Source organism: Rhodococcus sp. NPDC057297 (assembly GCF_042667435.1).
GTDB lineage: Bacteria > Actinomycetota > Actinomycetes > Mycobacteriales > Mycobacteriaceae > Rhodococcoides.
This window is the reverse complement of the sequence record NZ_JBHUZE010000008.1, coordinates 230,687-276,227: the sequence shown is the minus strand read 5'-3', so window position 1 is coordinate 276,227 and position 45,541 is coordinate 230,687. Positions and strand designations below refer to the sequence as shown.

At 64.8% G+C, this 45,541-nt stretch carries 34 protein-coding genes (1 of these 34 only partly in view); 22 read left to right on the top strand and 12 right to left on the bottom strand.

Annotation, left to right across the window (positions count from 1 at the left end):
• Positions 1–495: 495 nt before the first annotated feature.
• Positions 496–1,653: an alkaline phosphatase family protein gene (locus ACFULT_RS21870; RefSeq protein WP_378482449.1), complete on the top strand. Its 1,158-nt coding sequence runs from the start codon at positions 496–498 to the stop codon at positions 1,651–1,653.
• 73 nt (positions 1,654–1,726) lie between these two features.
• Positions 1,727–2,851 carry a hypothetical protein gene (locus ACFULT_RS21865; protein WP_378482448.1) on the top strand — a complete coding sequence of 375 codons (1,125 nt, stop codon included), beginning with the start codon at positions 1,727–1,729 and terminating at the stop codon, positions 2,849–2,851.
• Between the two features lie 68 nt (positions 2,852–2,919).
• Here ACFULT_RS21865 and ACFULT_RS21860 read toward each other — a convergent pair whose 3' ends face one another.
• The 3 genes from ACFULT_RS21860 to ACFULT_RS21850 are packed head-to-tail and all read right to left on the bottom strand — an operon-like array spanning position 2,920 to position 5,087.
• Positions 2,920–3,321, bottom strand: a complete 402-nt coding sequence (locus tag ACFULT_RS21860) for a RidA family protein (protein WP_037105392.1) — start codon at positions 3,319–3,321, stop codon at positions 2,920–2,922.
• Between the two features lie 12 nt (positions 3,322–3,333).
• Complete coding sequence (locus tag ACFULT_RS21855) at positions 3,334–4,092, bottom strand: IclR family transcriptional regulator (protein ID WP_378482447.1); 759 nt, start codon at positions 4,090–4,092, stop codon at positions 3,334–3,336.
• The gene (locus ACFULT_RS21850) at positions 4,089–5,087 is read right to left on the bottom strand and encodes a sugar kinase (protein ID WP_094721182.1); all 999 of its coding nucleotides are present in this window, start codon (positions 5,085–5,087) and stop codon (positions 4,089–4,091) included. Before ACFULT_RS21850 ends, ACFULT_RS21855 begins: the two co-directional genes overlap by 4 nt.
• Before the next feature lie 104 nt (positions 5,088–5,191).
• On the opposite strand from ACFULT_RS21850, the gene ACFULT_RS21845 reads away from it, so the two are divergent.
• Genes ACFULT_RS21845 through ACFULT_RS21830 form a run of 4 tightly spaced genes read left to right on the top strand, consistent with a single transcriptional unit; the run spans position 5,192 to position 10,133 of the window.
• Positions 5,192–6,475, top strand: coding sequence for an alanine racemase (locus ACFULT_RS21845; RefSeq protein WP_037105384.1), 1,284 nt, complete (start codon positions 5,192–5,194; stop codon positions 6,473–6,475).
• 9 nt (positions 6,476–6,484) lie between these two features.
• On the top strand, positions 6,485–8,077 hold the full coding sequence (locus ACFULT_RS21840; RefSeq protein ID WP_378482446.1) for an amidohydrolase family protein: 1,593 nt from the start codon (positions 6,485–6,487) through the stop codon (positions 8,075–8,077).
• A complete protein-coding gene (locus ACFULT_RS21835; RefSeq protein ID WP_094654779.1) occupies positions 8,074–8,703 on the top strand; it encodes a bifunctional 4-hydroxy-2-oxoglutarate aldolase/2-dehydro-3-deoxy-phosphogluconate aldolase in 630 nt (209 codons plus the stop codon). The genes ACFULT_RS21840 and ACFULT_RS21835 overlap by 4 nt, the downstream gene beginning before the upstream one ends.
• Positions 8,700–10,133, top strand: coding sequence for a GntP family permease (locus tag ACFULT_RS21830; protein WP_037105375.1), 1,434 nt, complete (start codon positions 8,700–8,702; stop codon positions 10,131–10,133). Before ACFULT_RS21835 ends, ACFULT_RS21830 begins: the two co-directional genes overlap by 4 nt.
• Positions 10,134–10,145: 12 nt before the next feature.
• Here ACFULT_RS21830 and ACFULT_RS21825 read toward each other — a convergent pair whose 3' ends face one another.
• Positions 10,146–11,237: a hypothetical protein gene (locus ACFULT_RS21825; RefSeq protein WP_378482445.1), complete on the bottom strand. Its 1,092-nt coding sequence runs from the start codon at positions 11,235–11,237 to the stop codon at positions 10,146–10,148.
• Positions 11,238–11,253: 16 nt separating this feature from the next.
• Here ACFULT_RS21825 and ACFULT_RS21820 point away from each other — a divergent pair, with 16 nt between their 5' ends.
• Positions 11,254–11,484 (top strand): hypothetical protein, encoded by a 231-nt coding sequence (locus tag ACFULT_RS21820; protein WP_378482444.1) that lies wholly within the window; start codon positions 11,254–11,256, stop codon positions 11,482–11,484.
• Between the two features lies 1 nt (position 11,485).
• Here ACFULT_RS21820 and ACFULT_RS21815 read toward each other — a convergent pair whose 3' ends face one another.
• From ACFULT_RS21815 to pdxA, 3 genes are read right to left on the bottom strand one after another with little or no spacing between them, the layout of a single operon-like run.
• Positions 11,486–12,646: an NAD(P)/FAD-dependent oxidoreductase gene (locus tag ACFULT_RS21815; protein WP_378482443.1), complete on the bottom strand. Its 1,161-nt coding sequence runs from the start codon at positions 12,644–12,646 to the stop codon at positions 11,486–11,488.
• Between the two features lie 52 nt (positions 12,647–12,698).
• Positions 12,699–13,466 carry a DeoR/GlpR family DNA-binding transcription regulator gene (locus ACFULT_RS21810; protein ID WP_094654777.1) on the bottom strand — a complete coding sequence of 256 codons (768 nt, stop codon included), beginning with the start codon at positions 13,464–13,466 and terminating at the stop codon, positions 12,699–12,701.
• 9 nt (positions 13,467–13,475) lie between these two features.
• Positions 13,476–15,680, bottom strand: a complete 2,205-nt coding sequence (gene pdxA, locus ACFULT_RS21805; RefSeq protein ID WP_378482442.1) for a 4-hydroxythreonine-4-phosphate dehydrogenase PdxA — start codon at positions 15,678–15,680, stop codon at positions 13,476–13,478.
• A gap of 199 nt (positions 15,681–15,879) precedes the next feature.
• On the opposite strand from pdxA, the gene ACFULT_RS21800 reads away from it, so the two are divergent.
• The 8 genes from ACFULT_RS21800 to ACFULT_RS21765 all read left to right on the top strand — a co-directional run bounded on the left by ACFULT_RS21800 (position 15,880) and on the right by ACFULT_RS21765 (position 23,450).
• A complete protein-coding gene (locus ACFULT_RS21800; RefSeq protein WP_094725125.1) occupies positions 15,880–17,457 on the top strand; it encodes an ABC transporter substrate-binding protein in 1,578 nt (525 codons plus the stop codon).
• Between the two features lie 3 nt (positions 17,458–17,460).
• The gene (locus tag ACFULT_RS21795) at positions 17,461–18,459 is read left to right on the top strand and encodes an ABC transporter permease (RefSeq protein ID WP_080732858.1); all 999 of its coding nucleotides are present in this window, start codon (positions 17,461–17,463) and stop codon (positions 18,457–18,459) included.
• On the top strand, positions 18,456–19,388 hold the full coding sequence (locus ACFULT_RS21790; protein ID WP_037105360.1) for an ABC transporter permease: 933 nt from the start codon (positions 18,456–18,458) through the stop codon (positions 19,386–19,388). Before ACFULT_RS21795 ends, ACFULT_RS21790 begins: the two co-directional genes overlap by 4 nt.
• Before the next feature lie 3 nt (positions 19,389–19,391).
• Entirely contained in the window at positions 19,392–20,225 is an 834-nt protein-coding gene (locus tag ACFULT_RS21785; RefSeq protein ID WP_052059136.1) for an ABC transporter ATP-binding protein, read from the top strand.
• Complete coding sequence (locus tag ACFULT_RS21780; RefSeq protein ID WP_052059135.1) at positions 20,222–21,061, top strand: ATP-binding cassette domain-containing protein; 840 nt, start codon at positions 20,222–20,224, stop codon at positions 21,059–21,061. Before ACFULT_RS21785 ends, ACFULT_RS21780 begins: the two co-directional genes overlap by 4 nt.
• Complete coding sequence (locus tag ACFULT_RS21775) at positions 21,058–22,014, top strand: aldo/keto reductase (protein ID WP_378482441.1); 957 nt, start codon at positions 21,058–21,060, stop codon at positions 22,012–22,014. Before ACFULT_RS21780 ends, ACFULT_RS21775 begins: the two co-directional genes overlap by 4 nt.
• A 14-nt stretch (positions 22,015–22,028) precedes the next feature.
• A complete protein-coding gene (locus tag ACFULT_RS21770) occupies positions 22,029–22,790 on the top strand; it encodes an HpcH/HpaI aldolase/citrate lyase family protein (protein WP_037105355.1) in 762 nt (253 codons plus the stop codon).
• A gap of 393 nt (positions 22,791–23,183) precedes the next feature.
• Positions 23,184–23,450, top strand: coding sequence for a hypothetical protein (locus ACFULT_RS21765; RefSeq protein ID WP_037105352.1), 267 nt, complete (start codon positions 23,184–23,186; stop codon positions 23,448–23,450).
• A gap of 107 nt (positions 23,451–23,557) precedes the next feature.
• On the opposite strand, the gene ACFULT_RS21760 is transcribed toward ACFULT_RS21765, so the two are convergent.
• On the bottom strand, positions 23,558–24,295 hold the full coding sequence (locus tag ACFULT_RS21760) for an SDR family oxidoreductase (protein WP_094721168.1): 738 nt from the start codon (positions 24,293–24,295) through the stop codon (positions 23,558–23,560).
• 186 nt (positions 24,296–24,481) lie between these two features.
• On the opposite strand from ACFULT_RS21760, the gene ACFULT_RS21755 reads away from it, so the two are divergent.
• Positions 24,482–24,889 (top strand): VOC family protein, encoded by a 408-nt coding sequence (locus ACFULT_RS21755; protein ID WP_037105493.1) that lies wholly within the window; start codon positions 24,482–24,484, stop codon positions 24,887–24,889.
• Between the two features lie 36 nt (positions 24,890–24,925).
• Here ACFULT_RS21755 and ACFULT_RS21750 read toward each other — a convergent pair whose 3' ends face one another.
• Positions 24,926–25,900 (bottom strand): sigma-70 family RNA polymerase sigma factor, encoded by a 975-nt coding sequence (locus ACFULT_RS21750; RefSeq protein WP_378482440.1) that lies wholly within the window; start codon positions 25,898–25,900, stop codon positions 24,926–24,928.
• Between the two features lie 172 nt (positions 25,901–26,072).
• Between ACFULT_RS21750 and ACFULT_RS21745 the strand changes: the two genes are divergently transcribed.
• The 6 genes from ACFULT_RS21745 (at position 26,073) to ACFULT_RS21720 (ending at position 38,114) form a co-directional block, all read left to right on the top strand.
• Positions 26,073–27,041 (top strand): GTP pyrophosphokinase family protein, encoded by a 969-nt coding sequence (locus tag ACFULT_RS21745; RefSeq protein ID WP_037105344.1) that lies wholly within the window; start codon positions 26,073–26,075, stop codon positions 27,039–27,041.
• A gap of 77 nt (positions 27,042–27,118) precedes the next feature.
• Complete coding sequence (locus ACFULT_RS21740) at positions 27,119–28,573, top strand: DUF2079 domain-containing protein (RefSeq protein WP_378482439.1); 1,455 nt, start codon at positions 27,119–27,121, stop codon at positions 28,571–28,573.
• A gap of 178 nt (positions 28,574–28,751) precedes the next feature.
• Complete coding sequence (locus ACFULT_RS21735; RefSeq protein ID WP_378482438.1) at positions 28,752–34,220, top strand: glutamate synthase-related protein; 5,469 nt, start codon at positions 28,752–28,754, stop codon at positions 34,218–34,220.
• A gap of 20 nt (positions 34,221–34,240) precedes the next feature.
• A complete protein-coding gene (locus ACFULT_RS21730; RefSeq protein WP_037105337.1) occupies positions 34,241–36,028 on the top strand; it encodes a sulfite reductase subunit alpha in 1,788 nt (595 codons plus the stop codon).
• Positions 36,029–36,081: 53 nt separating this feature from the next.
• Positions 36,082–37,137 (top strand): hypothetical protein, encoded by a 1,056-nt coding sequence (locus ACFULT_RS21725; RefSeq protein WP_378482437.1) that lies wholly within the window; start codon positions 36,082–36,084, stop codon positions 37,135–37,137.
• A gap of 101 nt (positions 37,138–37,238) precedes the next feature.
• On the top strand, positions 37,239–38,114 hold the full coding sequence (locus tag ACFULT_RS21720) for a hypothetical protein (RefSeq protein ID WP_378482436.1): 876 nt from the start codon (positions 37,239–37,241) through the stop codon (positions 38,112–38,114).
• Here ACFULT_RS21720 and recD read toward each other — a convergent pair.
• The 3 genes in view from recD to recC are tightly spaced (each overlapping or abutting the next) and all read right to left on the bottom strand, a layout consistent with a single transcriptional unit that may run on beyond the window.
• Positions 38,076–39,974: an exodeoxyribonuclease V subunit alpha gene (recD, locus tag ACFULT_RS21715; protein WP_378482435.1), complete on the bottom strand. Its 1,899-nt coding sequence runs from the start codon at positions 39,972–39,974 to the stop codon at positions 38,076–38,078. The two genes, ACFULT_RS21720 and recD, sit on opposite strands and share 39 nt — an antisense overlap.
• Positions 39,971–43,381: a UvrD-helicase domain-containing protein gene (locus ACFULT_RS21710; protein ID WP_378482434.1), complete on the bottom strand. Its 3,411-nt coding sequence runs from the start codon at positions 43,379–43,381 to the stop codon at positions 39,971–39,973. Before ACFULT_RS21710 ends, recD begins: the two co-directional genes overlap by 4 nt.
• A protein-coding gene (gene recC / locus ACFULT_RS21705; protein ID WP_378482433.1) for an exodeoxyribonuclease V subunit gamma crosses the window boundary here: on the bottom strand, positions 43,378–45,541 show its 3' portion. Its footprint extends 1,112 nt past the window's final position; only the last 2,164 of its 3,276 coding nucleotides appear in the window; the start codon falls outside the window, past its right edge; it ends in the stop codon at positions 43,378–43,380. The genes ACFULT_RS21710 and recC overlap by 4 nt, the downstream gene beginning before the upstream one ends.

Sequence of the window (45,541 nt, the reverse complement as noted above, 5' to 3'; positions counted from 1 at the left end):
CTCTCCGTAAAAGACTCTAGAAACAACAATCCGAAGATCGTGAATCAGTCAAATGACATCAAGTCCAAATCACTAGCAAAAAAACTCAACTAGCACTAAATTTTCGTCAACCACAATCCGACGGGAAGAAGGACCGCAGCCGACACACCCACACTAAAAAGCATGAGCGCCTAAAACATTCGGCACTGACATTCATCGACACACTGTTGAGTTCTCAAAGAACACGCACACACCGTCGTATCCGCTTTCGCTTCTACTTCGGGGCTTACACGCTCATGTCCCTCACGGAGTAAACTCTTACCTCGTAAGGGGCTGCCAGTTCGATCTGCGTCCAACCTCGTGTCCCGCACCTTTCGGTCCGGGTTGGTGTCCGTGTCGCTCTGACTCGACAAAAGTTACGCCAAGAAGAACTCCTTCGCAAATCGCCTGGTCAGGCGCTTGGACGAGTTAACAACAGAGGCTGCGCGGTGCCGCTCCGGCGCATACGGTTGCGTCATGCTGCTTTCACCGCGCTATGGAACCGGGGCCCTGTCCGATGTGGTGCCGTCCGTGGTGGCTCATCTGACGGGCAATTCGTCTGCCGACAGACTCGGTCTCGATCTCCACGGTGTCCGACGAGCGTGTGTCCTGATGGTCGACGGACTCGGCAGCGAGCAACTTGCCGACCATCCGGAAGACGCTCCCTTCCTCACCGCGCACACCACTCGATCGATCACCGCGGGTTTTCCCAGTACGACGGCGACGAGTCTCAGCTCGCTGGGCACAGGGCTCACTCCCGGAGAGCACGGTGTCGTCGGATATCTCGTCGCGCTTCCAGGCCACAAGCGCCTCATGAACAGTCTTCAGTGGAAACTTCACGGGACGTCCGCGTCCGAGGAGTTACCGACTGATGTGGTTCCGGAGCACTTCCAGCCGACACCGACGGCGTTCGAGCGTGCGCGTGACGTCGGCGTCCGCGTTGTGCACGTAGGTCCGTCCATGCAGGCAGGTTCCGGATTGACACGCGCTTCTCTTCGCGGAGCCGAGTTTCGCAACTCGGTCTCCCTTGCCGATCTCGCGGCCGGAACACTCGACGCGCTCGACGCTCCCGGCCCGACGTTGGTCTACGCCTATCACGGCGACCTCGACCTGGTAGGTCATGTCCGGGGGCCGAAATCGCACGCGTGGCGCCTGCATCTTCGTCACGTCGACCTGCTCGCCGAATCGATCGCCGATGGTCTCCCGCCCGACGGCGCGCTGATCGTCGTCGCCGACCACGGAATGGTCCAGATCGACCGGCGGTTCGATTACGACTCGACCCCGGAGCTGCGGGATGGCGTCAGGCTCCTGGGCGGGGAGCCTCGGATGCGCTACCTCTACACACGGCCAGGAAGCAGCGTCGACGTGCAGGCAACGTGGAAGGAGATACTCGGGGAGCACTTCCTCGTCGTCACCCGTGAAGACGCGGTGTCACGAGGCTGGTTCGGTTCGACGGTATCCGTCGAGGTCGCCGAACGAATCGGAGACGTGCTGGCCCTCGCAAAGGACGAATCAGCCGTGGTGAGAACCCAGGCGGAGGCGAACGCGTCGGCCCTCGAGGGGCACCATGGATCGCTGACGTCCGCCGAGTTGCTCGTTCCGGCGACGGTCGTCCGGGCGGACAGGCGCCGCTGACCGATCCTTGTCGGTACCCCGCGATAACTTCTGTTCGATCGAATGTTCGAAGTTCGCTGGAACGGGGAGAAGTATGCCGAAGCACAACGGCCTTGACCTTGACGCTGCAACGCAGTCCGACTGGACGACGTTCACGACCGAGTTGGCTGACCACCTGGCGTCGCTGGAACCAGGTGCGGAGCTGTCGATATCTCCCGATTTCGAGCCCGAGGGCTCACCGCGGCGAGCAATGCTTCTTCGCCTGACGAGCGAAGGGACGCTCGTGTGTGCGTCGTCGGGGCTCGGTTCTCCCCCGCCTCCGTGGCAACCGGCCGAGGCCGACGGAATCTTCGTCGTCGAGGACGGCGCAGCGTGGGTCGACCGGTTGTGTTCGACGGTCGTCGAGCAGATCCGATGCGCGTGGAACATCCCGCATCCCTCGTTCCTCTTCCGGCCTGGGGCGAAGGCACCGACTGCACCGACACCCGACGAGTCGGCCTGTCCCCCGGATGTGGCGGGTGCGTTGCTGGAGACCTTCGGGGATCGGGTGTCGGTCACGCCCGACGGAGTCGTCAGCATCACCATGGGGCCGGTCATCGCATACGTCACTGCTGCAGGCGTAGACGAGATCCGCATTCATGCGCTCGTCGTCGAACGTATTGCCGGGCGAACACGGGCTGCGGAGGTCGTCGCGGATCTCAATCGCCGGCACCCGCGGCTGAAGTTCCTGTTGGTCGAGGACCGTGTCCATGTCGCGTGCACGATCGACGCCGATCCGTTCGTCCCACAGCACGTGATGAATGCCGCAGGCCGCCTTGCGACGTTCGCGGCGACGGTCGACGAGGAGTTCGCCGATCACATCGGGGGTGTTGTTCCCGCCCTCGACGCGACCGATCGGAGCGACGGGTCCGCGGACCCCAGCGACGAGGAACTTCCGGCAGAACTGATGACGTTGCTGGAGATGGATGCGGAGTCCGGTGGCGAGGTCGACGCCGACGACATTTTGTCCGTCTGTGGACCTGATTGCACGAAGATCGGACGTTTCGAGACGTTCTGCGCCGAACAAGCCGAATCGTGGCGCGAGTACGCACAGGAAGCCATGCTTCGTGGAGACTCCGGGGCGGCCGAGGAGTGCGCTCTGGAGGCGGTTCCGTGGGACCGAGTTGTCCGGGCACTTCGGAGCGCTCTGGTAGCGATCAAGAATCTCGACAACGCCTGAGCCCGCCGGGCCTCCGTCGACCGGCCGTGCTTCCACGAAAAGAGCCCGGCCGGTCGTCGGACCTGACATCAGACAATCGCGACGGCGTCGATCTCGACGAGCATTTCTTCACGGGGCAGACCAGTGAATACTGTTGTGCGGCTGGGCAGAACATCCCCGCTGGTGTACTTCTGGACGAACTCGCCGTACGCGTCGTTCATGACGGCGAAGTCCTCGCGCTTGGTGAGGTACACGCGGAGCATGACGACGTCGTCGAAGGTCGCACCGCTCGCTTCGACGATCGCACGCACGTTCTCGAGTGTTCTCGTGGTCTGGGCGGCGACGTCGCCCGGGTACAGGTACTCACTGGTCTTCGGATCGACCGGTCCCTGGCCGGAGACCTGCACGAACGGACCCTTGCGCACCCCCTGGGAGAACGTGTGTGCGGGTGCCGGTGCCCCATCGGTTCGAACTGCGATCTTTTCGCTCATTACTTTCCTTTCTTACGAGGTCTTCTCGGTCGGCTTCCAACCGAGATCGGCCGAAATGGCTTCGGCGACAGCCAGAATTTCGGGTAATTTCCCGAGGACTTGTCCGTGGTCGAGGAGCATGTCCGGTACCGACATCGACACCGCCGCGACGGTTCGTCCGGTGCCGTCGAGGATCGGTACACCCACGCAGTTGACGAACGTCTCGTGTTCCTCGTGGTCCTCGGCGTAGCCCTGCTCGGCTACGAGGTCCAGTTCAGCGAGGTACCGCTCGGCGGAATCTATGGTTCGGTCGGTGAACCGCACGTACTCGATGCGTTGCGCGATCTGCCGCTGCTCGGCACGTGGGAGTGCGGAGACCAGCACCTTTCCCACGGCCGTGCAGTGCAACGGGGCGGGTCTTCCGATACGCGAGTACATCCGGACGCTCTGCGTCGCATCGAATTTGTCGATGTACACCGCCTCGCCACCCTCGAGGGTTGCCAGGTGGATCGTCTGTCCGGTTGCGGCGTTGAGCGCAGCGAGGTGCGGCCTCGCTACCGTGCGCACATCCCGCTGTTCGAGTGCGCGGTTGGCGAGTTCGAAGAATCGTGACCCGAGCACGTATCGGTGGTCGGCGTCGTGCTGGACGAAGCGGTCCGACTCCATGGTGCGCAGCAGTCGCAGCACGGTTGTCTTGTGCACGTCCAGTTCTCGGGCGAGCTGGTCGAGCGACCTCGTCTCCTCCCCCAGGAGGCCGAGGATGGTCAACGCTCGGGACAGACTTTGGCTCATTGCGCCACCAGATCAGCGAATCGTGCCGAGTTCCACTCCGCGTCGGGGAGGGCCAGCGCCGCGGCGAGCCGAGAGGGATCAGCGACCTCGGCCGCGTCACCGTGTGCGGTCAAGGCTCCTGCCGCGCAGAGGTGGCCGAGCCGGACCCTGTCCACAGCCGAGCGCCCGGTCAGCAAACCGGCAAGAAATCCGCCTGCGAACGCGTCGCCCGCGCCGATTCTTTCCACGACGTCGAGTGTGAGGGCAGGAACGTCGACGCGCGACGATCCGTCGAATGCGGTCACGACGTGCGCGTCGTTCTTGACCACCAGGTGACGCGGTTCCGGGAACTCCGCGCGCAACGCTGCGGGATCGTCGATCCCGAAGACCTCGTGCGCCTCGTCGGCACCCATCAGCACCACGTCGCTGCCGCGGACATGGTCAGCCAGCACGGAGGATGCGTCGGAGATTCTCGAGCCCCACAGCGCGGGCCGAAAGTTCAGGTCGAAGCTGACGGTCGTCGCGGACGCCAGCAGTGCCCTGGACATCGACTCGGCCGAGGCCGACAAAGCGACGGTGATTCCGGAGAGGTGGACGATGTCCGCCGTCTCGATCACGGTGGGAACCAGGTCGTCGGCTGACAGAGCGCTGGCAGCCGATCCAGTCCGGAAGTACGTCATGCGACTCTCGCCGCGCGGCAGATCGTGTCCGACACCGGTGCCGGCTCCGCGTTCCTTGACGTAGATCCCCGTCGGACGCACAGGGTCGACCGACACGGCAGATACGTCGATACCTGATTCGCCGAGTTGGCGTAGCAGGTATCGGCCGAATCCATCGTCTCCGACCCGTGACAACCAGGACGTGGACACACCCAGCTGGACGAGGACGCGTGCCACGTTGGCTTCGGCTCCACCTGCTGAACGTCGAAACGAATCCGAGTCTTCGAGGGCGCCGGGCTCGGCAACGAGAACCACGAGTCCTTCTCCGACGCATACCGCGCGAGGCGATGAAAGCAAGAGATCTCCTTCGAATGCTTGCGAGCCGGCCCCTGTTGGATGCACACTACTAACCACAAACATTTTGCGCAACAGCCGTTGCATATTACGCAACGCGCACCCGCTTGGAGGTCTCCACCTTGATCGACACGCACGCCGTCAACGCCCTACGAGCGCGAACGATCGGACCCGAACACAAGTCGGTTCCACCCCACGCCTGGGGACGTTCGATCGAGGAGTTCGTCCGAGAAGCACCGTCGGCGACGTCCTTCCAGACGCCGCTGTTGACGCTCGACGACAAACGAATCACTCACAACATCGAGGTCATGGCCGCCTGGGCTGCCGAGGCGGGTGTGAAACTCGCGCCGCACGGCAAGACGACGATGGCTCCGGCGCTCTGGAAACGCCAACTCGATTCCGGTTCGTGGGCAATCACATTGGCGACCATCTGGCAGGTGCAGTTGGCGAGAACGTTCGGCGTGCAACGCATCATGTTGGCCAACGCCCTCGTCGACCCGGTCGGTCTCGCCTGGCTGGCACGGGAACTCGTCGAACATCCGGAGTTCGAATTCTACTGCTGGGCAGACGGACTCGGTACCGTCGAGGCAATGAACGCAGCCCTGTCCGACGCAGGCGCAACCAGGCCGGTCCACGTCGTCGTCGAGCTGGGCGGCGAGCACGGCAGAACCGGTGCGCGCACGATCGACGAAGCTCGTGCGGTCGCCGACGCCGTCGCCGCGTCGCCTCGTCTGGCACTCGCGGGTGTCGGAGGATACGAGGGCGCCCTCAGCCACGATCGGTCCGAGGCCGGCCTGAAGGCCGTCGCCGACTACCTCGATGCCGTCGCAACGCTCCATCGAGAACTCGACGCAGCAGGTCTCTACGGCGAGCACGCCGTGGTCACCGCGGGCGGAAGCGCGTATCAGGACATCGTGGCCGCGCACCTGGCGCCGCTGGCCGACGAGGACGGCGCACGCGGCGTCGCGACCACGGTGGTGCTCCGGTCCGGGGCGTACATCATCCACGACGACGGGTTCTACTCCCAGATCTCGCCGATGATCCCGAGCCGTTCGGACCATCCACTCGAAGCTGCGATGCACGGCTGGGCGCGCGTCGTGTCGCGCCCGGAGCCGGGCCTCGCGCTCCTCGATGCCGGTAAGCGGGACCTCCCCTACGACGAGGGTTTGCCCACTCCGCAGTCGGTCGACGGCGAGATCACCGCCCTCAACGACCAGCACGCCTTCCTGCGGTTCGCCCCGGACGCCAGCGCGGCTCCGATCGGAAGCGTTGTTCGCCTCGGTCTTTCGCATCCGTGCACTGCCTTCGACAAGTGGCGGCTGATCCCCCTCGTCGACGATGCAGGCAGCGACGATCCGCGCGTCGTCGACCTCGTCCACACCTTTTTCTAGGAGCCACGAATGACATTGCTGATTCGCGGAGCCGACGTCGTCGACGGAACCGGATCACCGCGCGTGCGTCGTGACGTCCTCGTCGACGGGGGCATCATCGCGGCCATCACCGAACCCGGCGTCACGACCGCCGCGGACAGGGTCATCGAGGCCGAGGCTGGGCATGTGCTCTCCCCCGGCTTCATCGACATGCACGCACATTCCGATCTTCGGTTGCTGACCGATCCAGGGCATTTCCCGAAAATCAGTCAGGGCGTGACCACCGAGGTCATCGGCCAGGACGGTATCGCCTACGCCCCGATCGACGACGCCACGCTCGATGTCGTGCGCCGTCAGATCGCCGGCTGGAACGGCAACCCGTCGGACCTCGATTTTTCCTGGCGGTCGGTGGCCGAGTACCTGACGCGGCTCGATCAGGGCATCACACCGAACGCGGCGTACCTCGTACCTCAGGGCACGCTCCGGTATCTGGCCGTCGGCGGCGATCAGCGTCCGGCGACGCCTCGCGAGATCTCCCACATGCAGGAACTGCTTGCCCAGGGCCTGAGCGAGGGCGCCGTCGGGATGTCGAGCGGGTTGACGTACACACCCGGGATGTACGCCGATACAAGCGAACTCCGGGCATTGTGCGAAGTCGTCGCCGATTTCGGAGGCTTCTACGCTCCGCACACGCGATCGTACGGCGCAGGTGCGCTGGAGGCGTATCAGGAGATGCTGGATCTTGCGCGGGCGACCGGATGCGCGCTGCACCTCACCCACGCGACCATGAACTTCGGCGTGAACCGCGGCCGGGCGGGCGAATTCCTCGACAAGGTGGATTCTGCACTTGCCGACGGCTGCGACGTCACGCTGGACACCTACCCGTACCTGCCCGGAGCCACGACGCTGTCCGCATTGCTTCCGAGCTGGGCCATGTCCGGTGGGCCGGATCAGGCGCTTGCCCGTTTCGGCGACCCGGAGATGCGCGCTCGCATCACCGAGGACGTGAACGTGAACGGATCCGACGGCTGCCACGGTGTGACGGTCGAGTGGGAGACCATCCAGATCAGTGGTGTCGCGAATTCGGAACTGGACTCGCTGGTGGGCAAGACGATGGTGGACATCGCCGCCGAACGGGGCGAATCACCGGTGGACTCGTTCTTCGACATCCTCGTACGCGACCAACTGGCGACGACGATTCTGCAGCATGTCGGGCACGAGGAGAACGTGCGCGCGATCATGGCGCATCCTCGGCACATGGGCGGAAGCGACGCCATTCTCGTCGGCGAACGCCCCCATCCACGGGCGTGGGGAACATTTCCGCGCTACCTGGGCCACTACGTGCGCGAGGAGAAGCTCCTCGACCTGGAGGACTGCGTCAACCACTTGACCGGACGACCGGCGGAGCGGCTCGGACTCACCGACCGAGGAACCATCGCGGTCGGCAACGCTGCGGACCTGGTTCTCTTCGATCCCGATACAGTCCGCGACACAGCGACTTTCGAGCAGCCGAAGCAACAGGCTGTCGGTATCGGCCATGTGATCGTAAACGGCCGACTCGCCATCGACGACGGACAACCCACCGGCATTCTCGCCGGACATTCTTTGAGAGCGCAACGATGAACGCACTGCAGACCATCCTCGACGACCGTGCCCTCGCCGTGGTGCGAGCGCCCTCGATCTCCGATCCGCAGGCACTCGCCGACGCCCTGGCCAGGGGCGGTATCCGCGCCGTCGAGCTGACGTTCACGACGCCTGGCGTGCTCGACCTGCTGCGTGTGGCCGCCGACGCGGGTGCGGTGATCGGAGCCGGCACAGTCCTGACGTCCGAACAGGCCCGGGCAGCGATCGACTCCGGCGCGCAATTCCTCGTCACCCCCGGGCTCCGACCGGCCGTCGCCGAGGTCGCCTCGGCACGCGATGTTCCGCTGATGATGGGCGCTCTGACTCCCAGCGAGGTGATGGACGCGATCGACATGGGCGCTGCGGCCGTGAAGATCTTCCCGGCACGAGCCCTCGGTCCCGCGCACTTCAAAGACCTACTCGGGCCATTGCCGGACGCCAAGCTCGTCCCGTCCGGCGGCGTCAACGCCTCCAATGCCGCGGACTTCCTCGCGGTCGGCGCAGTCGCCGTCACTGCAGGAACAGACGTCGTCTCGCCCGCAGCCGTCGCATCCGACGACTGGGACGGTATCGCCGAACGCGCACAACGTTTCGTCACTTCTCTTTCACCGAAAGGCACTTCATGAGTACCGCCGTCGACTGGCTCAGGACATCCACCCCTGGCCTTCTCGTATTGTGTGGCCTGGCCATCGCCGTACTTCTCTTCGTCATCATCAGGGTCAAGCTCGAACCGTTCGTAGCCCTGCTGATCGTCGGACTCGGTCTCGCTCTGGCGGCAGGCCTGCCGGTGTCGGAAATCGTGGGTACAGCGATAAAGAGCAACGAGTCACTACTGGAAACCGGGTTCGGTGGCATTCTCGGGCACATCGCGGTCATCATCGGACTCGGCACCGTACTGGGCGCCATCCTCGAACGATCCGGTGGAGCGCAGGCTTTGACCTCCAAGCTCCTCGGGGTGTTCGGGGACCGCGGTGCGCCGATCGCGATGGGTCTGCTGGGTCTCATCTTCGGCATCCCGGTGTTCTTCGACATCGGCATCTTCGTTCTCGCGCCGTTGGTCTACGTTGCAGCTCGCCAGGGCGGTAAATCGTTGGTGCTGTACGCACTTCCGATGCTCGCCGGCCTCTCGATGACCCACGCATTCCTACCGCCTCACCCCGGACCGGTCGCTCTCGGCGGACTGCTCGAGGTCAACCTCGGCTGGCTCATCCTCATGGGATTCGTCTGCGGTATACCGGGATTCATCGCTGCAGGCCTCGTCTGGGGCAACTGGATCGGCAAACGCGTCATCGTCGATGTGCCCGAGGACTTCGTCAACGAAGGCGACGACGCCGAGCCGACGGGCGGCAGCGGCGTCGCGACCAAGCGTCCCGTCGTCACCACTCCCCCGTCGGTCGGACTCATCGGTGCGATCATCGCGGTCCCGCTCGTCCTCATTCTCGGCGCCACATTCGGCAGCATCCTCCTCGACCCGGGCAATCTGCTCGAGGTGCTGACTTTCCTCGGCACACCGGCCGTCGCACTGCTCATCGCCGTGTTGATCGCGTTCTACGTCCTGGGGATCCGGCGCGGTTCGACGGTTCAGGAACTGAGCACGTTGACCGGAGAATCCCTGCGTCCGGTCGGCATGTTGCTTCTGGTGGTCGGTGCAGGCGCCTTCTTCGGAAAGGTCATCTCGGCCACGGGAATCGGCACCGCCCTCGCCGACGCCATGGCTGCCGCCGGGCTGCCGATCATCGTCCTCGCGTATGTCATCAGCTGCGCGCTGCGTATCGCCCAGGGCTCGGCCACCGTCGCGATCGTGACGACCGGCGGAATCGTCGGACCTCTCGTTGCGGCGCAGGACTACTCACCGATGGCCACCGCGCTCGTCGCGATGTCGATCGCAGCGGGCTCCATCATTCTCAGTCACGTCAACGACGGTGGTTTCTGGATCATCGCGAAATTCTTCAACATGACGGTCAAGCAGACACTGCAGACATGGACAGTGTTGGAAACGATTCTGTCGGTGGTCAGTTTCGCGGTGGCGGCAGTGCTCTTCGCCATCATCGCCTGACCCGTCGCGGCGCTAGAACTGGTCGCCGACGAAGTGAGTGTTGTCGGCGGACAGTTCGCGCTGGCCAGCGCGAGCCACGAGTGCATCGATTCTGCTGTCGAGGCTCTGCGCTTTCTGCATCACGTCCATGGTCCGCAGGTCGCCCTCCGCGTGGGTCACGAGATCCGCGACGCGCACCAGCGCTGCGACACGGTCGATGAGCTGAGACCACACGGTGTCGAGGGCGGCACGCCTGGTCAACACATGAGCGCGGGTGGCGTCGTCGAACATCATCGCGGCGATGCCGTCGAGTTCGTCACCGATCCCCTGCAACGAATGCACGTCGACCGAAATCTGGGTCAGCTCGTCGATCAGGTCGAGTTGCGTGCGCTGGACGAGAAAATGGTCGGATCGCCACGCCGGTGAGGTGTGGATTCGGTCCACCGAGTGACCGGCGAGGAACAGTAGGGCTTCGAATTCGTCCAGGAACGCGTCGTCTCGTCGGTCCGCATAATCGACGACCACGCTCGCTGCCTTGTCCCCGAGCTCGGCGAACCGCGTGTTCGCGGCCGCCTCGGACACTCGTTCCGCCGCGGTCTCGAGCAAAGCCATCCCGGTGCGTTCCAGCGTCGTTCCCTGTTCGCGTCGAGGAACAGGGGTGTGCATCGTCGCGTCGAACAGCAGGTCACGCTGGTCGAGATCGAGGTGCAGACCGTCACGTCGATCCCGGCGGACGGCCCGCACGCCGTGCGCGTAGTGCGTGCTGGAGAGCGTGAATTCCGTCCGCAGGTGGTCCAGTCGTTTCGCCAGTTCTGCGGCGCGCAGGCGGTACACCATCGCCGACCCCGGTTTGTTCTTCGTGTCCTTCGACAACCAGCGATCACGCTCGTCCGCCAGCACACGCACCGCACCGAACCCGCCGACACTCGGCAGCGACCTACCTGCTCGACGCCTGGCCGACAGCACCGCGCGCGTCGCCTCGTCGAGCCTTCCGCACGCTATCGCCAGGGCGGAGGCGTCGGACAACAACGGACGGCGGCCCTCGAGCCGAGCGTCCTCGCACCAGCGCCGCACTCGTTCCTCGACGCGTTCGCGCTCGGTTCCGATCTCGCGGTGTGCGGGCATTCTGGACTCCTCTGCCATGTGTCGATATCCACTGTTCCAGAATTCTTCGATCCCCGCCGCGCTCGGCGTCGGTACCGAGCCCATTGTTCGCCGGGTCACGACAGTCGGCGAACTCCGCAATGTACTGAACGACGCAGCAGCACAACGAGACCGGATGGTCGTGATCGAGGCCGTCGTACCGCGGATGGACGTGCCTCCCCTGTTGACTCAGCTGGCGACGGCAGCGAGCGCGGCGAACAAGTCCTGATTCACACGGGCGGCGCCGACGCGTCGGCGATGAGCTGTTTCCCGTCGTCCAAGCCTTCCCAGACGTTCCAGAACAGCACACCTTTCACGGCATCGGACTCGTCGACGTAGTAGACGATGCCCTCGCTGGGCTTGGTTTTCCAGTCCTCCACCGTCTTCAACGATGTCGACACCGTGCCGACGGCCTGATATCCGTCGTCGAACACGTCGGAGTAGAAGTACGGGGTGTAGGTGTACGGGTCGGTGCCGCCCGCCATGATTCGACCGACCGCCTTACCCATCTCGTTGGCGTTGTCGACGTGCTCGATGCGTCGACGACCCAGGATCGCATCGGGGTAGTTCGCAACGTCGCCCGCCGCGTGGATGTGCTCGTCGTCGGTCCGCAAGAACTCGTCGACGACGATGCCGTTGTCGGTTTTCAGCCCCGCTGCCTCGGCGAGGTCGGAGTTCGGGGTGACACCGAGCCCGAACACCACCGCATCGGCTTCGAGAGCGGACCCGTCGTCGAGTTGTAGCTGAACCCGCGCCGACGCCTCGGCGCCCGAGGTCACCTTCACTCCTCGGCGCACCGTCACACCGTGGTCGACGAACCCCTGATCGAACGCCGTCGCCAGGGCGTCCGGGAACATGTGCGCACCGACCTTGGCGTCGGACGTCACCAACGTGACCTCGACGCCGTTCTGAACCAGGGCCGACGCGATCTCGGCGCCGATGTACCCACCGCCGACCACGGCGATGTGTGACGCCGTCTGCAACTGCTCACGGAGCGCCCGGTAATCGGCGAAGGTCCGGAAGTAGATCACCCGAGGACTCGGCGCGAGGTCGATCTGCCTGGGCGAGCCTCCCGTTGCCAGCAGCAGTTCGCCGTACTCGAATTCGTCACCCGAATCGGTGGCGACGGTCCGCTTCGCACGGTCGACGGACACCACCCGAGTGGTGGTGTGTATCTCCGCGCCGGTGTCCGACGCCGTGTTCAGCGGGACCTGGTCACGGCCGAAATCCTTGTCGGTCCACAGCTTCTTCGACAGCGCGGGCCTGGTGTAAGGCTCGTCGCTGTCGGTGCCCAGAATTCCGATGGAACCCGTCTTGTCCAGCTCTCGAATTCCACGTGCAGCGTTGTCGGCGACCATTCCGCCGCCGACGATCAGATAGTCGTAGCGCACAACGCACTCCTTGCAGTAGACAACCCTTTAGGTCGTCTACCCCGGATGCACGTCAGACAACCACTACGTCGATCGATGCCCTCTCGAACGGCTCGATCTGCTCCCGAGTCGCGGCCGAATCCGTGACGAGGGTCGTACCGGGAGGAATGGGCGCCCAGGCGTGGAACGGCTTCTGCCCCAGCTTGGCCGAGTGCGCAAGTACATACGTACGTCCGGCGCGCTCCATCATCAGTTCCTTCAGCCGTGTCTGGACCAGTTCGGCCTCACAGATTCCGAACTCTGCCGTCACCGCGTCCGCGCCGAGAAACGCTCGGTCGAAGGAGACTCGCTGCAACGACGCCTCTGCGATCGGTCCGACGAATCCCTGGCTCAGATGCCGCAACGTGCCTCCGAGGCATTCGACCCGTACGGAATCGGCGTCGGCCAAGGCCTCTAGGGCAGTGAGTCCTGCCGCGATCACTGTCAGATCTTCCGCGTCACGAAGGAACTCACCCATGGTGCCCACCGTCGTACCGGCGTCGAGCAGGACAGTTTCGCCCGGGCATATCTGTCCGGCTGCCCACTCTGCGATCGCGCGCTTGGCTTCGAATCCTTCGAGAGATCGCTGGCGAAGCGATGACTCGGGATGTGGATTCAGTGCGATCGCGCCGCCGTAGGTTCTCGCCATGAGCCCCTGCGCGGTGAGCTGACTCAGATCACGCCGTATGGTCGACGCCGTCACGCCGAACTGCGCGGACAATTCCTCGACGCTTGCCAGCCCCGACGTCTGGGCCATACGCACGATCTCCGAGCGACGTGCCTCCGACTCCCGTACCGCCACGCGCTCCCCTTACTTCAGAACAGTTGTGCTGGTTGCGAGTTCGGCAGCCTGCCGCAAAGCTTCGACCATACTACCGGCCTCCGCGATCCCCTTGCCCGCAATGTCGAAAGCGGTCCCGTGATCGACGGACGTACGGATCACCGGGAGCCCGACGGTGATGTTCACTCCCGCCTCGATTCCCAGAACCTTGACCGGCCCGTGCCCTTGGTCGTGGTACATCGCGACAATGAGGTCGTAGTCGCCGCGTCCGGCCAGGAAGAATGCCGTGTCGGCGGGTAGCGGACCGACTGCATCGATACCGTCTACCTTGAGCTTCTCGACCGCGGGAACGATCTTCAGGTCTTCTTCGCCGTAGCCGAACAGACCGTTCTCACCCGCGTGCGGATTGATGCCGCACACACCGATCTTGGGGCTGGCGTTCCCCGTCCGAACGAGCGCTTCGTACCCGCGACGAATAGTGCGTTCCACGAGTCCCGGCTCGATTTTCGCCACGGCGTCGAGCAGACCGATATGCGTGGTGACGTGGATGACCTTGAGCTTCGGGGTCGACAGCATCATCGACACCTCCTCGGTGCCGGTCAGATGTGCAAGCAGTTCGGTGTGGCCCGGGTAGATGTGTCCGGCCGCGTGCAACGCCTCCTTGTTGAGTGGGGCGGTGCAGATAGCCTGGACCTCTCCGCGCACCGCCAACTCGCTGGCAACCCGAATGTATTGGTATGCGGCGTCACCGGCGATTGCGGAGAGCTCGCCCCAAGCCAGGTCGTCGGGCAACAGGTCGAGGTCGATCACGTTGATGCGCCCGGGGGTGAACTCCGCATCCGCAATGGTCTCGACTACAGCGATGTCGACATCGAGACCCAGTACCTCCGCGGCCGACAACAGGCGCTTGGCGTCACCGATGACAACCGGTCGGCACCACGAGATCGTCTTGGCGTCGAGGAGCGCCGGCACGATCACTTCGGGTCCGACGCCTGCGCCGTCGCCCATCGTGACGGCGACGAGTGGAAGTGGGGTCGATTCTGACATGAAAGATTCCTTGCTGTCGGTGCTGGAAGAACGTAACGAGTCTGCGAGAACACGGAGGCTGTCGACGCCTCCGAAACTGCCCGGCCGTGTGATGACCCGGCGGCCGGCAGGTGTCAGGGAAAGTACTGCGCCGGTCTCGATTTCGCAGACCGGGGTCAACCTGCGCACTCCCAGCCGGTCGAGAACGGTTCGAGCGGTTTCGCCTCCGGTGAGAACGAGGTCGGATTTCCGATCGCGCTCGACCCAGGCAACCAACTGCGCGAGACCGGCGACCACTGCAGCTGAATCGGCCGGTGTGACGGGGCCCGAGACCGTCACTATCGCGGTGCCTGAATCCAGCGCGTCGAAGATCGGTTCCACGTCGATCGTGCCTGCGACCAACGCCCTCGCATCCAGGTGAACGTGCGGGACTCCCGCATTCTCCAGGGCACGAACCTGTTCGACTGCAACGAGATCGGCGGTTCCGACGACGACGAGCACGCTCCTCCCGGCGAAATCGTGATCCGCGGTGGGGTGCGTGTGTGCACTCACCGAGGTGGCGCGTGCCACCGACGCCATGAGCGCCGCCGTTCCCACCAGCCGGACACCGGTGATCGACTGCGACGCGGCGACAACGGCGTCGATGTCCGCATCGGTTTCTGCATCGCACACAGGTACGCGGCCCAGCGCCACGAGGTCGGAGAGCACGTCCGCCAGTCCGGCCCCACGAACCTGCTCGAGAGAGACACCCGTCGGAGAGATGTTCCCCAGGGCAGCGGCCACGGACGTAGGAGGCGAATCCCGTTCGGCATGCCACAGTGCAGTCCGATGCAGCGGGACGTCCTGAACGTGTACGACGCCGTCGACGACGGTCCGCCCGATTGCTGGGAATGCTGCCACGACGACGACCGCAGATCCGTCGGCTGCGAGTGCGCCGACCTCGGCCTCGATGTTGCCTCTCAGCAGGGAGTCGATCTTCTTGACCACGCGCGCCCCAGGAAAGCAGGCGAGCGAGTCTTCGACGGCTCGCGCGGCGTCGGCGCGGTCGAGCTTGCGAGTGTGCAGGTCGACGACGGTGATTCGAGAGGTCACCTCGTTCGGCGAGGGAACACCCAAGCCGAGAGACACGTCCGAGGCCAGGAAGCCGGCTGCCGACTCGGCCGCGCCGGACAGGTCGTCGGCGAGTATCACCAGCGAGTCGATCCCCACGATCCGTCCTTTCGTCGATGTTCCGAGTATGCACGCTTTCGTGAAAACATGCGCGAACTACGCAACAAAAGCTACGGGTCTTGCGCGAAACGCGCAAGAGTGCCATTGTGAGCTGAGTTACAAGCGTCGCCTGCGGTAAGAACACCTCACCGCGTGCACGCTTCCTCGCGTTTGCCAGTTCGAAAGGTCAAGGTCACCGATGACCCCATCTCGTTTGCGGATGCCGTCCGTGTCGCGGCGGAACTTTCTGCAGTACGCCGGCATGGCCGGAGGCGTGACGCTGCTCGGTTCAACCGTCGCGTGCGCAGGCCCGACCGGGAAACCGTCGCAGGACACCCTCGTCCTCGGGCTCAACCGCTCACTGGTGAGCCTGGACAACAAACTCAACCAGTTCGACGCCGCGGTCACAGCACAGCGCGGCGTCCGCCAAGGACTGACCCGTATCGGCGACGACTTGACGCCACAGCTCGTTCTCGCCGACCGATTCGACGCCACGTCCCCCACCGAGTGGACGGTTCGCCTTCGTGAAGGCGTCAAGTACTCGGACGGGACTCCGGTGAGAATCGAGGACATCTCCGTCGCCATGGAGATGTACCAACAGGTCAGCGGCTCGTTCGTGGCACCTCAGTTCCCCGAGTGGCCGACGGTCGTACCTGTCGACGACCGCACGTTCATCCTCAGGACCACCGCTCCTCTGCCCGTCCTGGACAGCCTCATGTCCAATATCCTCATCACGCCCGCATCCGCCAACGAGCCCAACGAACTGCAGTCCGGAATCGGCACCGGACCGTTCGTGGTGACCGAATCGAACCGCGGCACCGGTGAATACACCCTCGTGGCAAACGAGTTCTACTGGGGCGAGGCGCCCAGCGTGCAACAGGTTCGCGTGCGATTCATTCCAGAAGAGGCAGCCCGCGTCGTCGCACTGCGTAGCGGTGAGGTCGACGTCATCGACTCGATCAGCCCCGATTCGGCCGAACAGCTCGCATCCCTCCCCGGTGTCCAGATCGAGACGGTGCCGAGCACGCGTATCAATCAGCTGTTCTTCAATTTCCGAAAGCCCGCAGATCATCCACTCGCGAACGCGCGGGTACGCGAGGCTCTGACCTACGCGATCGACGGGGAATCGCTCGCTCGCGACGTTCTGATCGGCTCCGCCGTTCAAGCAACAGGTGCAGCGCCCAGCACATTGTCCGGTGCAGTCGAGACAGGCCAGTACACGTTCGATCCGGCGAAGGCACGGCAGATGCTCGACGCCGAGGGGGTCACCGACCTCGAATTGACGTTCATCTGGGAGACAGGAGAATTCACCAACGACGTTTCCCTCATGGAGTCGGTCACGCAGATGATGACCGACATCGGCGTGCGGGTGAAGCTTCAGCAATTCGAACCCGGGGGCGACATCAGCTCGTGGCGTCAGGGCAAGGTCGGCGACTGGGACGTACTCGGCAACGGGTACGGCAACCAGACCGGGCTTGCACTGACCACCATCCAGGGCATGTACGCCGGCACGGCGGAGAAGGAAGCAACCCGCGACACCTACCACGGGTACGTCTTTCCCGAGATCACCGAGAAGATCGAACTTGCGTCGAGCGAACCCGATCCAGTGCGTCGCGCATCACTGCTCGCCGATGCCCAGCAGGACATCTGGAACACGTGGCCGTGCCTGTGGAGCTTCGTTCCGAACGCGCTGCTGGCCAAGCGGACCCGCGTGCAGAACGTAGCGCTGACGCCCATCAACTCCTACGACCTCGGCTCAGTCCGACTGGAGGCCTGAGTCATGACCCTGACACTCGACAAGAAGAAGCAGGCCCCGGTGATCGGCCGAGCGGCGAAGAATGCGACGGCTCGCTACGTTCTCAAGCGCCTCGCGCAGAGCGTTCTCACTATCTTCCTGACGCTCACCACCGTCTTCGTTCTCATCCGGATGGCACCAGGCGACCCCGCCTACGCACTCGCCGGCCCTCTTGCTTCCACCGAGGATCTCGCACAGATCCGCTCGGACATGGGACTCGACAAGTCCGTGTTCCAGCAGTACCTCATCTACCTGTGGGATCTGCTGCACTTGCAGTTCGGCACGTCGTACTCCTTCCAGGCTCCTGCTCTCGAGGTCGTCTTCGACCGCTTGCCGTACACGATCACTCTGGCCGTCGCTGCGATCCTGCTGACCGCAGTGCTGTCGATTCCACTCGGTGTGTGGATGGCCAAGCACGCCGACACCCGCCGCGAGCTCGGAGCCAATGCCGTCACCGTTGCAGGACAGTCGATGCCGGAATTCTGGAGCGGGCTGATGCTCGTGACGTTGTTCGCGGTTCTCGTTCCTGTTCTTCCGGCAGCCGGTTTCACCACATGGTGGTCGCTCATCCTGCCCACGGTGACGATCTCCATCCTGCAGATCGCGTTGATCTCGCGGATGGTTCGCCGAGAGATGGTCAATGCCTATGCGTCGCCGTACATCACGGTCGCGCGATCGCGCGGCATCTCCGAACGCGAACTCACGTGGCGCTACGCGATGCGCAACTCTGCGATCCCCGTCGTCACCGCTCTGGGGACTCGGTTCGCAGGCATGCTCAACGGTGTCGTCGTCGTGGAAGTCGTCTTCGCGTGGCCCGGTGTCGGTTCCCTCGTCGTCCGCGCGCTCGAAACACGTGACTATCCGCTCATCCAGGCGACCGTACTCGTCACTGCGATCCTCGCCGTTCTGGTGCAGTTGCTCGTCGACCTCTGCTACCCACTCCTCGATCCTCGGGTCCGCCTCGGAAAGGGCGTAAGCAAATGACCGCAGTGCTGGAACCTCCGGTGAACAAGCGCCCGAGCGCTGTCACCGCAGCCGACTTCGCCCGCGCGGGCGCAACTCGACGCCGACGCGACAGCCGCGTCAAGATCTGGGCCGGCACGGCCTTGTCGTTGCTAGTCATTCTGCCCGTCGCACTCGCCGGCCTACTCCCCCTCGACGACCCCAATCAGACCAATCTGGTCCAGCGTCGGCTCCCACCGTTGACCGACGGTCACCTTCTGGGTACCGATCAGCTCGGTCGAGATCTACTGTCGCGCATTCTCTTCGGAGGCCAGGTGTCGCTGACGATCGGCATCCTCGCCGTCGTCGTCTCCGGGATCATCGGCGTCGTTGCCGGCAGCGCAGCCGGGTACTTCGGCGGCTGGGTCGACGCCGTCATCTCCCGGTTGCTCGAAGCGCAGCTCTCGCTGCCCCTTCTGATGATGCTGCTCCTCGTCGTTGCACTCTTCGGCCCCTCGATCCCGGTCATCACCTTCGTGATCGCGATCGCACAGTGGCCCGAGGTCGCCAGGCTCACGCGATCGCTCGTTCTGGTCGAACGCGAGAAGCCCTACGTCGCCGCAGCTCGCGTCCTCGGGCTGAGCCGCACCGCGATCCTGCTCCGCCACGTGGTCCCCAACATCATCAAGCAGGCCTCGCTCGTCGTATTGCTGCTCCTCGCCCAGGCGGTCCTGCTCGAGAGCTCGTTGTCCTACCTCGGCGCAGGCCCGCAGCGACCGTTCGCCACGTGGGGCCGCATCATCTCCGACGGGCAGGACTACATCACCACCTCGTGGTGGATCGTCACCTTCACGGGACTGATGATCGTGATCCTCGTGGTCGGGGTGAACCTCCTCGGCGACGGTCTCCGCGACCGCCCCGCGGGATCCGGCAGATTCGGCATTTTCCCTCGCTTCAAGAAAGGCGCATAAGTCATGGGAAACCTATTGAAGGTCGACGAACTCCAGATCGAACTCGTTACCGACAAGGGCGTCATCCGGGCCGTCGACGGTGTGTCGTTCTGCATCGACGCCGGTGAAACGGTCACGATCATCGGTGAATCCGGCTCCGGCAAGTCGACGACGGCAATGGGCCTGCTGGGGCTGTTGCCGTCGGATCTCGCGGTGATGTCAGGATCGGTGACCTTCAAGGACACCGAGATCCTCGGTAAGGACAAGCAGCTGAGCAAGATTCGCGGGAAGCACATTGCATTGATTCCGCAGGATCCGATGACGGCGCTGTCCCCGGTTCACACCATCGGCAACCAATTGAAGGAAGCTGTCCGGCACAGCGGCGTGACGGGAAAGTCCAAGCAGACGGCGCGCTGCATCGAGCTCCTCGAACAGGTTCGCATCCCCGACCCGAAAATCCAGTTGGGCAAGTATCCCCATCAGATGTCGGGCGGCATGCTTCAGCGTGTGCTGATCGCCAGTGCTCTTGCGTCGAGCCCGGAATTGATAGTTGCCGACGAGCCCACCAGCGCCCTCGATGTCACGGTGCAGGCCAGCATTCTCGATCTGCTGATGGAGCTGCAGGAACGAACCGGCATCGGGATGCTGGTCATCACCCACGATCTCGGTGTGGCACGGTTGGTGTCGGACCGCATCTACGTCATGAAGAGCGGTGTCTTCGTCGAGGACGGTGGCGCGGAAGAACTCGTCGGAGCGCCCCGGAATCCGTACACCAAGAAGCTGCTGGACGCGATCCCGCACCTCGGGACGTGGAACCAGAGTGCCGGCCAATTTAAACGAGTCGAGGTAACGGTATGACCACCCCATTGCTGTCGGTGGAGAATCTCGTCGTCGAGTACCCCGTCGCCGACGGCGTGTTCCGAGCTGTCGATTCGGTGAGCTTCTCGGTCGACAAAGGCAAGACGCTGGCCGTTGTCGGTGAATCGGGCTGCGGAAAGTCGACGATCGCGAAATCCATCGTTCGTCTGCTCACCCCCACCTCGGGCCGCATCGTCGTCGACGGAACGGACATCGCCGGACTGTCCGAGAAGTCCCTACGCCCGTTCCGATCTCGCGTACAGATGGTGTTCCAGGATCCGTACGGATCCCTCGATCCTCACCTGACCGCAGTGGACATCGTCGGCGAACCGCTGCGACTGAAGGGAATTCGCAGCAAGTCCGAGCGAGCCAAGAAGGCAGCGAGACTCATCGATCAGGTCGGCCTGCCGAGCACTGCACTGAACCGCCGACCGGTCGAATTCTCGGGTGGCCAACGTCAACGCATCGGCATCGCCCGCGCACTCGCGTCCGGGCCGGAAATTCTGGTGTGCGACGAAGCGACGAGCGCCCTCGACGTGTCCGTGCAGGCTCAGGTTTTGACTTTGTTGCGGGAGATTCAGAAGGACACCGGACTCACCTACGTTTTCATCTCGCACAACCTGGGTGTCGTCCGCGAGATCAGTGAAACCGTCGTCGTGATGAGCAAGGGCCGCATCGTCGAAGGAGGCGACACCGAGGAGGTGCTCGCACGCCCCAAGGAGCCCTACACCCGGGCGCTGCGCGCAGCTGCCCTCGACCCGGCGACAATGGTCGGAATCAAACCTCGTCACATCGTGTCTCGCCTGTCCACCCCTTCCGTAGGAGCTCCTGTATGACCTCACTCGACATTTCCCCACTCGTACTGGGCACCATGACGTTCGGCGACACCGTCGACGCCGCCGGGTCTGCGAAGATGTTCGACGCTGCAGTCGACGCAGGCATCACCCACATCGACACCGCGAACGGGTACGCGGGCGGTGAATCCGAGCGGATACTCGCGGACCTGCTCGCAACTCGTCGCGATCGGGTGACCCTCGCGACGAAAGCGGGAATGCCCAACCCCGACGCCGGGGACAACAGCCCGTTGTCACCGAAGGGTCTTCGTCTGAGCGTAGAGGCAAGCCTGGCTCGCCTGAAGACGGACTACGTCGACCTGTTCTATCTGCACCAGCCGGATCGCGCGACACCGATCGCCGACACCTTGGCAACCGTCGCCGAACTGGTGCAGGAGGGCAAGATTCGTGCTCTGGGCGTCTCGAACTTCGCGGCGTGGCAGATCGCCGAGGCAAACCGGGTAGCCGACGAGGTCGGCGCGCCGCGGCCGATCGTCGCGCAGCAGCTCTACAACCTCCTCGCCCGGAGGATCGAAGAGGAATACGTCGAGTTCGCCGACGTGACCGGATTGATCACGATGGTGTACAACCCACTCGGTGGCGGGTTGCTCACCGGCAAGCATTCCTTGGACGCGACACCGACCGACGGACGATTCGGCGATTCACGCCTGGCTGCCATGTATCGCGAACGGTACTGGAACACAGCAATTTTCGACGCTGTCGCGCAGCTCACCACGATCGCCGACGAAGCAGGCGTCCCACTGACCGAACTCGCCCTGCGGTGGCTGGTGTCCAAGCCTGCCGCAGGTCCCATCCTGCTCGGTGGATCCAAGGTCGAGCACCTGCAGTCCAACATCGCCGCGATCGCGAAAGGTCCACTCGGCGCCGACGTCGTGGATGCGTGCGACGACGTCGGCTCCGCGCTGCGTGGACCGATGCCGAACTACAACCGCTGAAAGGCCCTCTACACATGTCTGCACAGGAATTCGCCGCTCGCGTCAGAAACCGGGAGCGCATCCTCGGTTACTGGTCCGTCATCGACAGCCCGGTCTCCACGGAGTGGCTCGCCCATGTCGGCTGGGATTACATCGCACTCGACCTGCAGCACGGATTGATCGGATACTCCGGAATGCTCGCCGGGCTCACCGCAATCGATGCAGCCAACGGTCCCGCCGGACTGATCAGGGTCGAAGCGAACAACGCGACGGTCATCGGGCGTGCGCTGGACGCAGGCGCGGCGGGCGTCATCGTTCCGCTCGTCGACACCGCAGCAGACGCAGCGGCGGCGGTCTCGGCGGCAACGTATCCCCCGACCGGCATTCGGTCCTACGGTCCGATGCGCTCGCAGCTTCGGATAGGACCCAACCCTGCCGATGCCGACCGTGACACAGTTGTGCTGGCGATGATCGAGACGCCTCAGGGGCTGGCGAACGTCGAGGAGATCTGTGCCGTTCCAGGTCTCGACGGTGTCTACGTCGGCCCGTCCGATCTGCGGCTCGCGGTGGGTGGATCGTCACCGACCGACACCTCCGTGGACGAGCAGTTCGAGGCTGCACTCGTTCGGGTGTGCCGAGCCGCCGCCGCCGCAGGCATCACGGCCGGCATTCACACACCGTCCGGTGCTGTGGCAGCCAAGCGCTTGGACGAGGGGTACACACTGGCGACCGTCGCGTCGGACCTGACACATCTCAAAGCTGTGTCCGCGGATCATCTGAAAGCCGCCCGCGGCTGACCGACCACGCCGAGATGGAGCTTCGCCCCTGGTGACACGCCTTCGTGACACCGGGGGCGCTCGTGTGTGACCAGCAGCGGACGTGGAAATCGGCGCTCATCGCAAAGTTCATCCAGTACGCAAGGCTCACGGCTACGAAGACTCAATGTGGGACGAACATCGACCGCCGCTGTCAGGAACACCGCGCTCGCTCGCGGTGTTGCTTCGACGGGTGGCCGGCACCGGGTGGCTGCGGATTGTTGGCAGCATCACAGCTTCAGATGGTTGGCCCAGCCCACAAGACTGGGCATCTTGGTAGGGGCCACGAAACATCGTTGACACATAGAGCGACCGTGTAACAGTTCCGAGGAGCGAAACGAATCATTCCTCAGGACGCGAACAAAAGGAGACGATGTGACTTTGCAGATCGATTCGCTCGCTATCAGCGCCGACGAAGCACCAACACACGACGTACAGATCGACCAGCTTCACGAGCAGGTCGCGACGCTCGACGCCGATATCCTGGGCGCTATCGAGCTCCGCACCGAACTGGTGCGCAAACTGGCTGCAGCCACAAGCGACGCAGCTGTATCTACCCCCACGTCGACTTTCGACGAACTGGGTTCCGACGGTTCGGCCCTGTCGCGGATGCTCGCCCGCATCGCCTCGGTGACCCGCTAGAACCGTTACATCCCCCTCCTTGTTTGCCACGAGGCCCCGAGCAGCACTGCTGCTCGGGGCCTCGTCGTCTGGCCTCGTCGTCTGTGCGGTCAGGGTGACCGGACCTTCTACAGCGCGCGCACGGCGCCGCCGTCGACGGTGACCGTCGAGCCGGTGATGTACGACGCGGCCGGCGACGCCAGGAACGCGACGGTACGTCCGAACTCCTCCGGATCGCCGATACGGCCGAGCGGGATCCGTGCCAGCGCATCGTCGGACACGGCGCCGCCCCGGGACGTGTCGAATCGCCCGGGAAGGACGCTCACGACCCTGATTCCTCGTGGCCCGAGCTCGTCGGCGATGTCCTTGGCCACCATCGCCAAGCCCGGGCGCAGTCCGTTGGACACGCCGAGGCCCGTCAACGGCGATTTCACCGATGTCGACAAGACGAACACGATGGCACTTCCGTCGGTCATGACGTTCGCCGCTTCGCGGGCCAGCCGCACCGCCCCGAGGAACACGGACTCGAACGACGCAGTCCAGTCCTCGTCGGTGGCATCGAGGGCGGTGCTCGGCGGAGGTCCGCCGACACTCACGACGAGCCCGTCCAGCTTGCCCCAGTGCGCGATGGCCGACTCGACGAGCAACTGTGCGCTCGCAGGATGGCCGTTGTCGGCGACCATTCCGTGGACTGCGTTGGGGCGGTGTGCGCCCAGTTCGGTCACTGCCTCGTCGACCTTGGTCTGTGACCGGGAGGCCACCGTCACCTTCGCTCCCTCTCGAAGCAGCTCACGCGCGGACGCGAATCCCAGCCCTTCGGTTCCTCCGGTGACGACGAACGCTTTACCCGACAGACCCAAATCCATGAACTCTCCTCTTGTTCGAACAGCGTCGACGCGCCGCTTCCGGCATGCATGACGTGTTCCCATCTTGCTACAGGCGAGTCGACTCCCCGAATGCGGTAGAAAGTCGATGTCGGATCCGCGATGAATTCACGATTCGTCCGTTGTCGATACACACGAGACTTCCACGCCGAATGAATGGAGACCCCCATGTCCCGAATGCTGTTCGCCAACATGCCCGTCAAGGACGTCACCGCCACCCGCGCTTTCTTCGGCGGGCTGGGCTTCGAGTTCAACGACGTGTTCAGTGACGAGAACTGTGTATCGATGGTCGTCAGCGAGCAGGCGACGGTGATGTTCCTGGCGGAACCTCGCTTCAAGGACTTCATCTCCGACGCGATCACCGACACGACGCAGTCGCGAGAGGTCCTGATGTGCATCAGCGCCGACAGCCGCGACGAGGTCGACTCACTCGTCGACGCGGCGATCGCCGCCGGAGGGTCGAGTTGGATGGAGCCTCAGGATCACGGGTTCATGTACGGGCGCGCGTTCCGTGATCTCGACAACCACGTGTGGGAAGTCATGTGGATGGACCCCAGCGCCGTGCCGTCCGAATAGCCGGGACGGGCCAGGTGGGGCTCCCTCGAACTCCTGTCAGAGACGCTCGGGCAGACCGAATTTCTCGAACAGGGTCAGATCGAAGAAGCACGCCACGTGGCCCACTCTCCCCGCCACGATGTCGACGACGTGGAGTTGGAACGGCAGGTGGATTCCGTCCTCGTTTCGCATGTACAGCCCGTAGGCGGGCTGACCGTTGGCCGACGTCGCGACCATCCGCATATCGCCCGCTCGCTGCGCCGGGCAGTTTCCACGGATGAGGGTGCCGATGTTCTCGGCCCCCTGGTACCACCCTTCGAACGGTGGCATCTCCCACACCGCGTCCTGGGTGAACAGAGTCACGAGCTGCTCGATGTCGTAGCGTTCGAAACTGTCGACGTACTTGGCCAGCAGTTCCCTGGTCTCGGCGGCTGCTGGCTCGACGACATCGTTTTCCGACGGCATGACCTCGTCGAGTTGCGCTCGTGCGCGTTGAAGCAGACTGTTCACCGCGGTGGTGGTGGTCGCCAGGGCTTCCGCTACTTCGGACGCCTTCCACTGCAGCACTTCACGCATCAGCAATGCTGCTCGTTGACGTGCCGAGAGGTGCTGCAGTGCGGCGACGAACGCCAGTCTGATGGTGTCCCTGCCGACGACGATCGATGCGGGATCGTCCGAATCCGCGAGTTCGGAATCCGCGATGGGCTCGAGCCACGCAATTTCGTGCGTTGCCACCAGGTCGTCGGTGGGGTCCGAACTCGGCGCGCCGAGCCCTGTCGGCAGCGGACGCTTGGACTTGCCGTCGAGCGCCGTGAGGCAGGTGTTGGTGGCGATGCGATACAGCCAGGTCCGCATCGACGAGCGCCCCTCGAACTTGGAGTAGCCCTTCCACGCGCGGATGTACGTTTCCTGCACGAGGTCCTCGGCGTCGTGAATCGAGCCCGTCATGCGGTAGCAATGAGCGAGCAGCTCACGACGATAGGGATCGAACTGCGCTACGAATGCGTCGCCCTCTGCGACCGTGGCCGTCATGAGTGAAGAGACTAATCCCACACTCCGACGAACGCCCGACTGATCGTACGAATTAGTTGTGCCGACGCGGCCGATCACGCAGGGCGCGCCGAAGCCGGCGGCGGTCGGCTCGTTCCCCGTCGAAGCGGATAAAGTGTGGACAGCCCGCGGGGCGTGATCGGAGGCGCGGACGGTGACAGCGTCGACGAGCATCGACGACCTGGTCGACGAGGCCTACGCCGAACGTCGCCGGGCATGGCAGGCCGCGCTGGTGACGGCTCAGAATTTTCTGGAGACCATCGCGGACGAGATCCTCGACAACGTCGACCGAGATCGGCTCAATGCGCAGACCGCCCGAATCAAGGATCCGGTGCGGGCAGCCGACAAACTGCGGCGGAAGATCACGGAAGGCCGGATCGTCGAGCCGAGGACCATCGACGAGGTCGTGGAATCCTTGCCGGACCTGATCGGCATCAAGGTTCTGTGCAAGAGCCCGCGGGATCTTCACGCCTTCGTGGACGCGTTGGAACGCGCGTGCACCGACCCGGAATGCTCGGTGCGCTTCGCCCGAAACCCGACCGACTACGTCGCGTTCCCCAAACCCAGTGGATACCGCGCGTACCACGCGATTCTGGTCATTCGCGTCGCCACCCACCAGGGTGATCTGATCGTGAACGTCGAAGTACAGGTCAAGACCAGACTGCAGGACGCCTGGGGTGAACTCACCCACGAGGACATGTACAAGCCAGGCGAAGCTCTCAAGCCGACTGAGGCGCACACCGAGTACGCACGACAGATGGCCGAGCTTCTCCTCCAGGTCGACTTGATGGCGGACGACCTCGCGGCGCAGCTCGATTCACAGACGGCCGTCGCGAAGGGCGCCGTCGTCGAACCGGTCCCGAGGGACTCGGCCATCATCTCTGCTCGAGTCACCCGCACCGGTCCGAGGTATGCGTTGGCCGTCGGACCGGACGGTCGCCGGGGACTCATCCCCGCGCGTTCGGTCAAGGCGGTGATCGGTGCCAAGGACCGCATTGCCGTCGACGACTATCTCGAAGTCGGTGATGTCGTGGAGGTCGTCGTGGAGGACACCGCCGACGCCCTGTACTACCACTTGTCCTCTCAACCCCCGTCGAATCGTCCACGCAAACGGCGGGTGTGATCGAGCGGTCCGGCCCGGGCGCTGTCACCTGCACTTCTCAGGTTGGTCCAAGAAACGTCGGGTAGACAGCATTTCCTGTGACTGCAACCGAGATCTCCCCGCCCACTGCGGCCGAATCGGTCGAGGAACACCTGGACACGCGAGCGAGTCGTGCGCGGCCCACAGCTGATGTCGTCGTCCCGGTGACGGCGTTCGCGGTCCTCGCGACGCTGTACTCGCTGTTGTCCGTGCTCGGCCACCGACAGCTCCGCACGTCCGGATTCGATCTCGGAATCTTCGTGCAACAGATCTCGTCGTACGCCGAGTTTCGGGCGCCGACGTCCGATCTCCTGGGCACCGGTTACAACACCCTGGGCGACCACTTCTCCCCGATCACCGCACTGCTGGCACCGGTGTATCGCCTTTTCCCGTCGCCGGAGACGTTACTGATCGCGCAGGCGGTTCTGTTCGCGCTGGCAGTCGTTCCGCTGTCCCGGTGGGCGGTCCGTGAGTTCGGCACGGCAACAGGCATCGCGGTGGCGTTCGCCTACGGCCTGTCCTGGGGTGTGCAGGCCGCCCTGAACTTCGACTTCCACGAAATCGCGTTCGCCGTGCCACTGATGGCCATGTCTCTCGTCGCCCTGGGTAATCGTCGATGGCTACCGGCCTTGGCATGGGCGCTCCCGCTGGTGTTCGTCAAGGAGGACATGGGTCTGACGGTTGCCGTCATCGGCGGTCTGGTCGCATTCTGGACCACCGGGCGTACCCGCGTGTTCGGAGCTCTGACGGTTCTCTGGGGCCTCGGCTGGGTCGTTCTCGCCGTCAAGGTGATCATCCCGCTGCTCAGTGCCGACGACTCGTACGGTCAGGGATCGAAGTTGCCTCCCCTCGGGTCGGGCATTGCCGATACCGCCCACGGTGTCGTCGCAGGTGACTCCCGCGCAGCGACTGCTTTCCTCCTCCTGGCCGTGACCGCGTTCGTAGCGCTGCGCTCTCCGCTCCTGCTGGTCGCGGTCCCCACCGTCGCGTGGCGATTCCTCAGCGACAACACCAACTTCTGGAAGCCGATATTTCATTACAACGCGATCCTGATGGTCGTCGTCTTCGCGGCCCTGATCGACGCCGTCGTGCGGTGCCGCAGGCACGAGCAACTCACCGAGCGTGGGCAACGCACGATCTTCACGGCCGTGGCTGCGTTCGCGATCGTCGCCCTTCCGTTTCTTCCCATGGCTCGCTTGGCGACAGCCGACGGGTGGTCGACCGATCCGCAGGTCACCGCATCCCACGCAATCGCCGATGCCATCCCCGAGGGCGAGACGATCGCGGCGTCGAACAATCTGGTTCCGCAGTTCGTCGCCACGCACGACGTCTCTGTGTTTCCGCAACGTGTGACGAACACGGAAGTGCCGGACTGGATCGTGGTCAACCGCAGCGACCCTGCCGGATGGCCGACGGATGGTGCGGGCGACGACAAGGCAGTCGCCGACGCGGTGGCGTCGGGCTACGTACTTCGCTTCACCGACGCCGGAATCGAGGTCTTCGAGCGGCCGTGAGGATCGACCTGTCCAGGCGAATTGACAAAGGCTAGCCTTATCTTAGTAGTCTGGCCTCTCCGGGTGCCGCTTCATCGAAGCAGCGACGCCCTGCCCTGACGGCGTCGCGCCGTCGATTCTGCGCACGGCGGATCCGACTCTTCGCCCGCCTGCGCCCGGACAGGGAGAGGGTCGATAGATGCACGAGAAGTCCGTCGGTCTGTACGATCCGTCGCTGGATTCCGACAGCTGCGGGGTCGGCTTCATCACGCGCAAGGACGGCGTTCAGTCCCACGATGTGCTGATCAAGGCTCGGGAAGCGCTGTGCTCGGTGCCGCACCGAGGCGGCATGTCCGCCGAAGGCGTCGGCGACGGTGGCGGTGTGTCTCTCGACCTGTCCGTCGACTTCTTTCGACGCGTCACCGACCGGCGGACTCTCGAACTCGGCCGATTCGCAGTAGGCAACTTCTTTCTCCCTGACGACGAGTCCCAGCATGCACGAGCGGTCGAACTGATCCACCGCGCCATGATCGATCGCGGATTCACCCCACTCACTGTCCGCGATGTTCCGGTGAACAACGACGCCATTCGTCCCGCGGCCGTGAAATATCAACGCCCCGTTCGCCAGTGGATCTGGGAAGTACCACGTCCCCGGCCCGAACCCGCAGCCATCGATCGGCTGATTCACGAGGCACTGCTGCACATCGAATCGATCGCGTACACCACCCCCGCCCTGGCCGGGCTGTATCCGTTGTCGCTCAGCGCGAGGACGCAGGTGCTGAAAGGTCGGCTGAACTCCGACGAGGTCGTTCCATACTTCTGCGACCTCGTCGACCCGGAGCATTCGGTCCACACGATCTTCTTCCACACCCGCTTCTCCACCAACACCGATCCACATCCGACCATGGCGCAGCCGTTCCGGTTCATGGCGCACAACGGAGAGCTGAACACCGACAAGAAGAATCGCCTCGCGGAAGCAGCAGTGGCAAGCGCCAAGCGTCGCGCCATCGTGCGCCCGCCCGGCCAGTCCGACAGTTGCCGCCTGGACCAGACCGTGCAGGCCCGCGTCGTCGAGGACAACGTGGAACTGGTCACGGCCGTCGTGTCGATGATGCCTCCGGCGTGGGAGAACGACTACACGCTCTCGCCTCGGGTCCGAGCGATGTTCGAGTACTTCTCGCTGTACGAGGAGAAGAACGACGGGCCGGCCGCTGTGGTGTTCGGCGACGGCACGGTGATCGGTGCACGTCTGGACCGCCTGGGGCTTCGTCCCCTCCGGACGGTGGAAACGAACGACTACCTGTGTGCCTTCTCCGAGGCCGGGCAGGTTCGGTTCCCACCCGAGACCATCACGCATCGTGGTCGCGTCGAAGCCGGCGGAATGATCTACTTCGATCACCGCGACAAACACACCTACTACACCCGCGAAGCCTTCGAAAAGCTCGCTGCCGAACGCGATTACACCGCTCTGCTCGCGGCCGCGCGCGTCGGCCTCGACGACCTGGAGACCACCGACTCCGTCGCCGACGCCTATGCGGGCGATTTGGAACGTCATCAGCGTTACGTCGCGTATTCGCTGGATCAGGAGAGCTTCAAGTTCCTGATGGATCCGATGCTGGCGAGCGGCGTCGAACGCGTCTCGGCGATGGGATACGGCAACGCGATCAATGCTCTCACCGACCGCGAAGGCGGCATGGCGAAGTACTTCTCGCAGCGCTTCGCGCAGGTGACCAACCCTCCGCTCGACAGCATTCGCGAGGCCGACGGAATGACGCTTCGGGTGTCGCTGGGCCCGAAACCCAATGTCGGTGGCCCTGTTTCCCGCCAGGTCGTCGTGCCCAGTCCCCTGCTGTCGCACGCGGATCTGCACCGGATCACCGAACAGTCGCATACCCCGGTCGCATGGTTCGACATGACGTACCGGTCGATCGACACCGACAGCGAGGCCAACGAACGCGCGCTCGTGGAGGCCGTGAACTCGCTGGCCGACTCGGTCGTTCGGTTCGCCCGTGGCGGCGGTATCGCCGTGCTCAGCGACAGAGACATCACCCGGGACAACGCTGCGCTCCCGGCAATTGCCGTTGTGGCGTTCGTCAACGAACGGTTGATCGCTGCGGGCGTCCGATTGCGGGTGTCGCTGGTGGTGGAGAGCGGCCAGATCTCCTCCTCTCACCACGTCGCACTCGTACTGGGGTTCGGCGCTGCTGCGGTTCATCCGCTGACGGTGCGGTTGCGAGCCGAGGACAAGTTCGGCACCGACCCGGACGTGGCGTTCGCCAAGTTCGTGAAGGCCGCCGAGAAGTCCTTGATGAAGACGATGGGACGCGTCGGCCTGTGCACCGTGGAGAGCTACATCGGCGGTGAGTTCTTCGAACCGAACTTTCTCGACACATCGGATCCCGTTTTGTCGCAGTGGTTCCCGAACATGAAGTCTCCGGTGGGCGGCGTCGGGTTCCGCGCGATCGCCGCGGGTGTCGCGCACTGGCATGCCCACGCCCGTAGCGCGGCGAGCGAGAGTGACCTGCCGAACCTGGGGTTGTTCAAAGAACGCGCCGACGGCGCAGGCCATTCGTTCGGGGCCACGTCGGTTCGTGGATTCGTAGACATGACCAAGGAGAAGATCGCCTTCGCTGGTACCGAAGCCGATGCGGCGCAGACCGATGCACTGCGGCTGCTGACCATCACCAGGCTGGGTGACGCGTTCGGTCTCGGCGCCGAGGCGTACTCGTCGACGAGTTTCGACCGGTTGACCGACGAACAGATCGACGCGTTCGAGGTGACGGGCGACTACCGGTCGTTCGTCACCTCGATGCACGACGAGCGCTCACGTCGACCTGCAGCACTGCGCGACGTGTTGGCCACGCCGGCCGACGTGTCGGAATGCTCGTCGGCGCAGGAGTTCGCGCTCGAGCTCGGCCGCTTCGACATCGAGGGCAACACGGGCATTCTCGTCCGCGGCCTGCAGGTCGACGCCGTGTCGGAGTCCGAGTTCGCACTGACTCTGCATGCCGACCCAGCGCGTACCGACCCAGCGCGTGTGCAGCTGCTCGGTGATGCTCTCGGTCTCCTCTTCGGAGACGAGGCCACGAGTCGTATCGAGCAGGACACCGTGATCGTGACCTCCCACGGCCGGGCGTCGCTGTTCCTCGGAAAACTGGGTGCGGCGCCTGTGTCGATCCCCCTGTCCGAGGTGCAGAAGGCAAGTGCGATCACACCGCTGCTCGCGTCGGGCGCGATGAGTCACGGGGCCCTCAACGCCAACGCACACGAAGCCGTCGCGCACGGAACCAACATGGTCGGCGCGATGTCCAACAGCGGCGAAGGCGGAGAGCATCTGTCGCGCTACGGGACCGTCCGCGCCTCTCGCATCAAACAATTCGCGTCGGGACGCTTCGGCATCTGGGCCGGCTATCTGGCCGATCCGATGCTCGAGGAAATCGAGATCAAGATCGGTCAGGGCGCCAAACCCGGTGAGGGCGGGCAGCTACCTGCCCCCAAGGTCACCGTCGACATCGCCGCCGCCCGCAGCGGCACACCCGGCGTCGAGCTTGTCTCTCCCCCACCGCATCACGACACGTATTCGATCGAGGACCTCGCGCAGTTGATCCACGACTGCAAGGCCGCGCGCGTACGGGTGATCGTGAAGCTCGTCTCGTCCGAGGGGATCGGCACCATCGCCGTCGGCGTGGCGAAAGCGGGCGCGGACGTCATCAACATCGCCGGCAACACCGGCGGAACCGGGGCGGCGTCCGTCACGAGCCTGAAGTACGCCGGACGCGCCGCGGAGATCGGCCTCGCGGAAGTGCACCAGGCTCTGTGCGCCAACGGACTTCGCCAGAAAGTGATCCTCCGATGCTCGGGAGCCCACCAGACCGGTCGTGACGTCGTCACCTCGGCGTTGCTCGGCGGCGACAGCTTCGAGTTCGGCACCACTGCGCTGATGATGATGGGCTGCGTCATGGCGAAGAACTGCAACGTCAAGTGCCCAGCGGGTTTGACGACCAACCCCGAGGTGTTCGACGGCGACCCTCGATCGATGGCGCAGTACCTGCTCAACATCGCACACGAAGTCCGGGAGTTGCTCGCCGAGCTGGGGATGCCGTCGTTGCGGCACGCCCGCGGCCGAACCGATCTTCTACACCTCGTCGACCACGCGGCAACGGTGGGCGCGCTGGACCTGCACTCGATGCTGACCGTGGTTCCCGAATCCGTCGTCACCGATCCCGTCTATCTCGAACGCGAATACGGCATCGACGACATGCTGATGGCCGAAGTCCGCACCGCCCTGATCGACGACCACGCACGCACTGTCGCGCCCGGCGGCCGAACGCATCTGGGCAACCTGAACAAGAGCGTCGGCGGGCAACTGTCGATCGACATCGAACGCCTCCTCAACCACGAACTCCCGACGTCGGTGACCGACGCCATGCCGTCGGTGCTCGTCGACGACCGCGGCCGGCGATACCTGGCACCGGGCACGGCCCTGGTGTCCACCTACGGCGCGGCAGGCCTCTCGTTCGCCGCCTTCTGCAACGACGGCGTCGTCATGGATCACACCGGCACCTGCAACGACGGGGTCGGCAAGTCCATGAACGGCGGCACGGTGATCGTCCGCTCGCCCGGCGGCGGATCGCCCGAAGCGGGCGGCAACGTTCTCATCGGCAATTTTGCGCTCTTCGGCGCGACCGGTGGACGCGCATTCGTCGAAGGTGAATCGGGCGACCGCTTCGGCGTGCGGAACTCCGGAGCCACCGCCGTCGTCGAAGGCGTGGGCGACTTCGCCGCGGAATACATGACCGGCGGCGCCGTTCTGAATCTCGGCGGGTTCGGCAAGGGTGTCTGCAACGGCATGAGCGGTGGATTCTTCTACCAGTACGACCCGAACCGTCTGTTGCCTCTCCGTGCGAGTGCCGACTCGGTGATTCTCGGATCCATCACGGCGGACGACGAGCAGGCAGCCATTCACAATGTCGCGGTTCGGATGCTGCTCGAGTGGCACGTCGAGGCCACCGGGTCGGCCTCCGCGACACGGTTGCTGCAGAACTGGGAGGTGGAGCAGCATCGCTTCGTCTACGCGATGCCGCGGGCGCTGCTGCTCTACCAGGACAGCGACGCGATCCTTGCCGCGAAAACCCGGAAGGAGCTTCTCGACGAGCTCGCGGGCTCGCTGGCAACCCAGCAGGTCCGGTCCTACAAGCTCAGCCTGCGAGAAGGCACTCCGGTGCTCGGCGGATCGGTGCCGGGATACGGCGAAACCGACACCGACGCCGTGTACGCGCTGCTGAACCAGTACACGGTGATGCACTACGCGCACGAGGTCGCGCTCACCCGAGTGCCCGGTTCCAGCGCGATCGACGACCCGGCCGTGCACAAGGCAGCACGAAACCTCGTGCTGACCGAGGACTTCGCGCTCGTTCACCGGCTGACCGCGTACGCGAAAGACGTGCTGGGTGGGTACGAGGACGAGCAGTTGGCTGCCCTCGTCGGTCACAAGCGCGTCGACGACTACAAGCAGGCCCTGACCGCGAGAAACGTGCGCGGTTCCGACAGCCCGGCCACCTACGGCTGGATCATCTACCAGGACGCCAAGAACCGCGCCAAGCTCGGATCGCTACCGAACTTCGACGAATTGTTCGCCGTGCGTTCCGTCCCCGACCTGGTGTCCTGACGAGAGAGACGGAAAGTTCAGTGCTCATTCCCTACATTCCCGAGGACGCGCCGTTCACCGGAGATCAGCGTGCCTGGTTGTCCGGTTTCCTGGCGGGACTCCACTCACGACTGGCGATGCCCACCGGTTCCGCCGTGCAGCCGGACACTGCCTCGGTAGCCGCTGCGGTCCCGCTCCAGATTCTGTACGGCAGCCAGACCGGAAACGCCGAAGCGCTCGCTCAGGACGCCGCCGACCTGGCCCGACAGCACGGGCTCGACCCTCATGTCGCGTCACTGGACGCTGTGGACATGAACGCGTTGGCGGCCATGCGTCGCCTGATCGTTGTGACATCTACATACGGCGAAGGCGAGATGCCGGACAACGCCCAGCTATTCTGGGATGCTGTTGCCGCCGACAGTGCACCTAGACTGGAAGGACTGTACTTCGCGGTCCTCGCACTGGGCGACACGAGCTACGACGGATACTGTAAGGCGGGACGAGACATCGACTCACGACTGGAAGCACTCGGGGCGACCCGGACGGCCGACCGTCTGGATTGCGACGTCGAATACGAGGACGCGGCCGCAGCATGGCTGGCCGGCGCAGTCCCCTCCATCGCATCGGTCGACGGCGGCGCGGCTCCTGCATCTGCACAGCCCGAAGCACCTGCAGCGAAGCCCGCGAAAAGTGCCTCCAAGCGGTCACCGTGGAACCGGAAGAACCCGTACCGCGCCACCGTCCTCGCCAATCGCGTTCTCTCCGGGCCGCAGTCGTCGAAGGAAGTCCGTCACTACGCGTTCTCGCTGGGCGACAGCGGCCTGACGTACGAGGCAGGCGACGGACTGGGCGTCAAGCCGGTCAACCACCCGGAACTCGTCGACGCACTGATCGGGCGGCTCAGCGTCGACCCGGACACGACGGTCACGGTCAAGGGCTCCGAGCAGCGTCTCGACGAACTCTTGACGCATTCCTACGAGATCGGCGTGCCGTCGATGGACCTCATCGAGGCCGTCGCCGAACGATCGGGCGACGACGAACTCCAGCACGTCCTCCAGACGGGTGACCGCGAGTCTCTCGACGCCTGGACCTGGGGTAAAGACGTCCTCGATGTGCTCGCGCTCGATCCGGCGCTGACGATCGAGCCCGCCGAGCTTCTCGAACTGCTCCGCCCGTTGCAGCATCGTGTCTACTCGATCTCGTCGTCGCCGCTGGCCCACGAAGGCACCGTCCACCTGACGGTCGCCAGCGTTCGGTATCGCTCCGCAGAACGTGACCGCGGCGGTGTGTGCTCGACGTTCCTCGCGGACCGTGTCGGAGAGGGCGACGGCGCGGGGGTGTTTCTCTCCGCGAACAAATCGTTCCGGCTGCCGTCGGACGACGACGCGCCGGTCATCATGGTCGGACCCGGTACCGGTATCGCTCCGTTCCGTGCGTTCCTTCACGAACGGCGCGCGCGCAACGCATCGGGCCGCAATTGGCTCTTCTTCGGTGATCAGCACCGCGCGTCTGACTTCATCTACGAGGACGAATTGAACGCGCTGTCTCGTGACGGCGTGTTGTCCCGTCTCGACCTGGCTTTCTCGCGCGATCAGACCGAGAAGGTCTACGTGCAGAACCGCATGCGAGAGAACGGCAAGGAGCTGTACGCGTGGCTGGAGGAGGGCGGTCACTTCTACGTGTGCGGTGACGCCACTCGTATGGCCAAGGACGTCGATGCCGCGCTGCACGACGTCATTGCCGAGCACGGCGGCCGCTCCGCGGATCAGGCCGAGGACTACGTGTCCGAGCTCAAGCGCGCCAAGCGCTACCTGCGCGACGTGTACTGACCCGTCGCGGGCCGAGAAAATCGTCACAGCAGTACTTCCTCAGGAGTATCACCATGTCCGCTCCATCCAGTTCGGATGGGGATCGGTCCGACGATCCCACATCCACCCCCGGCCCGCCGGCTCTGCCCAGCGGCTCACGCAGACCCTGCGGCCGCCACAGTGAATGCCGTTGCGCGGCTGGGGCACCCACCGACGCAGGCGACTCGGCCGCGATCAGCGATCTGGAAGCACTGCTGACCAAGCCGGACTTCTCGGGTGAGCAGATCGGCGGCGGCGCCGCAGGAGTCGCCGAGTTCCTGCCCCTGCTCGACGAGACCGTGGCCATCACGGTCTCCGGGCCGGCAGTGATGAACGACGTCGGTCATTACGACGTCCCCACCGAGATCGGCGGACCGATCCGAACTGCGAAAAACCGAATCTCGCTGCGGATGAACATGTCTCGCCTCCACGCCGCGGTAGCCACCGACCCCGATCAGTACCTCCCTCCGACCTTGAGGATGTTCGACACCACCGGGTCCGCGGCGCACGCAAGCTATCTGACGCCCCGATCGGACAGGTTGGCGTTCGAAGCACTGAGATCGGTGCACACACGGCCGTCGTACACGGTGGTGCCACGCCCCCGCACCCCCGTCTCCGACGCGGACGCTCTCGCCGAGTGGGAGGGCGCCGACCAGATTCAGCAGTTCGACTCGATCCTCGCCGACGGCGGCATGGCGCGGCAGGCTGCGCTTCCGGCGTTGGCCTCGCTCGGCATACGCCAGATCGATCCGACGGCAATCGCGGGCGCGCTCGAGCACCTCGCCTACCTCGAACTTCCCATGACCATGGTCACCGCGGGCGCGGGATGCATGCAGATCCACCACGATCACCTCATCGCCGCACGCATGACCGGCGGCAACCTCACACTTGCGTCCGGACTGTGCCGGATGATGGTGGACCTGACCCACGTCCGCGAATGCTGGGCCACCGTCACCTCCGGCGTACGTGGCCCGACAGCCTCCATCGAGCTCTACGACCGACGCGGCCACTGTCCCGTGCTGTTCACCCAGACCGGCGCGACGGACTCCGTGGTGGCAGGCGTGTGGGAGGAGATCGTTCACTCCCTCTGACTCGTGCCTCACCGACTTTGTCGGACCCAGCCGATATCTTTCGAGGGCGGCGGTTACAGCCGGGTGAAACTTCGAGAATCCGGTTCGACGAAGGAGCGCATGTGTCTACCGAGCAGGGTGGTATCGAGCACGGTCCGTTCGATGCCGGTGTCTTCGATGCCGGTGTCTTCGATGCCGGGGTCGCGGGTGCGTGGCAGCGGTTCGAGAAGAACCTGACCGCTCATGTCGCGGCGATGCCCACGGGAAGCTACGTCACCATCACCTCGGCCCAGGCATCCCATGGACAGCGGGGCCAGCGGCCCTATGTGGACCTCGTGGCGATCGACGGCGACGTCATCGTCGGCGTCGCGTCGTTGCCGTCCTACCTCTACCCCGGCGATGTCGACATGATGGCCGCCGATCGGCGCCTGCACGGTCTCGGCTGGTCGGAGGCCGGAAAACCCATGATCGACGGCACGGTGATGGACTTCACCGTGGACGGACCGCGGGAAGAGGCGGATCTGCTGGCCACGGTGGCTGTCGCCACGTTCCGCGAAGTGTGGAACGTGCCTCATCCATCGTTCCTCAGCGCTTGGACGGTCGGGCTGGCCGACGGCGGCGGTGGACCGGTAGCGCTCGCTCACGAGCCGCAACCCGTCGCAGCAGCATCTGCGGAACTGCACGCATCCACCGAACTGCCGGAGGGGCTTCGGTCACTGCACACGTTCTGCGAGCTCGCCGGAGGTCCGTTGGACAGCGTGACGGTGGCATCCCTCTGCGGCGTCGACCGGTTGGACGAACTGGCTGCCACAGCGAGCGTGCACGCCGACCGGGCAACCGCTCGGGCGTTCGAGCTCCGTCGCCGGGGTACGCCGGCCCGTGCTCGCGTCTGGGAACAGCAGGCGCGGTCGTGGTCGGACACCGCAGTCAGTCTGCGTCGCCACCTCGGCTCCGCGTCGTCACTCGACGATCGTCCGGCGAAGTCCGCTGGCTCGTAGAACCTGACGTTCCACGCCGGCGCGCAATGCGTCCTCGGTACCGATGATCCGCACATGTTTCCGTGCTCGCGTGATGGCCGTGTACAGCAATTCACGAGTCAGCAGCGACGAGGCTTCCGCGGGCAACAGCACGGACACGGTGTCGTACTGGCTGCCCTGGCTGCGGTGAATGGTCATCGCGTACACCGTCTGCACCGACGACAGAACGTTCGGATGCACCAACAGTGGCGTGCTACCCCGCTGGAACGCGGCCATCAACGCGCCGTCTCCGGCGTCTATCACCACTCCCGTGTCGCCGTTGTAGATGCGTGCGTCGTGGTCGTTCGCGGTGACCAGCAACGGCTGGCCCGGGTACCAGCGCGACGGATCGAGAAAGCTGCCGGACGACTCGCCCACCCAATCCATTGCTCGGCGCGCCCACGCCTGCACCCCGTACGGGCCCTGACGGTGTGCGCACAGAAGTCGGTGCGATTCCAGCTCCGCCAATGCCGTGGATGCGTCACCGGCGCGGGCTGCGTCCGTCACCGACGCGGCGGTGGACAGAACATCCGCCTGGAGTTCGTCCAACTCCGCTGGTGAATGAAAGGAGAGCTCGTTCGGCCTGTCCTTCAGCAACGCAATCGCGTCGTCCGCTCGACCGTCGCGAACAGCGACGGCGAGTTCCGCGATGGCACCGCCGAACCGTCGGCCTCGGCTCAACCGCACGACCCCGCCTGCCAGACGGGCCCGTTCCTTCGCCGACAACGCGGCCTCGTGCGGATCGCTGACGGCGTCGAGATCGTCCTCGATCAATGCGGTCAGCGGCGAGGCGTGCCGTCCGTCCGAATGTCCGCCGTCGGCAGCGGCGATGCCTCGGATCGGACGCGCCACCAGGTCCGCGAGGACGGCACCGGCGTCGACGGACGTCAGCTGATCCGGGTCACCGACGAGCACGAGCCGGGTCTCCGGACGAACGGCTTCGAGCAGCCTGCACATCATGGTCAGCGACACCATCGACGTCTCGTCGACGACGATGACGTCGTACGGCAGGCGATTGGTCGCGTTGTGACGGAACCGGCTCTTGCTCCCCCGCTGCCACCCGAGTAATCGGTGCACCGTCATGGCAGTGATACCCGGCGGAAGACCGAGGGCTGCAGACTGTTCGGTCACCGATTCCTGGAGCCGGGCCGCTGCTTTGCCTGTGGGAGCGGCGAGGCCGATCCGAATCCCCGGACCGAACTGTCGGGAGAACATCGCCAGCACCCGGGCAACTGTGTGCGTCTTGCCCGTGCCGGGGCCGCCCGCGATGACCGTCGTCCACTGTGTGGCAGCAAGAGCCGCCGCGATCCGCTGCCGATCCGGGGCCATCGTCGGCTGCCCGCGCTCGTCGAGGAACAGCTCGTGCAGCAGCGACCTCACCTCGTCGACGTCCACATCGGGCGTCGACGATTCGCGGGTCTCCAGAACTGTCCGAATCGTGCGCTCCTGCAGGTGATACCGATCCAGGTACAGCAGTTCGCCGTCGTCGGTGTCGACGAGACGCAGTGGGACGAGAGGTCCGCGATCCCCTCCCGTCACCAACGGACTGGCACGCAAGGCCGTCAACACATCCCCGAGTTCCGGCCACGGTAACGAATCGAGGTCGACGTCGGACTCCTCGTCGACGGTCACGTCCCTCAGCCTCCGCAGATCCAGGCACACCGACCCTGACCGCACAGCCCGGACCGCAAGAGCAGCGGCGAACAGAACATTCGGATCCGATTCTCCGCCGAGCGCACCGAGCCGGAGGGCAACGTGGACATCGGCCGGAGCCAGAACGCCGACCTCGTTGAACGTCTTCAACAGCCCGTCCGCTCGCTTCACCAACGACGCATCGGTCACAACGAACCTCCTGTTCGGCCTGGTCGCTCCGCCGGCTCCGCTCCTGCCCGGCCTGGTCGCTCCGCCGGCTCCGCTCCTGCCCGGCCTGGTCGCTCCGCCTGTGGTCGACCGGATCTCGAATCGTGTCCCGCGAGAAGATCGGACACGTCGGTGACCAGTGCCGGTGGCGGGTACCAGTCGAAGACTCCGCAACCGGCCGGTGTCTGCGGGCCTGCCATGCCGCGCACGAAAAGATACTGCACACCGCCGAGATGGGTGTGGGGATCGTAATTCGGTTGGCGCCAGCGCAAATACCTGTGCAGGGCAACGGCATACAGCAATGCCTGCAGCGGGTAGTGCGAGCGCATCATCTCCTGGGCCATACGCTCGCGGGTGAAGTGTTCGACGGTGAGGTCTCCACTGGTGATTCTGTTTGTCTTGTAGTCGACGACGACGTAGCGCGTCCGGTCTGCTTCGTGAACACGCAGGACCGAGTCGATGCTTCCGGTCAGATACCCTCGCAGCGGCGGTGATTCGAGGGCATCGAGACGGTCTGCATACGAGGCCAGGACGTCGTCCGCGGGCAGATGGCTGCGAAGGAGCCGAGCGATGCCCCGGATGGTCACGACCTGCGCGGTCGGGTTGTCACCGCCCGCGAGAGGCAGTTCGAAGTTCAGCTCCGCCAAGTGATCCGGCGGTGCGATGTCCTCCAGGGTTCCGAACCCCAGGGGTGTGCGCAGCACCGGCAGCAACGCGTCGGCCAGCGCCTGCGGCTCGATGTCCGCGACGTTCTCCTCGATCGCGTCGGTGCATCGGCTCAGCAGCTCGGCCTCCACGTCGTCGGCGGACGTGTCCAGATGCTCGAGAATCTCGTGCACCAGGGTTCCGAACGCCGCTCCGGCGGGCAAACCGTTCATCGGGGACGGGATGCCATGCATGTCGTCGTCGGGTACCACTACGGGACCTGATGCAGGCTCGTCGGGTTCGTCTTCGATCCCCGGTTGCTCGGGCTCGCTGCGCACTCCCGGCCCGTCGTGGGCCGCTGCAGTCATGGCGGAGTACGACGTCCGGCGCCAGAGCATGTCGAGCGAGCGACCGAACACCGCAGCGTCGAGCACCTGCTTCCGACGCGGCGCCGAGTCGACCGGCGCTCGTGAATCTCGGCGCACGGCCGGTGCGACGGAGACCGTTCCATTCGCAGCGCCTGCCCACGATTCGAGCCGGTTCGCGGCAGCAGCGTCGTCGAGCACCTTCGGTCTCGGCTCCAGTTCTGCCGTTCCCGGCATCCGGCCGAACAGCACTCGGTGCAGGGGCGACCCCGCCGTCGTGATCGCAGGTGCCCACCACAGGACGACTCGGCACTGGGCTCTCGTGAGCGCCACGTACAACAGGCGTAGCTCCTCGCCTGCCTGTTCCTTGTCGGACAAAGTCTTTCTCGCACCCCACCCCTGACCGCGCCCACCACCGACGTCGAGGACTCGTCGGTGTTCGTCGTCGTGGTAGACGAGCGTCGCGGGTTTCTGCGGGGACGTCGCGTGCCACGCGAACGGCAAGTACACGACCGGAAACTCCAGTCCCTTGGTCGCGTGGATCGTTGCGATCTGCACTGCCGCAGCCTCGCTGTCCAGTCGGCGGCTGCGTTCGCCGGTGTTCACCGCATGCGGATGGCTGATGCGCTCGGTCAACCACCTGACGAGTTCGGTTGCGCCGAGCAGGTCTTCGACGGCCGCCTTGTTCAACAGCTGCGCGACGTGGCGAATGTCGGTCAGCGCGCGCTCCCCCGAATCGAGTGCCAGGAGGCGCGCCTCCAATGCCGTGTCTCCGCTCAGCTTCTCGAACATGGCCGCGAATCCCGCTCGACCGAACAGGTTTCCGTATTCCCGCAGGCTGCTGCTCAGTCCGGCGACGATGTCGTCGCCACCGGCGTCGAGTTGCTCTGCTGTACGACCCAGCAGCGGTGTGAGCGCAGCGATCCGGACGCGATCGGCTCGGTGAGGTTGTTCCATCGCTTGAAGCAGCCACAGCCACTGCGTTGCCGCAGCCGTTTCGAACACCGAGGATCCCCCGGTCAACACCGACGGAACGCCTACCCGATCGAGAGCGTCACGGACGAGCGGAACTTGCGCGTTGTATCGAACGAGTACCGCGATGTCCCCTGGTTCGATCTGCCGTTCCACGCCGTTCAGTCGAATCGTGGTGCCGCCGGCGATCAACTCGGCGATGTCCGCGGCAAGATCGGCGGCGACGATGCCTCGCACTCTGTCGACGGCAGGGAATCCGGACCGGTTCAACGGCCCCGCACCCGTACGTGGGAGGTATCTCACCTGAAGCGGCTCGCCATGGCTGAGCCTGGAGTACTCGTGCGTGGCGCCGACGCGGTGAGCGACGATGCCTTCATGGCCCAGTGCAGCGCCGCCGTACACGTGTTCCAATGCCGCGAGCAGGCCCGCGTCGCTTCGCCAATTGGTGGTCAGCTCGAGCCGGTGATCGGCAACGGACACCGCGTCCAGGTAACTGAACACCTCGGCGCCGCGGAACGCGTAGATCGCTTGTTTCGGGTCTCCGACGAGAAGCAGCGTCGAGTTTCCGTGGAAGGCGCGGGCCAGGATTCCCCACTGCCACGGGTCGGTGTCCTGGAATTCGTCCACGAGGACGACCTGAAACTGTTCGCGGACACGTGCGCAGGCGTATTCACCGAGCTTCGGATCCGCCAGGACCCCGTGCAGTAGCTCCAGCAGATCGTCGAAGTCTCGGATGCCCGCGATCCGCTTACGTCGGCCGACCTCCGTGCGCACCTCGTCGGCGAACGACACTCGATGGCCGACGGCAGGATCGATGTCGGTTTCAGGACCCAGGACAGATTGCCTGTCGGATATGGCCTTTCGAGCGAGCTCGCGGGCCTCCCCGAGCGTCATCGGTGGATCCCGGTCCGCGACCTTGGCGTAGCGACGAAGGAAAGTGTCGTCGACAACCTCCATCGTCAGGTCCTCGACGTTCTCCACCAGCACGGCGTCCGGCTCGTTCTCCCCCGCGATGCCCAGACTGTCGAGCATCCGCTGGCAGAAGCTGTGCGTCGTCGCAATGGTGCCGGAGTCGAACTCGGACAGTGCCTGCAGCAGACGCTGCCGTCTCGCCAGAACTTCCTCGTCGGTGGTGTCGGCCAGAAAGGCCACCAGGCCGTCGTCGTGCGGACCGGGCAACGCGAGTTGTGCTGCCACCGAGGCGAACCGCGCGCGGGTTCGATCACGCAGTTCCCGCGTGGCGGCTCGGGAGAACGTGACGAGCAGCAGTTGCGAGATGTTACACAGGCCCTCGGCGACGTAGCGCGTGGCCAATCCGACTATGGCGTACGTCTTTCCGGTGCCCGCACTGGCTTCCAGCACCGTGGTGCCCGTGGGAAGCGGACCGTAGAGATCGAAGTCCGTCATGGTCGCCGTACCTCCTCGTTCGCCAGCAGTGGGCGCCAGACCACCCCGGCGAGCGATTCGAACACCGTTTTCTCGGCACCTGCTCCGGAGGGGAACTCGTTCCAGTGACCTCGGGTCAGAGCCGCGAGGGGCGCGGAGGGGCCCAGTACGTACGCGATACTGCGGTCGGTGTGGTCACCGAACCTGTCGGACCATTTGTCGCTCGCGTCCTTCCAGGCGTCCTCGGCGGGCAGTCCCGCCGTTCTCCTCTCCGCGTAGACCGAAGACGCGATGGGCCCGATCGGCAGTGGTGCGTCGAGGCCTGTGTCGCGCAGCGCAACCAACTCCGCCAGCACCGCGAGCGCGTCGGTCGGCGCGTTCATCGTCGATCGCATCGGGTGATATCCCATCCCGCGGCCTGTCGTCACGGCCAGCCAGGGACGCGAACCGTCCTGCGCCGCGACGGCCAGAAGTCTGATCCACGCGGCGATCCGGTGCTTGGGAGCGAGCTTGGAGTACGACGTGCGCGCAATGACGTCACCGTGAATTCCGGTGACCGTCCCGGTGAGCCTGCGCCCACCGCCGAGGTCCACCGAGATGTCCACCACGCGGGGAGGAGCGAGGTGTATCTCTCGCGAGGCCTCGTAGAGAGTGTCGACGCCGGTGACGATGTCCCTCAGGGACCGGGCTCCGAATTCGAAGGGCGGCAACGTTCCACGACGCATCTCCGCCGCACGAAAGTCGTCCAGCTCGATACCGGAGAGCATCTCGTTCAACATCCGGTCCCCGACTTCCCACCGCTGCAGGCCGTCGAGGGTGATGTCGAGCGAGTCGGCGATGTCGTCGTCGGTCTCCGGAATCCGCACACCGAGACGTTGCTTCAGGAAACCCGCAATCGGGTTCTCGAAGAACGACACCAGGTCAGCGAGCGCGACATCGGTCGGCGTGCGGGCCGGCAGGCGACTCGGCAGGAACTCGTCGGCGGGGACGCTGTCCTTCTGGGCGGCGAGCGCACCCTTCAACGACACCGAGTCGAAGCTGAACGGATCCTCGGCGTCGAAGTTTCGCGCATCGAACGGCTGCAACGGATGTCGGCGGACCACATCGGAGCCTGCGGTGGTGCGCACGACATCGAGCAGCTCGCTCAGCGGTATCGCCGGAGGTTTGGTGGATCCGTTCACCGGGTCCGCCCCCGTGTAGAACAGCAACAATTTCTGCCCGGCGGACATCACCGCGTCGAGCAGCAACTGACGGTCCTCGCTGCGGACGTCCCGTTCACCAGGTGCTGGATCCCTGGCGAGCACGTCGTCCCCGTCCATGCCGCCCGTGCGGGGGAACACTTCGTCGTCGAGGCCGAGAAGTACTACCACCCGATGCGGAACCGAACGCATCGGAACCATGGTGCACACCGTCAGCTCGCCCGTCCTGAAATTCGTTCGCGACGGGCGGCCTGCGAGCGCTCGGGCGAGCATGGCCCGGACGTCGGCGAGCCGGAGCGGAGCCGCATCGCCGTGACGTGTGGCGGCCGCGATCTCGCGCAGTGCCTGCGCGCGCTGCCACGCGTCGGCCGGTACAACGTCGGCGAGGAGGTCGAGTGCTCGAACCAGGGCACGACGCCACTCGGACGTGGTCGAGGTTCCCTGCATGTCGCGTACGACGCTGGCGAGCCGGTCGATGAATTCCGCCAGACGCCCGGTCAGATCGATGTCGCTGCCGTCGACGTCGTCGACGGGCAGTGCGCGTCCGAGCCAGTGGTGCGCGGTTTCGTCGGCCGATACTCCCAGAAGCAGTCGATCGACGGCGGCGAAGAAGGTGTTGTCGGTGAAGTCGTCCAAACCGACATCGCGTCGCTGCCGCGAGTTCAGGCCCCACCGGGCGCCCGCCACCTGCGTCCACTCACGCAGCCTTTCCAAGTCGTCGTCGGTGAGCGAGAACTGCCGCCGAACGGGTTCGGCGGCAAGCAAGTCGAGAACTTCGCTCGCGGTGATCCGCCCGACGGCGAGATCGAGCACCGTCGCCACGACGGACAACATCGGGTTGGTCTGACGGAGACTGCGGTCGGCGAGGCGCACCCTGAGCGAGTGCCCGGGGTGATCCAGCGAACCCAGTCCGAACGTCGCTCTGATCAACGGTGCGTAGGTCTCGACGTCCGGACACATCACCACCACGTCGCGCGGTTCG

Excerpts from the sequence above, each read along its gene's own strand:
- ACFULT_RS21865 (WP_378482448.1), top strand. The coding sequence starts at position 1,727 with ATGCCGAAGCACAACGGCCTTGACCTTGACGCTGCAACGCAGTCCGAC.
- ACFULT_RS21710 (WP_378482434.1), bottom strand. The coding sequence starts at position 43,381 with ATGACGGACTTCGATCTCTACGGTCCGCTTCCCACGGGCACCACGGTG.
- ACFULT_RS21725 (WP_378482437.1), top strand. The coding sequence starts at position 36,082 with ATGTCCGCTCCATCCAGTTCGGATGGGGATCGGTCCGACGATCCCACA.
- ACFULT_RS21855 (WP_378482447.1), bottom strand. The coding sequence starts at position 4,092 with ATGAGCCAAAGTCTGTCCCGAGCGTTGACCATCCTCGGCCTCCTGGGG.
- ACFULT_RS21820 (WP_378482444.1), top strand. The coding sequence starts at position 11,254 with ATGTGTCGATATCCACTGTTCCAGAATTCTTCGATCCCCGCCGCGCTC.
- ACFULT_RS21825 (WP_378482445.1), bottom strand. The coding sequence starts at position 11,237 with ATGCCCGCACACCGCGAGATCGGAACCGAGCGCGAACGCGTCGAGGAA.
- ACFULT_RS21780 (WP_052059135.1), top strand. The coding sequence starts at position 20,222 with ATGACCACCCCATTGCTGTCGGTGGAGAATCTCGTCGTCGAGTACCCC.
- ACFULT_RS21795 (WP_080732858.1), top strand. The coding sequence starts at position 17,461 with ATGACCCTGACACTCGACAAGAAGAAGCAGGCCCCGGTGATCGGCCGA.
- ACFULT_RS21835 (WP_094654779.1), top strand. The coding sequence starts at position 8,074 with ATGAACGCACTGCAGACCATCCTCGACGACCGTGCCCTCGCCGTGGTG.
- ACFULT_RS21775 (WP_378482441.1), top strand. The coding sequence starts at position 21,058 with ATGACCTCACTCGACATTTCCCCACTCGTACTGGGCACCATGACGTTC.
- ACFULT_RS21840 (WP_378482446.1), top strand. The coding sequence starts at position 6,485 with ATGACATTGCTGATTCGCGGAGCCGACGTCGTCGACGGAACCGGATCA.
- ACFULT_RS21755 (WP_037105493.1), top strand. The coding sequence starts at position 24,482 with ATGTCCCGAATGCTGTTCGCCAACATGCCCGTCAAGGACGTCACCGCC.
- ACFULT_RS21790 (WP_037105360.1), top strand. The coding sequence starts at position 18,456 with ATGACCGCAGTGCTGGAACCTCCGGTGAACAAGCGCCCGAGCGCTGTC.
- ACFULT_RS21735 (WP_378482438.1), top strand. The coding sequence starts at position 28,752 with ATGCACGAGAAGTCCGTCGGTCTGTACGATCCGTCGCTGGATTCCGAC.
- ACFULT_RS21770 (WP_037105355.1), top strand. The coding sequence starts at position 22,029 with ATGTCTGCACAGGAATTCGCCGCTCGCGTCAGAAACCGGGAGCGCATC.
- ACFULT_RS21760 (WP_094721168.1), bottom strand. The coding sequence starts at position 24,295 with ATGGATTTGGGTCTGTCGGGTAAAGCGTTCGTCGTCACCGGAGGAACC.
- ACFULT_RS21785 (WP_052059136.1), top strand. The coding sequence starts at position 19,392 with ATGGGAAACCTATTGAAGGTCGACGAACTCCAGATCGAACTCGTTACC.
- ACFULT_RS21870 (WP_378482449.1), top strand. The coding sequence starts at position 496 with ATGCTGCTTTCACCGCGCTATGGAACCGGGGCCCTGTCCGATGTGGTG.
- ACFULT_RS21830 (WP_037105375.1), top strand. The coding sequence starts at position 8,700 with ATGAGTACCGCCGTCGACTGGCTCAGGACATCCACCCCTGGCCTTCTC.
- ACFULT_RS21750 (WP_378482440.1), bottom strand. The coding sequence starts at position 25,900 with ATGACGGCCACGGTCGCAGAGGGCGACGCATTCGTAGCGCAGTTCGAT.
- ACFULT_RS21860 (WP_037105392.1), bottom strand. The coding sequence starts at position 3,321 with ATGAGCGAAAAGATCGCAGTTCGAACCGATGGGGCACCGGCACCCGCA.
- ACFULT_RS21800 (WP_094725125.1), top strand. The coding sequence starts at position 15,880 with ATGACCCCATCTCGTTTGCGGATGCCGTCCGTGTCGCGGCGGAACTTT.